This is a genomic window from Caenispirillum salinarum AK4 (assembly GCF_000315795.1).
Lineage (GTDB): Bacteria > Pseudomonadota > Alphaproteobacteria > Rhodospirillales > Rhodospirillaceae > Caenispirillum > Caenispirillum salinarum.
This window is the reverse complement of the sequence record NZ_ANHY01000001.1, coordinates 1-49,298: the sequence shown is the minus strand read 5'-3', so window position 1 is coordinate 49,298 and position 49,298 is coordinate 1. Positions and strand designations below refer to the sequence as shown.

The following is a 49,298-nucleotide window of genomic DNA, read 5'->3' as shown; positions in this document are numbered from 1 at the left end:
AGCGGCCCCCTGCGCTGCCGGCGCGGCCGCGCCGTGCTCGGCCGGAGCCGCACCGGTGGCCGCCCCGACGCCGGCCAAGGCCGCACCCCCGCCGCGGATCGCCGGGCAGGACGGCCCGCGGATCGCCGGGCAGCCGTCGTCCCAGGGGCCGCGCATCGCTGGCCAGCCATCGCAGGCGCCGCGCATCGCGGGGCAGCCAGCGGCCGAGGCGCCGAAGCCGCGCATCGCCGTCAAGCCGCAGCCGGCCGGCCAGGATGACTCCGATCCCGGACCGCGCATCGCCGGTCCGGCCGCGACCGACTGACCTTCCGGAGGAACCCATTGCGGCGCAGATCGGTTATGCTGTGCGGCCAGACTGCCGCCACCGCCACGATCCTGCGCCGGAAGGGAGTTCCATGACCGCCAGCCGCACCGTCATCCGCGCCCTGCTCTTCGTCACGGGCGCGGTGACCATTGCGCTTGAACTCATCGCCTCGCGCATCCTGACGCCTTACGTCGGCGGCAGCCTGTACGTGTGGACGGCCATCCTGTCGATCACGCTGCTGGCGCTGGCGGCGGGCTATCACCTGGGAGGACGGTGGTCGCGACTGGCTGCCCGCGACCGGCTGTTCGTGCGGTTCCCGGCTGGGACGGCGGTGATCCTGTGCCTGACGGCCTTCCTGTTTCCCATATTCCTGCCGAGCATCGCCTATCGGGACGCCCTGACGGGCGCGTTCATCGGCGCGACGCTGCTGCTGGCCCCGACGCTGGTGCTTCTGAGCGCCATGGGACCGCTCGCCGTGGCCCTGACGGCGTCTGAGCACGGCGACCGGGGTGCGGGCGCGGTGTTCGCCATCAGCACGGTCGGCTCGGTCGCCGGGGCCCTGGCCGGCGCCTTCCTGCTGCTGCCCTTCATGGCGCCGGCGGCGACGCTGGTGGTGCTGGCCGCCGTGCTGGCGAGCGCGTCGGTGGTGGCGCTTGCGGCGGTGGTGCGCGACCGGATGACGGTGCTGGCCCTGCTGCCGGCCTCGGTCGCCGCCGTGGCGCTGGTGGGGGTGACGCTGTTCAACCCGCCGGACAGCCGGCCCCTCGGCGGCACCATGACCATGCACCACGTCGACACCATCCGCTCCGCCCACTCCACCGTCGTGGTGGTGGACGTGGCGCACGAAACCACCCCCGGCACCATCCGCCTGTACCTGGAGGAAAACCAGATGCAAAGCGCCGCCGCCCGCGACGGCGCCCCCGGCGGGCCGCTGTTCTACCAGGCGGTCGCCGAAGAGGTGTTGATGGAGATGGTACCCGTGAACGGCCGCATCCTGGTGCTCGGCCTGGCCGGTGGAACCCTTGCGACCACGCTTGCCGACAGCGGCCGTCAGGTGGAGGCCGTCGACATCAACCCGCACGCGCCGGAGATCGCGGCGCGCTGGTTCGGCTTCGACCGCGACCGCATTCCCGTCACCATCGGCGACGCCCGCCGCATCCTGCGCCAGTGCCGGAACGGCGGGCGCGGCGGCTATGACGCCATCCTGTTCGACGTCTTCAGCGGCCTGTCGGTGCCCGACCACCTGATCACGCGGGAAACCTTCGCCCTGGCGGCCGCCTGCCTGGCGCCCGACGGCGTGGTCGTCGCCAACACCATCGTCCCGCCCCGCGATACCCATCCGACCCGCCGCCTCATGGCGGCCATGGCCGAGGGCGTGGGCGCCGACGTCGCCGTTTACGAGGCCGACGCCGACCGCCATAACCGCATCATGGTCGCGGCGCTCGACGGCCGGAAGGTGCCAGCCATTGCGCTGGACGAGTATCCGGTGTCGCTGTTCGGCCGGCGCACCCGCGCCATCGTTCCCGCGCTGGAAACCCGGCAGGAGCTTTCGGACGTGGCGCCGCTGACCGACTGGAGCAACGATTTCGCGCTGGGCATCGCGCGCATGTCCCGCGACCTGGCCTTCTTCCCGATCCCCGAGTCCTGGCACTGAACGTCATCCCGACGGCGTAGCCGGCGCGCTTGCGTGGCAGAAAGGCCGTTGTCACGCCTAAGACCCCAAATTGTGTGCGTTCATGGGCCGTTGGCTTCTCGTGTTCGTTCGGGAGGCGCGCCATGACCCGCCATGTCTTCATCATTGGGCTCGACGACCTGCACCTGGCCGAGGCCCGCTCCATCCGGGGCGCGGAGGACATCGTCTTTCACGGCCTGATTCCATACCACGACATCGTCCACCCGCCCGCCTACGCCATCGAGGCGCTGCTCGCCACTGCGCGGGCGGAGATGGCCGAGGCGCCCTCTGTGGACGCCATCATCGGGCACTGGGACTTCCCGACGACGTCGCTCCTGCCAATCCTGCGGCGCCAGCGCGGCCTGCCCGGCCCGACGCTGGAAAGCGTGCTGCTCTGCGAGAACAAGTACTGGAGCCGCCTCGCCCATGCCGCCTCCGTGCCCGAGTGCACGCCGCCCTTCGCCCTGGTCGATCCCGCCGCGCCCGACGCTGCCGAACGGCTGCCCCTGGCGCCGCCGTTCTGGCTGAAGCCGACGGTGGCGTTTTCCTCGTACCTGGGCTTTCGCATCGAGACGGCGGAACAGTACCGTGACGCCATCGCCCAGATCCGCGACAACATCGGTCTGTTCGCCGAACCCTTCGCACAGGTCGCCGCTCATGCACAACACCCCGACGCGCTTCCCCGCGAAGGCAGCGGCGACGCCTGCATCGCCGAGGGCATCATCGGCGGCGAGCTGTGCACGCTGGAGGGGTACGTGCTGGACGGCGACGTTCAGGTCTACGGCGTGCTCGACAGCCTGCGGGGCTCCAACAACGTCAGCTTCTTGAGCTACCAGCTGCCCTCGCACCTGCCGGGAGAGGTGCAGGCCCGCATGGCCGATGCCGCCGCGCGCGTGCTGCGTCATATCGGGCTCGACGACACCCCCTTCAACATCGAGTTCTTCTGGGACCGCGAGAGCGACCGCGTGTGGCTGTTGGAGATCAACCCGCGCATCAGCAAGAGCCACTGCACCCTGTTCCGGCTGGTCATGGGCGCCTCGCACCACGAGGTGGCGGTGGATGTGGCCTTCAAGCGCCGGCCGGACTTTCCACGCCGCGATGGCCCGTTTCCCATGGCGGGCAAGTTCATGCCTCGCACCTACGGCGATGCCGTCGTCCTGCGCGTGCCGGGCCCGGACGACATCGCCGCCGTCACGGGCGACTTTCCCGAAATGGTCTTGCACATGCACATCTCCGAAGGCATGCGGCTGTCGGACCTGCCGGCGCAGGACAGCTACAGCTTCGAGATAGCCGACCTGTTCATCGGCGCCGCGGACGAGGCCTCCCTGCACGGCAAGTTCCACACCATCATGGACCGTCTGGACTTCCGCTTCTCGGAGGTGGTGCCGACCAATTACGGTCGCGCCCGGGCTGATACAGGTTAAGGAGCCGCCCGCGCCCATGGCCGACCATGAATGCGGGGACGGATGGTGAAGGGGCACGCAACGAAGGGAGGAACGCCATGCGCACCCTTTCACCACGCTCCGCCCCGGCGCTGGCGGTCGCCGCTACGGCGCTTGCGGTTCTGGCCGCCGCTCCGCCCGCTGCGGCGGAGGAGGACATCATCGGCGCCGAGGAATACCGCCTCTCCTGCGCCCCCTGCCACGGCGCCGGCGGCCGCGGCGACGGCCCCGTCGCGCAATACCTCAACACGGAACCCGGCGACCTGACCGGGCTGGCCGAGGCCAACGGCGGCCAATTTCCCATCTACGACGTCATCCGCATGATAGACGGCCGCATGATGATGGAGGCGCACGGCGACCGCGCCATGCCCATCTGGGGCGACCGCTACGACGCCGAAATCCCTGCGGGCGCGCATCCGCAAGAAGCGGTCTTCCGCGACCAGCTCGTGCATGGGCGCATCCTGCAACTGGTCAACTACCTCCAGGCGATCCAGCAGCCGGAAGGCAGCATGGAACGCCTGCTGGGCCCGGCGGAGGAGTAACGGCCATGATCACGCATATCCTCAAGTCAGCCCTGCCCGCCGCCATTCTGGGCGCGATGCTCGCCCTTCCCGCCGGCGCCTCCGAGCATGGGGGCGAGGGAGACGGCATGAAGGCGGCCGGCACCGACATCATCGGCGCCTACACCTACCGCCAGCACTGCGCGTCGTGCCACGGCATGAAGGGCGCGGGCGACGGGCCGGTGGCGAAGTTCCTGAACGTCGACGTGCCCGACCTGACAACCCTGGCCGAGCGCAACGACGGGCGCTTCCCGTTCCTGAAAGTCTTCCACATCATCGACGGACGCCAGACCCTGCGCGCGCACGGCAACGCCATGATGCCGGTCTGGGGCTCGGTCTTCCGCTACGAGGCCGGGGGCGACGAGCAGCCCATCAACCGCATGGCGACGGAAACCACCGTCCGCGGCCGCGTGCTGGAGCTTGTCAACTACATCGCAGCGATCCAGGACCCCGCCGGCGAAACCGGCGGGCCCATCCTGGAGGCCCCGGCCGACTGACAGAAACCACCCCATGCCCGTCGGCCGGGCGCACCGGACCGGGAGCACGCCCGACGGCGGCTCCCGGTCCTTCCATTGCGCTACACCCGCAGGACCTGGAAGGTCGCGAACCGATCCGTCGCGGGGCGGCGCGGAACGTGCGGCAGAATATCGAACAGCGGCCGGTCGCAGGGGCCGACGGCCACCGAGACCCCCGATGTCAGCAGCCGCCGCGCCGAGGCGGCATCGATCCAGCCGCACAGTAGCAGGCTCATGCGGTAGGTGATGAGCATGTCGCACAGTGCATGGCGGTCGCGCGCGTGGTTGCGCAGCCATATCCCGCGGGCGTGCGGGGTCGCGTCGAGAATGGCCACCCATGGCGCCATTTCGAAAAAGGGCGATAGAAACGCGGAGGGTCCTCGCCGATCGGTGAGCGCCGCCCGGCCGCGCATACCACTTCTCCCGAATTTCCGACGGCGCCCCGGAAAGCGCACACTGTCTGGACAAGAAAACCCTAATGAAAAACACAGGCGCGGCACTAACCTGCGTCAACGGAGGCGTCCAATGCCCTTCCCTCGCCGCTGCTACCCGCCCTGCCCGACGCCCGAGATGGCGGGCCTTACGGCGTGCGCGCTGGGAACCATCTGCGCCGACCGGATGAAGCCCGGCGGCGCGCCACGGCGGCCGAGCGTCCGGCGCCTGTCCACGGGTGCCGACCTTGCCGCGCAGGGCGATCCGCTGCGATCGTTGAGCATGGTCATCGACGGCTGGCTGGCGTTCTACGAGTTGCTGGAGGACGGCCGCCGCCAGGTGCTGCACATCGTGGTGCCCGGCGACGTGCTTGTGCCGCCCCACCCTGGCGAAGACATGCCCTACGGCATTCAGAGCGTCACGCCGTCCCTGGTCTGTCTCGCCCCGCCGCCGCCCGCGCACGGTGACACGCCGGCGACAGTGGCCATGATCATGGCCGTGACAAGCCGCAACGCCGCCCTCGCCTACGGCCACCTCACCGCGCTCGGCCGGCGGACGGCGCGCGAGCGGGTCGCCTATCTGCTGGTGGAACTCTATACCCGCTGCCGCGCCGTGATGCCGCCGGATCGCGCGGTGCGCATTCCGCTCACCCAGGCGGTGCTGGGCGACGCCCTGGGGCTGACGTCGGTGCACGTCAACCGCACGCTCAGGCGGCTGCGCGGCGACGGCCTGCTGACCTACGACGCCGGCTGCCTGCGCCTGCTGGACCCCGATCGGCTAGCTGCCGTCGCCTGCCTGGACACCGAGGCCCCGCGGCGCTGGCTGGTTCCGCCGGCGCACCCCCTGACCGATGCCGGCTCATCCGAACGAAGGGCCTGATCGTCCTCGTCTTTTCCGACAAGACCCCTCGGCAGACGCGCGCGGCCGTGGCAGGCTGGTGGTCACGAGTCGCCGCCGGCGGCACGGTGGACGCATGACCGGGAGGATGACGATCATGGACCTGAAGGTTCTCGCGCTGGTGCTGGCCGGCGGCAAGGGCACCCGCCTCGCCCCCCTGACGGCGGAACGCGCCAAGCCGGCCGTGCCCTTCGGCGGCAAGTACCGCATCATCGACTTCGTGCTGAGCAACCTGATCAACAGCGGCATCTATTCCATCTACGTGTTGATCCAGTTCCGCAGCCAGTCGCTGCTGCAGCACCTGCGCGATGGCTGGCAGTTCGGGGGAATGCTGCAGAACCAGTTCATCATCCCCGTGCCGGCGCAGATGCGGTCCGCCGGGGAAACCTGGTACAGCGGAACTGCCGATGCCGTGTACCAGAACTTCAACCTCATCGAGCAGTCGGCGCCCGACATCGTGGTGCTGTTCGGCGCCGACCACATCTACCGCATGGACGTCCGCCAGATGATCCGCTACCACCGCGACAAGGGTGCGGGCGTGACCATCTCCGCCCTGCCGGTGGAGAAGAAGTTCGCCAAGGACTTCGGCGTCATCGAGATCGACGAGGACGGCCGCATCCTCGCCTTCCACGAAAAGAAGCCCGACGCCCCGACCATGCCCGGTAATCCCGAAATGGTGCTGGCGTCCATGGGCAACTACATCTTCGAGCGCGAGCTGCTGCTCGACCTGGTGGGCAAGGACGCCGCCGACCCCCAAAGCTCTCATGATTTCGGCACCAACATCCTGCCGCGGCTGGTGGACAGCGTGCCCATGTACGCCTACGACTTCCAGACCAACCACATCGCCGGCGACCCGCCGGGCGGGACGCCGTACTGGCGCGACGTGGGCACGCTGGATGCCTATTACGAGTCCAACATGGACATGCGCGCCATCGATCCGCCGCTGAACCTCTACAACCGCAACTGGCCGCTGCGCACGGCAGGCTATTCCGATCCGCCCGCCAAGTTCGCCTTCGATGAAGAAAACCGCCGCGGCGAGGCGATCGACTCCATCCTCTCGGGCGGCTGCATCCTGTCGGGCGGCGTCGTCCGGCGGAGTGTCCTGGGCCGGCACGTCTTCGTCCACTCCTATGCCCAGGTGGAAGACTGCATTGTGTTCGACAACGTCGACATCGGCCGGCGCTGCAAGATCCGCCGGGCGATCATCGAGAAGAACGTGAGGATCCCGCCCGACACCGTCATCGGCTATGACGCCGAGGAAGATCGCAAGCGCTACCAGGTCACCGAAAGCGGCCTTGTGGTCATCAAGGGCGAACGCTCGCCGGTGCCGCTGTCGAGCCTGAGCATTTGAGAACGGCCGGCGACCGGCGGTCGGCGGGAGTGGTTGTCCCTTCCGAACCGCGGGGTGTAGAGTAGGGGCCTGTCGACAACGGTCTGCCGGAACACGCGCCATGACCCAGGACCCGCCCCTGCGCATCGGTGTCGTCGTGCACCAGCGCGGCGATGATGCCGAGGACGTGCTCGCCGCCTTCGTGGACGAGCTGCGCGGCCGGCCGGTGCGAGTCGGCGGGCTTTACCAGCAGACGGTGCGCACGGCCTCCGGCCCTAACGTCATGGACGTGGTGGACATCGAGACCGCGGCGCGCATCCGCATCTCGCAGCCGCTGGGTGAAGGGTCGTCGTCGTGCTGCCTGGACCCGGCGGGGCTTGCCGATGCCGCCGCCCACCTGCGCCGCGTGCGCGAGTCCGGCGTAAACCTGCTGGTGGTCAACAAGTTCGCCGGCGCCGAGGCCGAGGGCGAAGGACTGGCCGAGGAAATGTTCGCCGCGCTGTGCGACGGCGTTCCGGTGCTGGTCCTGGTGTCCGCCCGCTACCTGGATGCATGGGATGCCGCCACCGACGGTGCCGGAGAGCGCCTGCCGCCCACCCTGGCGGCCCTGCGCGCGTGGTACCAAAGACTGGACCTCGAACCCGCTGACGTGGAGTCCGGCGTTCCTGCAGGCGCCCCCGCCTCCTGACGGCCCCAGCGGCCGCCCCCCTTCATCCTGCACCGCAAGTCGCCACGCCGCCCCACCGGGTTGCGGCGGTTGGGGTCCTTCCGGGCTGAAACGCTCGGGAAACCGGGCCGCCGGGCCCCTACTCCCTTCGCCACGCATCATGCGACGCACCACTTCTGCGGCGGTCGCACCCGAGGTCGCGCGCCTTTCGCGATTGGTCGTTATGACTTTCGTAATGGACATCGGCTATACGCCATATGGTGCCATGAACGAATTTGGATAAAATTGTGCGCAATGGGGAATGGGATAACCGATTTGCGTAACACCACATCCATACGGCCGCGGCGCGTGGGTCTGAAGAACTTCGCTGGAACGGGACCGGCGGCCTTGCCGCTGGCCGTCGCCACGATCTTCATGAACCTGCTGGCGCTGGCCCTGCCGCTGGCCCTGCTGCAGGTCTATGACCGCATCATTCCCAACAGCTCCGTCGGCACGCTGACGGTGCTGGCGCTGGGCGTAGGCGCGGCCATGATTCTGGAGGTTTCGCTGCGACTTGCGCGCGGGGGGCTGACGTCGTGGCTTGCCGCCCGGTTCGAGCACCGCGCCGGCACCGCCGCCTTCGAGCACGTCCTGCGCGCGCCGACCCATGTGGTGGAGCGCCGCGGCGCCGGTGATCTGCTGGAGCGCATGTCGGCCATCTTCCAGCTCAAGGACCACTACGCCGACAGCGGCCTGACCCTGCTGCTGGACCTGCCGTTCGCCATGCTCTTCCTCGGCCTGATCTGGGCGCTGGGTGGCAACCTTGTGTGGGTCCCCGCCATCGGCCTCGCGCTGTTCGCCCTCGTCATGCTGTGGCACGGCCTGCGTCTGCGCGGCGCGGTAAAGGACTACAACACGGTGCGCGACCGCCGCCTGAGCTTCAACATCGAAGTCCTCAGCGGCATGCACGGCGTCAAGTCCCTGGCGATGGAAGGCCAGATGCTCCAGCGCTACAGCCGCCTTCAGGAATCGGTGGCGCGGGCCGACCATGCCGTGGTTCTGCGCAATGCGTCTGCCCTGACGCTGGCGACCCTGTTTTCGCAACTGATCATGGTGGGCACCGTGGCGCTGGGCAGCGTTTACGTCGTCAACAACATGCTGACCGTCGGCGCCCTGGCGGCCTGCACCCTGCTGGCCGGCCGCGCCGCGCAACCCGTCCAGCGGGCGGTCGGCATGTGGACGCGGCTGCAGAGCGTGTCGCTGAACAAGGCCCGCGCAGGAGACCTGTTCGCCCTGCCCCAGGCCGTGCGTCCGGCGCGCCCCCACGACCGTGCGATCGAGGGCCGCGTGACCCTGCGCAAGGTGACATTCTCCTATGACGCCGAGGCTGGCGCAGCGCCGCTGTTCAAGACCGTCGACCTGGACGTGGCGCCGGGCGAATGCATCGGCATCTCTGGCACCAACGGCAGCGGCAAGTCGACCCTGCTGCGCCTCATGCGCGGCGCGCTGACGCCGACCGAAGGCCAGGTCCTGCTGGACGGCGTGCCGGTGGAGAACTGGTCGCCGCGCGCCCTGGAGCACGGCGGCATTGGCTATCTGCCCAGCGAGGCGCAACTGTTCCGCGGCACGCTGCTGGACAACCTGACCATGTTCCGCCGCGACCTGCGGGAACCGGCCCTGGACGCCGCGCGCCAGCTCGGCCTGGACGACGTGGTGGCGGCCTTCCCCAACGGATACCTGACAACGGTCGCCGGCGGCGCCGCCGACGCCATGCCGCGCGGCATCCGCCAGCGCATCGCCATCGCCCGGGTGCTGGCGCTGGACCCGCGCGTGATCCTGTTTGACGAGGCGAACACCGCCATGGACGGCCCCGGCGACGAAGCCCTGCGGGCCCACATGGAGCGCCTCAAGGGCGACCGCACGCTGGTGCTGGTGTCCTTGCGCCCGTCGCTTCTGAAGCTGGCCGACCGTCGCTTCGAGATCGTCGGCAACGGCCTCAGGGAGCGGGTCGATCCCTCCTTTTCGGGACGGGCGGGCAGCGCCGCCGTGAAGCCGGTGGATGCCGAGGGCGCCACCACCTACGGCGCGGCGGAATGAGCGGAGGATCGCAATCATGACCACCCCCGCCGACGCCGCCGCCCTGGCCGCCCCCGATGATTTCGCCGACATCGCCTGGGACAAGCCTCTCGACCGCGCACGCCTGTCCACCGACCAGATCGCGTCCGGCGAACTGGGCGGGTTCCGCGCCGTCACCGATCTGGCCGGTTGCCTGCTGCCGCTGCTCGACGCCCTGCAATGGGACGGCGACGCCCGCCGCGTGTCCGAGGCCCTGCCCCACTTCGCCGACCAGCTTGACCTGACGGACTTCCTGAACGTCATGGCGAATCTGGGATGGTCGTCGCGGTCGCTGCGCCTGAGCCTGCGCCACCTCGACCCGCGCCTGGCACCCTGTCTCTTCCTGCCCGACCGGGGCATGGCGCAGGTGGTGACCGCCATCGACGCCGCAGGCGCGGTGACGCTCTATGACCCGACCACCGGCGAAAGCCGCACGCTGACCCGCCCTTCGGGCTCGGGCCGGATCTACGTGTTCACGCGCGAAACCCATGACGAGGCCGCGGCCGCGGCCGGAAACGTGGCCCAGAGCACCGGCGCCAATTTCGTCGGAGAAGTGGTCCGCCGCTTCCGCCCGCTGGTGGTCCGGGCCCTGGTGGTCAGCCTGGTGTGCAACGTGCTGGCGCTGTCGGTGCCGCTGTTCATCATGGCCACCTACGACAAGGTGGTCGCCACCGGCTCAATGGAACTGCTGACGGCCATGGTGATCGGCGTCGGGATCGCGCTTCTCGGCGACTACATGCTGCGCGGCCTGCGCGCCCACATGATCGCCTACATCGGCGCCCGCGTGGACCACATTCTCGGCAAGGCAGTCTTCCAGCGCCTGGTGGGCCTGCCGCCGCCGTACACCGAAATGGCGAACATCTCCTCGCAGGTCGCCCGCCTGAAGGACTTCGAGGTGGTGCGGGAGTTCTTCACGGGCCCGCTGGCGACCGTGATCTTCGAAATCCCCTTCGCCCTGGTGTTCCTGTTCGTGATGGCGCTGCTGGGCGGTCCGCTGGCCGTGGTGCCGGTGGCCGGGGTGGTGCTGTTCGTGGCGCTGGGCCTGCTGTTGCGTCCGCGCATGCGCCGCGCCGTCGCCGACGCCGGCAAGGCGGGCTCGCGCCGGCAGGAATTCCTGGTGGAGACGTTCTCGCGGCTGTCCGCCATCCGCGACACCGGGGCGACCGACATCTGGATCGACCGCTACCGCGAGATTTCCGCCGAGGCGGCGCTGAAGGGCAACCGCTCCAGCCGCCTGAACACCATCGCGGGCGGTCTGGCGCAGGCAATCATCGTCACCACCGGCCTGGTGGTCCTGTCGTGGGGCGTGACGCGCGTGCTGGACGGGTCCATGACCGTCGGCGGGCTGATCGCCTCGATGATGCTGGTGTGGTGGGTGCTGCGGCCGTTGCAGACCGGCTTCACCACCCTGACCCAGATCGAGCGCATGCGCGACTCCGTGCGCCAGATCAACCGCCTGATGCAGCTGGCGCCGGAAACCCGCTCCGACGCCGAGGCCTCTGCCGAGCGCCGCCACAAGGGCAAGGTGACCTTCTCCAACGTCTCCATGCGCTACGTTGCCGAGAGCGACCCGGCCCTGTTCGGCGTCAACCTGACGGCCGAGCCCGGCGAGATCATCGGCGTCATCGGCCCCAACGGCTCGGGCAAGTCGACGCTGCTGAAACTGATCCTCGGCATGTATCGGCCGCAGGCTGGCGGCGTGCGGCTGGACGACATCGACATCCGCCAGATCGACCCGGTCGACCTGCGCCGGGCGATCGCCTACGTGCCCCAGCAGTGCGAGCTGTTCTTCGGCACCATCGCCCAGAACCTGCGCCTGGCCGAGCCCACGGCGTCGGATCGGGAACTGCGTTGGGCCTCCGCCGAAGCCGGCTGCCTGGAGGACATCGACGCCCTGCCCCAGGGCTTCGACACCCGCATCGGCGACGGCAAGTCCACCCAGCTGCCGTCCAACCTGCGCCAGCGCCTGTCGCTGGCCCGTGCCTACCTCAAGCGCGCGCCCGTCATGCTGTTCGACGAGCCGGCCAACGGCCTGGATTTCGTCGGCGACCAGCAGTTCATGAAAGTGCTGGACCGCGTGCGCGGGCACGCCACCGTCTTCCTTGTCACGCACCGGCCCAGCCATCTGAAGCTGTGCGACAAGGTCGTTTTTATGACCCAGGGCCAGATCCGCGCGGTCGGCCCCGCCAAGCAGGTGCTCGACCGCCTGCCGCCCGGCATCTTCTGACGAGTTCGGACCCATGAGCGAGACCACGATGGGCGCCCCTGCCGGCCCCGCCTCCCCCTCCGGAACCAGCCGCAAGCTCAAGCGCGGGCGGCGGCAGATCCGCTACATGGCCCAGTTCGTCCTGCTGGAGGAAAAGGGCATGTCCTGGCTGGCGGCGGCCGCCGTGCTGATCGTCGCGGCCGTGGTCACCGCCTTCATCGTCTGGGCCCATTGGATCAAGATCGACGAGGTCGCCGTCGCCAACGGTGCCGTCGTGCCCAAGTCCAAGGTCCATGTGGTGCAGCACCTGGAAGGCGGCATCGTCCGCGACATGCTGGCCGAGGAACGCCAGATGGTGCAGGCCGGTCAGGTGCTCGCGCGCCTGGACCCCGTTCAGGCCACCGCCGAAAAGGACCAGATCCGCGCCCGCCAGGCGGCGTTGCAGGCGCGCGAGGAACGGCTGCGCGCCTTCCTGACCGGCCGCGAGCCCGACTTCTCGTTCATCACCGACCCGCGCTACGCCCACCTGATCCGCGACCAGCGCGACATCCATGCCGCCGCCGTGGCGCGGTGGGAAAGCCAGCGCAAGGTGATCGAGGGCGAAATCCTCCAGAAGGAAGCCGAGGCCGACGCCGCCAGCCGCCAGATCGAGGCCGTGACGCGCCAGATCGGGCTGATCGGCGAGGAAGTGCAGATGCTCAAGACCCTGTTCGAGCAGGGCCACGCCTCCAAGACCCGCTACTTCGCCGTTCGCCGTGAACAGGCCGCCGCCGAGAGCGAACTGTCGCGCCTGGAAGGCCAGCGCGACACCGCCCAGAAGGCGCTGGTGGAACTCCGTGAGCGTATCGCCGACCTGGACGCCCTGGAGCGCCAGGATGCCGTCGGCGAACTTGGCACCGTCACCGCCGAACTGGCGCAGGTCAATGAGGCCCTGGCCCGCGCCACAGACCAGGTGACGCGCCTGGAGGTCACGGCACCCGTGACCGGCTTCGTGCAGAACCTCCAGGTGCGCAACCCCGGCACGGTCATCCCGGCCGGCGGCGTGTTGATGGAGGTGGTGCCGGTGGACGACGAACTGATGGTCGAGGCCCGGATCTCCACGCGGGACGTCGGCCATGTGGCGCCGGGCCAGCCGGTGACCGTCAAGGTGTCCAGCTTCGACTTCGTGCGCTACGGCGCCGTCGACGGCCAGCTCCAGAGCATTTCCGCCACCACCTACATCGACGAGCAGTCGGGGCAGCCCTACTACAAGGGCATGGTTTCTCTTGACCGCCCCTACCTTGGCGAGAACCCGCAGGCGAACCGCATCCTGCCCGGCATGACGGTGCAGGCGGACGTGATCACGGGCGAAAAGACCCTGCTGGAATACATTCTCAAGCCGATCTACGTGTCTCTGGCGCACGCCTTCCGCGAGCGCTGACACCGCCGGGATCGCACTACCGAATAACGAGGGGAAAGAGGCGCGCCGCCACCACGGACTGGGGCGCCCGCGAAGGGGATCAGGACCATGGCCGACGAAACCATCAATCCGGGCAACCAGGACGCCGAGGGCACCCAGGGCCAGCAGGACGCCAGCGAGGGCCTACACATCCACGGCCGTGGTCACGAGGCGCTGGAGGACGGCGCCGAACAGCCGGCCAACGCGGGCGACGAGCAGGGCCGGGAGGATTTCTTCGGCAACGCCAACGTCCAGACCGGCCGCCGCTCCACCTTCGAGGGCACGCTCGACGGCCAGCCCGATCCCGGCGAGACCGTCGCCGACCAGTCCCCGGTGGTGGGCGGCGACTATACGCCGGAAGACCCGGACGGCAACGTGGCGGCCGACTTCGACGCCGTGCAGCCGGACAACGGGCGCGGCCCGGGCCCTGCCGCCGACGGCGAGGAGGAAGACGAAGACGACGCCGAGGACGAGGAGGGCCAGCGGGACCCGGGCCTCGAGCGTCCCGAGGACCGCGTCCCCGGCGACGGCGACGATACGGGCGGCGGCGACGAAGCGGCGCCCGGCGCCGATCCGGCCGCCCCCGCCTTCGCCGCCACGGAGCCCCCCGCCGGGGACGCGGACACACCGGCTGACGGCTCTGCGGGCGAGGATGAGGACGAGCCTGATCCGGTCGCCGAGACGCCGACCGTCACCGCCGCCGATGCGGATGGCGTCGAGGACCAGCCCATCCGCCTGGACCTGACGGCGGCGCTGACCGACATCGACGGGACAGAGACGCTGACCGTGACGCTGGCGGGTCTGCCGGATGGCTTCTCGCTGTCCGACGGCACCGGCGCGCCCGTCGGCACGAGCCTCGGCGGCGGCGCCTGGAGCGTGCCGCCCGGCCAGCTGGACGACCTGTTCCTGGTCCGGCCCGAGCACTTCTCGGGCGAAGTGCCGCTCAGCGTCACGGCCACGGCGACCGAGGTCAACGGTGAAACCAGCACCGTCACCACCGATTTCACGGTCACGGTGGAGGCCGTCGCCGACGCGCCCGTCCTTGACGCCGAAGACGTCGCCGGGACCGAGAACGAATGGCATGACCTGTCCATCTCGGCCGCGCTGGTGGATGCCGACGGCTCGGAAAGCCTGACGGTCTACGTCACCGACGTGCCGCCGGGCGCGACGCTCGACCAGGGCACGCGGCTGGATGCGCCGGTGACGCTGGCCAACGGTACGGTTCTGGCGGCAGGCACCTGGACCATGACGGCGGAGCAGGCGGAGTCCGTCCGCATCATGCCGCCGCAGGACGATTCCGCCGATTTCACCCTGCGCGTCTTCGCCGAAACGGAAGAGGACTCCAACGGCGACCGCGCCGTTTCCGGTCCGGCCGAGATCAACGTGGACGTCGGCGTGGTGGCGCCGTCGGTTTCGGGCACCGGGACGGGCGCCGAGGACACCTGGGTGCAGCTTGACCTGTCGGCCGGCGTCAACGCGGAACTGGGCGACGAGTCCCTGCAGGTGCTGCTCGAGAACCTGCCCGAGGGCGCCCTTCTGCGCGTCGGCGGGCAGCTTGTCACGGACACCGGCGGGCCGGTGGACATCTCGGGCAACCTGGATGCGGTGGAGGTCCGCTGGGATCCGGCGACCGATCTTCATTCCGACGCCGACATCACCTTCCAGCTGCGCGCCATCGTCCGCGACGCCGACGTCGGCACGGACACCGAAACGCCGCGCGACACCAACCAGACCGTCACCAATGTCACCGTGGACGTGACCGGCGTGGCCGATCCGCTGACACTGTCCGCCTCGGGCAGCGGCAACGAGGACAGCTTCGGCGGCGCGATCGCGGTGCCGGTGACGGTCGCACTGACCGATACCGACGGCTCGGAATCGCTGACGGGCAGCATCGACCTGATCTTCGATGGTGCCGAGCAGGGCGTCCTGACCGGGCCGAACGTCACGACCTCTACCGACGGCGACGGCAACACCGTCTACAGCATCGCCGTGGACGCCGCCAACGTAAGCTTCGACGCCGCCACCGCCACCTACAGCGTCGGCGGGCTGGTGTTCGAGCCTGAGACGGACTCCGACAACGACGTGACCTTCAGCGTGCGGGCCACCACGCTGGATTCCGACGGCAGCACCCGGACCGACACCCAGGCCGGCCAGACCATCACGATCGATGCGGTCGCCGACGCGCCCACCGTCGCCGCAAACCCCGAGATCGGCGGCTCCGAGAGCGCGGCGGACGACGCCTGGATCGACGTCGACATCACCGACCTTGGCCTCACCGACGACACCAACGAAAGCCTGACGCTCTACGTCGGAGGCGTGCCGGCGGGCGGCGCGCTCATGCTCAACGGCACGGTGCTGACCGCCGTGGACGCCGCCGGCATCGAGTTCACCGGCGTCGACACCGCCAATGCTCCCGCCCCGGGACTGAGCGGCGACGTCTATGCCCTGCCCGGCTTCGACCCGGCCACCGACCGGCTGCAGGTGCGCCCGCCGACCAACAGTTCCGCGGACTTCGACCTGCGGCTGGTCGCCATGTCGGACGAGGCCAACGGCACCGACCAGGGCAACGCCGTTGAGCGTAACTGGTCGGCCACCGACGTGCAGGTCGACGTGGCCGTCCTGGCGCCCGAGATCGGCGGCACCCTGAGCCATACCGGAGCCGAGGGTGCATGGACCGCCCTCGACGGCCTGCAGGTGGACCTGCCGGCGCAGTCGGCCGGGCTGGGTGAGGAGACGGTAACGATCACGCTCAGCGGCGACGCCCTGGCCGACGCCAACATCCGCGTGGTCGATGCCGACAGCGCCGTGGTCGCGTCCAAGACCGGCACCGAAACCTCCTTCACCATCCCGGCCGAGAACTGGGACCCGGCCACCGGCGCCCTGACCGGCGTCGAGGTGCAGTGGAAGGACGGCGACCGCACCGATCAACTGACCTTCGATCTGACCGCCCATGTGGTGGACATCGACCAATCGGGCGATTTCGATCCGGCCGGCTCCACCTATGCCGACGAGGCCTCCGCCACCCGGCAGGTGACGGTCGACATCACGGCCGTGGTGGACGCGGCCACTGTCAGCGCCGACGACGACGGAACCGAGGACGCCGGCACGCCGGGCGTGGCCGGTGACGGCATTGCGCTGGACCCGGTGGTGCAGCTTTCCGGCGACGCCAGCGAAAGCCTGACGGGCGAGGTCGTGCTCAGCTTCGACGCGGCCAACGCGGCGGCGGGCACCGTCGTTTGGGTGCCGGCGACCGGCGGCCCGGCGGATGTGCTGAACGCCAACGCCGACAACACGGAGTACCGTCTTGATGCATCGGTCTTCGTCAACGACGGCAGCGGCCGCCTGACCATCGACCCGGCCAAGGGCTCCCTGCAGTTCGTGCCGGTGGAGCACTTCGACAACAACGACGCCGACGTCACTTACGGCATGGAGATCACGGTCTCCGACGGGACGGAGACGGCCACCTTCACCGGCACCGGCCGCCTGACCATCGACGCCGAGGCCGACCCGGTGCAGATCACCGCCTCGGGCATCGGCAACGAGGACAGCTTCGACACCGTCAGCGGCACCTACACGGCACCCATCGACGTGCCCGTCAGCATCCAGTTGACCGACACCGACGGCTCCGAGGACCTGTCGGGAACCATCGACCTGGTTTTCGACGGCGCCGAACAGGGAGAGCTGGCCGGCCCCAACGTCAGCAGGTCGACCGATGGCGACGGCAACACGGTCTACAGCATCGCCGCTGACGCTGCGAACGTCACTTTTGACGCGGCGACCCAGACCTACAGCGTCTCCGGCCTGACCTTCGCGCCGGCCGAACATTCCGACGCCGACGTCAGCTTCACCGTGCGCGCCACCAGTGCCGACAACGCCGGATCGACCCTCACCACCACGGGCGCCGGCGCTATCGCGGTGCGACCCGTGGCCGACCGCCCCGACCTTGACGCCGACTCGGTTGGCGGAACCGAAAGCGCGGCGGACGATGCCTGGATCGGGCTCGACATTTCCGCCCTGAACCTGACCGACACCGACGGCTCCGAAAGCCTGACGCTCTACGTCAGCGGCGTGCCGGGCGGAGGCGCCCTGCGCCTTGATCCGGCGGCGAGCGGCGCGACCGTCAGCACTGTGGATGCGGCAGACGTGGCCTCCGTCGGCGTCGCCGGGGGCACGCCGGACCTGGGCCTGTCCGGCACGGTCTACAAGGTCACCTTCGACGCCGGCGTCGACCCGCAGGTGGTCGCCGATGCGCTGCAGGTGCGTCCGCCGGCCGACAGTTCGGCCGACTTCGACCTGCGCCTGGCCGCCATCGCCAGCGAGGCCAGCGGCACAGAGCACGGAAACCCCGTCGAGCAGAACTGGAACACCGCCGACGTGCATGTCGACGTGGGCGTGCTGACGCCCACGGTCACCGCCGACGCCCAGACCCCAGGCGCCGAGGGCACCGGCTGGACACCGCTGAGCGGTCTCAACGTCCAGGTCCCTGCCCTGACCGACGGATCGTCGGAAGAAACGGTCACCCTGACCGTCAGCGGCCCCGACCTGGCCGATGCCACCATTCGCGACGCCGACGGCAATCCGCTCCAGGCGGTGCCGGGCACGGCCAACGCCTTCGTCGTCCCGCTGGCCGCCTGGGACGCCGCCACCGGCGCCATCAGCGGGCTGGAGGTGCGGTGGAACGATCCCGACCGCGCCGGCACCATCACCTTCGACCTGAAGGCGCATGTGGTGGACGGCGACGCCGGGGAAACATGGTTCGACGCGCTGGGCACCGCGTTCGCCGACGAGGCGGAAGCCTCCACCTCCGTGAGCGTGGACATCCTGCCGGTCTCCGACGGCGCCACGCTGTCCGGCGGCGGCGTCGGCGTCGAGGACCAGTGGACGGCGCTGAACCTGTCGTGGAGCGTCAATGACGCCTCCGAGGAGGTGACGGGCGTCAGCCTGTCCGGCCTGCCGGAAAACACCATCATCCACTATCCCGACCCGGCCAACGCCGGCACCTACCTGTCGGCAACCGCGGGGGCCGACGGCACAGTCGCCCTGCCCAAGGACCTCACCGCCGCCCAGCAGGCCGACGTTTATGCGGAGTGGCCGCAGCACCTGAGCACGGCCCTGGAAACCGGCGGGACGGTAGAACTGACCCTGTCGGTGGACACGGCCGAACCCGGTGCCTCCAACAGTGCGGCTTCGACCACCACAGACCAGAGCTTCACCGTCCAGGTCTTCGGTGACGCCGACGCGGCCACCGGCGCTACCGACGCTACCGCGAAGACGGTGGCCGAGGATGTCTTCTACGAGGTCAAGTGGGGCGACGGCCTGGACGTCAACGCCGCCCTGGCCGACCCCAATGCCGAGACCCTGTCCTTCCTTATCAAGCCGGAGGACGGCGCGGCGCGCCTGAAGATCGACGGCGTCGACCAGGGCACCGCGCCCGCCGATGGCTGGAGCCTGACCTACGACCAACTCTCGACCGGCAAGATCGAGATCGCCGGCCCGTTGCACTGGGGCCGCAGCGACGATGATCCGACCCAGACCTTCAAGGTCTACGCCGTGACGACCGAAGCCGACGCCGCGGCAGACGACAGCGCGCTCGACGGTGTCAGTCATCCGGTGGCGGGCGGCCTGTCGCGCGAGGGCGTCGCCACCGTGCACATCGGTGACCTGAACCTAGCCGCCGCGGCCGTGGCCGATGCCGTCAGCTTCGCCGCCGCCTCCGTCGCCGACACGATGCTGGAGGACAACGGGACACCCGGCACCCCCGGCGACGGCGTGGCGATCGCGCCGGAAATCCAGCTCACTGACACCGACGGGTCGGAAAGCCTGGACGGCTACCTGATCTTCGAATCGTCCGACGCGGCCCTCCTGCGCGGCGCCCTGACCCTCAACGGCACCGACCTGACCGCCTACAAGGTTGTCACGTCGGGAACGGACTCCGCCAACCCGGTGCTGGACGAGTCCGCCACCGTGGCCGAGGGAGACACCTTCGCCTTCCGGGTGCCCGTCAGCGCCCTGACCGACGACGGCAACGGCGGGTACACGCTGTCGGGCCTGACCTTTGTGCCGGAGGAACACTCCGACGCGGACGTGACGTACACGCTTTATGCCACCACCAAGGAAGCCGACAACGGCGTCACCCAGGTGACCCGCACCGACGGCACCATCGACGTCACCGCGGTCGCCGATCCGGTCACGCTGACCACCGTCGACACCGGCGCCGAGGAGGCGGACGTTGCCGCCACCGGCATCCCGCTGTCGCTGACGACGGGCCTGGTGGACGCCGACGGCTCCGAGACGCTGACGGTGTTCCTGACCCTGCCCGCCAATGCCGACGCGGGCACGGTGCTGGAGCAGAACGGCACCGCGCTTTCGCCGGTGACCGACTTCACCGCCCACCCTGCCCTGCCCGACGGGCCCGACCTGTCGGGCACCGTGACCTACGCCTTCACCATCCAGGCCGGGGATGACCCGGCGGCGGTGCTGGGCAACCTGGTGCTGAAGCCGCCCGCCGGCGTGTCCGACGACCTGGTGCTGGACGTGCGCGCGGTGACGGTCGAGACGGACGTGAACGGCGTTCCCCGCATGGCGCAGACCAACGACACCCTGCGCATCGACATCGGCACCGACGACCCGACGCTGACGCTCACCGGCGACGGCGGGTTCACCCTGCTCGAAGGCACCAACTACGAGAAGAACCCGTGGCAGGCGGTCGACCTGACCGCGGACCTGTCGGCCAGCATCGACCCGGCGCTGGCCGATGGCAGCGAGACGCTGACGGTGCGCCTCTACGGCCTGCCTGATCATGTGGCTGTCCGCTATGCAGGCGCCGGCCCGAACGCGGTCCAGACCGGCTCCGACGCCGACGGTGACTATGTGGTCATCCCGGCCGACAAGTTGTCGACCGTTGAGTTCCGCATGACCAAGGACCATCGCGACCAGGACTTCACACTACAGGCCAAGGCGGTGGTGGAGGACGTGGACGTCGGCACCACGATGGAAACCGACCGTACCGCGCCCTGGGGCGACAGCGCCGAAAGCCCGCTGGTGACGCTGGACGTCAACGTGCTCGCCCGCGCCGACAACGCCACCATCAAGGTCGACGGCGACGGGCTGGAGGACAGCTGGCAGCAGCTCAAGCTGAACATTTCGGCCAAGGACGGCTCAGAGGATGTGACCTCGGTGGTGCTCAAGGGCATCCCATCGGACATGGAGCTGCGCTTCGACGACGGCACCACGGTGACCGACGTGACCGTCAACGCCGACGGAACGGCGGAGCTACTGCTGGCGGGGATCGACCTGGCGGACCTGAAACACCACCTGCAGTTCAGGGCCGGACTGGACGACAGCACCTATGACGGCGGCATCCCCATGCACGTCGAGGTGACCACCACCGAGAACGGCACCGAGGCCGGCGACGTCAATCCCGGAGACGAGACGCACGTCAGCGGCAAGGACTTCACGCTGGACGTCTGGGGCGTCGCCGACACGCCGGAGTTGACGCTCAACACGGGCGATGGCGGAACGCCGCCGACGGACGGATTGCCGTCCTTCAACAACGGCCACGCCATTTCCAATATCGTCCTCTATCTTGACGACGGCACCGGCACCATCACGAAGGTCAAGGTCGACAATTTCTCCGGCGGGGGCAGTGACTGGAACAATCAGCTTGACGTTCTGAACCTGCCGCTCGACGCCTTCATCGACCAGACGTACAACGGCTCGACACTCGCCGCGATCACCGTGAAGGCCGGCGGGAACGGGTTCAACAAGAACGATCCGGACTACATGGGGCCCGGCGAGGGTGACCTGATCATCGTCGATGGATCGCTGACGCGCTCTGATCTTCCGGTCGGCGATGCGGATACGGTGTTCGGCAATCCGCAGAGTGCCTTCGACCATCTCGCGCCCTACAGCGGCGGTTCCGGGTCGACGACGGCGAACACCCATACCGAGACCATCGCCGAGGACGGCCTGTTCACGCTGACGCTGAACGGCACCAACGGGCTTCTTCAGGCCGAAACGGGGGAACACGGCACCGGCGACGCGCCCACCAGCACCGACGGATCGGAGACGCTGGAGTTCCGCATCGAACCCGTGGACGGCGATCACTCCCGCCTGCTGGTGGACGGTGACGAACGGACCCTGGAAAACGGCGCCTGGTTCGTCACCTACGACGAACTGTCGGGCGGCCGCGTCCAGATCGGCGGCGTGGACAACTGGCACAGCGAAGCCGGCCTGTCCTTCAACGTGACCGTGGTCGCCGTCGAGGCCGATGCCGACGATCCGGACCACCCCGACGCGACGCTCGCGCGGGCGGACGGCCCGACCCGCCAGATCATCCTCAAGATCGAGGCCGATGCGGACATCGTGACGGTCGACTCGCTGGCCGCCGGCGCCGAGGACCAGGCGGTCGCCATGCCGCTGGACATCACGCTGGACGACGCCGACGGTTCGGAAGCGCTGGTCGACTACGTGTACCTGGTCACCAGCGACCCGGACATGCTGGCCGGCAGCCTGAACGGCACCTGGACCGGCGCCGCCGCCGACCTGACGTTCTTCGACGTGCAACTGGACGGCAGCGGCAAACCCGTTGTGGACGCCGACGGCGTGGTGCAGCAGGCCGCCGCCCCCACCGGCACCTACGCCGTGCGGGTGCCTGCCGGGGCCTTCACGCCCCCCGACACCGGCAACGGTGAAGATACCTACACCCTGCCCGGCCTGACCTTCACGCCCGAGGCCCATTCGGCAGACGAGGTGACCTACAAGGTCTACGCCACCACGCGGGATGCCGACGGGTCGCGGATGACCACCATCGGCGACGGCTCCATCACGCTGAAGGCCGAGGCCGACGCACCGGCGGTCACCGTGAACGGCGACGGCCCTGCCGACGCCGGCACCGTCGTCGCGGGTGACGAGGACAGCGACATCGCACTGCAGATCGCCGCCGCGCCGGTGGACCCGGACAGCGAGGACCTGACCCATGCCGAGCTGTCGGGCGTGCCCGACGGCTGGGTCGTTGGCGTGCGGGAAACGGACGGATCGTTCTCCGCCGCCACCGACAACGGCAACGGCGTCTGGGTGCTCGACCACGACCGCCTGGCCGACGTGGTGGTCCGCCCGCCCCTGCATCTAAACGTGCAGCCGGCCGACGCGCCCGAACTGACGCTCAAGGTCACCTCGCGCGAGGACGGCAGCGACGTCAGCGATGCCAGCGACACCGACGACGGGGTTGCCGTGCGCACCGCCGTCACCACCAAGTCCTTCAAGGTCGAGGTGGACGCCGTCGCCGATGCGCCGACGCTGACGGTCCAGCCCGAGGTGACGGCCGAGGAACAGGCCGTCAAGCTCGACATCCTGCCGGCGCTCCAGGACACCGACGGGTCGGAGACCCTGTCCCTGTTCATCACCGGAGACTTCGCAGGCGGCAGCCTGACCGGCGCGGGCGTGACGCAGCTTTCCGCCACCGAATGGCAGGTGGACGTCGACCACCTCGACGACCTCTACTACGTGCCGGCCGAGGACTACTCGGGCACGGTCAACCTTCAGGTCGTCGCCCGCGCCACCGAGAACGCCAGCACCGATCCCTCCGACGACGTGGCGGACACGGTGGTCGCGCTGCCCATCATCGTGCGCGGCGTCGCTGATTCGCTGGACGACACCACCGGCATCACGGTCACCGCGGCCGAGGATGAGGGCTGGTTCGACCCCGGCCTCGCGGCCAGCCTGACCACCAAGGACATGGTGGGTGCCGATGCGGTCGGCTCCGAGAGCATCGCCGTGGTGCTCAAGGGCCTGCCGGACGACGTCGAGATCGGCATGACCGCCGGCAACGAGGACGGCCTGCGCTGCATCGGCACCAGCGGCGGCCAGCCGGTCTGGGCGGTGGAGGCCGGCTACCTGGAGCATGTGCGCCTGCGCGTGCCCGACGACTGGGCGGGCCGGCTGGACGTGCCGATGGTGGTGACGGTCACCGAGGCCGACGGCCACAGCACCGAAACCGGCATGACGCTCGCGGTCGACGTGACACCCGAAGCCGACGCGCCGCGCGTGACCCTGAGCGGCAGCAATGTGGAGGACGCGCCGGCCGGTGCCTCCTTCACCATTGCCTCGGTGCTGCGGGACGTCGATGACCGGGCCGGCACCGACTCCGACGACTACGCCGAGAGCATCACCGGCATCACGCTGACGGTGGCCGACGCGGCCTTCCTCGCGGATACGCCGGACCTCAAGGTGGTCATCGACGGGGTCGAGCATGATCCCGCCGCACCCATCACGATCAGCGATGCCAACGCGACCGTCACCCTTACCGGTTTGCCGGACGGCTGGTCCAAGGACGTGCCCGTCCAGGTGACGGTGGAAACCGCCGAGGGCGGCACCACGGCCACGACCACCGAGGACTGGGCCGTGCCCATCGCGGCCGATGCCGACCCGGCGGAGACCTTCGACATCGCCGACGGCCCGCTGTCGTCGACCACCGGCGCGCCCATCGACCTGGACCTTGACGTCCTGTTGGGCGACACCGACGGATCAGAGGTTTCGCATGTGATCGTGACGGGCGTGACCGACGGCATGAAGCTGGTGGATGCAAGCGGCGCCACCATCGGCCACGACGCCGGCGGCGGCCGCTGGATCGTCCCCGCCACCGACGCCACGGGCGCCGTGCAGGACCTGCGCATCGACGGTGCGCCCGGCACTGCCGCGTCGCTGTCGGTGACGCTGATGGTTACGGACATCGATCCCGACGGGGGCCGCGACGTCTGGATGAGCCAAGCGGAGACGGTCGACGTGTCCTTCGACGCCGGCGGCACGGGCGGTGGGTCTTCCGCCGACGTGGGACCGGTGGCGGTCACCATGGAGGCCGTCAGCATCGACGAGGACGGGTCCTTCCTTGTGAACGCCACCGTCACGCCCAGCGGCGACGACGTGGCCGATACCGTCGTCATCCACGGCCTGTCCAACGCCGTGCGCGTGGTGTCGGAGAACGGCGCGTTCAACGTCTTCGCGCTGGACAACGGCGACGGCACCAGCGACTACGTGATCCCGGTCGACGCGCTGGGCAACGTGCGCGTCCATCCGCCGGCGGATTCGGCCGAGGATTTCGACCTCACCCTCACGGCCACGGCGCGTGACGGGTACTGGACGCGCGAATCGGACCCGGTCAGCGTGCCCGTGGAGATCGCTCCCGTCACCGAGACCGACGGCAGCATCGGCACCGGCGTCGCCGCAGGTGCGGACACCACCGAAGACACCGCCGGCATCGGTGTCGAACTGACGCTCCACCAAGCCGATGCCGACCGGTCCGAAGTGCTGGCCGGCGACACGCTGACGCTGGACACCAGCAGCGTGCCGGACGGCTCCGTGATCACGCTTGGCAGCCAGTCCTGGCAGACCGACGGCAGCCCCATCAGTGTCAGCCTTGCGGACTTCGGCACCGACATCACCGCCGCAAATGCCGCCTTCCAGGGTGCCGGCGGCCTGACGCTCACCGGCCTTGCCGTGACGCCGCCCGCCGACTGGCACGGCAAGATAACGCTGGGCGTCTCGGCGCAGGTGGTGGACACGGACGCCGCCGGCGACACGGACACCGGACCGATCGCGGGAGCGACGTGGGACGGCACCGTGCCCATCACGGTCACGCCCGAAACCGACGGCGCCTCCCCCGTCGCCGTCGACGTCACGCGGAACGAGGACGAAGCCATCCCGCTCGACATCAAGGTCGCCACCTCGGATCTCAAGGGCGTGGACACCCATGGCTCCGAGCTTCTGTCGGTGGTGATCGAGGGCGTGCCGGCCGGGATGACCATCCTCGGCGCCTCCAACAACGGGTCGGACGACGGCGGGGTGACCAACACCTGGACCGTCAAGAGCAGCGTCCTGGGCGCCATGGCGGCCGACGGCGCGCTGTCGGGCCTGCAACTGGTCGCGCCGCCGGACTGGTCCGACCCCGACGGACTGGAGCTGACGGTCCGTGCCTACCAGTTCGAGGCCGGCACCCGCGACGTTGTCGAGAGCGCCGACACGTTCACCGTGATCGTCAACCCGGTGGCCGACACGCCCTTCGTCAATCCCCAGGACGCCAGCGGCACCGAGTATCGGGAAGTGCCCCTGGACCTGGGTGCGCTGTCGGCCGACTTCGACGGCAGCGAGACGGTCACCGTCACCATTACGGGCGCCCCGGAAACGTCCACGTTCAAGGCGACCCTCGATGATGGGTCGACCCAGACGTGGACGGTCGGCGCCAGCGGCACCGTGGTGCTGCCGGTGACCGGCGTCGCGGCGCTGTCCTTCGTGGGGCCGGAGGACCTGTCGGGCGAGGTGACGATGACCGTCGCCCCCACCGCCACCGACGGCACCGACACCGCGACGGGCGCGGCGCAAAGCTTCACGGTCTCGCTGGCCGGTGATGCCGACGCGCCGCTGCTGACCACGCCGGCCATCGCCCCCTCGGGCGCCGAGGACACGGACGTGGCCCTGAACCTGAGCGCCAGCCTGCAGGACCTGGACGGCTCGGAGTCGCTGAACCTGATCATCGGCCCGGCCGCCGGGGCTGCCATTCCGGCGGACACGGTGCTGGTGACGGCCTCCGACCAGCTGATCAGCCTGGACCAGAACGGCACGTTCTCGGTGTCGCAGGCCGACATTCCGGGGCTGAAACTGCGGGCGCCCGCCGACTGGCACGGCACGCTCGACCTCACGGTCACGGCGACGGCCACCGAGCAGGACGGCGACGCTGCGGCGACGCAGGCTCTGCTGACGGTCACCGTCACGGCCGCGGGCGACGCGCCCACCGCCGATGTCTCTGCGGCCGCCGACTACGGTGTCAACGACGGCCACACGGGCGTCCTGAAGGTGCTGACCGGCAGCGCGGACCCGCTGATCTCGTTTGCCGACGTCGATGCGGCCCTGGACCCGGCAGCCGCCGTGCTGTCGGGGCTGAAGGTCTCGCTCGCCACCACCGACGGAACCGACGGCCTGGGCCTGAGCGGCCTGCCGATTTCGTTCACCAGTACCGGCGGTCTGGCGACCACTGTCAACGGAAAGACCTTCGGGCTGTCGTGGGACGGCGGCTCGCAGACCCTCAGCTTCTCGGGGGCCGGCGACTATGCCGATTACCAGACGCTGGCGGAATCGGTCATCCTGACCAATGACAACGGCACGCTGACGGCGGGGTCGCGCACGGTGACGTTCACCGCCATCGACGGCGACGGGCTGGAAAGCACCGGCGCCACCGACGGCGGGCTCGATCCCAACGTGGAGATCACCATCAACGGCGACAAGACCGTCAGCCGCACGGCCGATGACCTTCACTTCCACAGCGACGGCCGGGCAAGCATTGCCGGCAGCGACGGCGACGACAGCCTGACCATCAGCGCCGACAGCTTCAGCGGCGTCAGCGGTCTCGGCGGCTTCGACATCCTGACCGTCATGGCCAACAGCGAAACGGTGGGCGACTGGACGTTCGCCATCCAGGACGACGGCGCCTCGGTCACCGCCACAAGCGGGGACGAGACGCTGGACATCGTCTTTACCGACGGCAAGGCGATGGAGGTCGATACCGAGGGCGACCTCGTGCTGGAAGACGACAGCAGCGGGACGTTGACCTTCGAGGATGGCAGGACCGTCGACTTCGAGGACCTGGAGAAGATCAACGGCCAGTTCTGACGCGGCATCGCCGCCGGCGCGCAGCAGCGCACCGGCGGCGATCCATATTCGATAGAGCCCGACCCTCAGTCGATGCGTATCCAACTGCGGCCGTCGTCACGCATGGCGCCGGGGGTGTAGTGGTCCTCGAAGTGGGCAACGCGGGCCGTCTGTACGGGCGCGGTGCCCAAGGTCTCGCGCACGTAATGGCCGTCGCCGTCGTGCTGGAACCCCGGTGCCCAGGTCGTTTGATCCTCGCGCATGAGACGGGGCCGCATGTCCGTGTCACCGGCTGCGACGATGCGAAGGCGGACGTACTGTCCGCCATCGTTCACATAGCCCGGGCTCCACGAGGTGCGGACGTCGGTCACCATGCGCGGCGCCTGAGGCACCGCGACGTCGGAAGCACTGGCGGATGTGCCGAGGCCGGCCGCGAAGGCCAGACCTGAAAGGGCGAGAAGCGTTGAGCGCAGCAGTGTCATGGCGGTTACTCCCGTGAAAAGGAACCGCCGGCCGAGCGATGCCACCATGCCTCCTTGAGGGCGGACGTCAGGCGGTCGGCTTTATCATCCGAGTCCCCCACTCGGTTTTCCGAGTATGAACCTGACGTTGTCCGGCCATGCGCGGAGAGTTCTCATGCCAGACATTCGAAAAAAACGCCGCCCGTCGGGGCGGCGCCTTCGTGTCCGAACCGGCGTCCGCCTCCTAGACGGACTGGCCCGCCATCGAAACCACCTGCACCGCCTGCACGCGGTTGGAAACGCCCAACTTGCGGTAGGCGCTGGACAGGCGCTTCTTGACGGTGACTTCCTGCACGGACAGGCGCTGCGCGATTTCCTTGTTGGACAGCCCCTCCAGCAACAGGTTCAAAGCATCCTGTTCCAACGGGCTGAGCGAGCCGCCGACGCCCGACAGGCTGGGTCGGGTCGCATCTTCCTCGGCGCCCTCACCGAAGAGGAACGACGGGAAGTACCGTTCGCCCGACAACACCAGCCGCAAAGCGTTGACCATGGCATCGCCGTTGAGGCTCTTCGGCACGAAGCCCTCGACACCCGCCCGCATGGTGGACAGCGCCTCGTGACGGCTCGCGGTTCCCGAAAGCACCACCAGGGGAATGCCGGGGAACTGGCGCCGGGCGGCGCGCACGCCGGTGACGCCATTCATGCCGGGCATCCGAAAATCCAGAATAATCAGGGCCGGCGCCGGGTCTTGCGTCCCCAGGTCCAGGGCCTCCTGCAGCGTGTCGGCCTCGTCCACCTGGACGTCGTCACGCACGCGCTGAATGAAGGGCACCAGTGCCTCGCGAACCAGGCGATGGTCATCGGCCAGAACAATTCTCATACGTTTCCCTCCCGCACGGACCGCCACCCCACCTGCCGAGACAGTCTAGACGCAAGGCCGGCTGCGGTCTGATATGTATAGTATATCAATTGGTTCGCGTTTTTCATCCACAACTTGAGCGGTGCTGTATCACCATTTCGTGCCAGTTCAAGGCGTCATCAAGCCCTCAGGCCGGGTCTGAAGTATCAAACAAGGAAAAAGGCCCTCCGCCACCGGCCACCGGGAGGCGTGGCGGCTTCCGCGTCGCCAGGACCCCACCCGCGCGTCGAAGGGCGGGGGACGCGAAACGGCGGCGGAGGGCAAGCGCGCGAGCCGCCGGGATGACCGCGCGCTGTCTCTTGAAGGCGCTGCTCCGAACCTCGTGTGTCACCGGAGACCTGGATGCCGACGGCCATGGTGCCTACGGATGAGCAGCTTGCCCGCGGACAAGGGGCAGTCGGCGACAGCAGGTAACGGGGGAGTGTTTCTTCGTCGATGCGCAGGCGGTCGTTGCGGCGAGCCGGCACCATCAGAACGCGAACCCTGGTTCGCGCATCCGCGCCGCGACCGCGCCGTGCTGCGGCCTGGCTGTAGCGCTTAGGATTGGCGCGGGAGGATCGCCGGCCCCTCCCCCTCAGCCGGGCTTGGGCGATCCTCCTCGCGCGGCCGGCGGGCAGCGCCCTCTGTGCGCCCACCGGTTTCAGAAATCCGCCGTGCGGCCGGCAAGCCGCTGTGCCGCCCGGCCGCCGCAGCGTCGGACAACCGCCGCGTCAGTGACGGGATCCCGATGCGTGATCCCACGAGCGCAGATCGCACCCGATCAAGGCGCCGGCGACGCTGTTGAGCCGATCGGCCGAGCGCAGGGCGAGCCGTGACAGGGTCATCATGTCGTGGGCCGCGTCGAGCGCATCCTCGCCGCGCCGTCGGCCGGGCCGGTAGGGGCGGGCCTTGGCCATGGCCGCTTCCAGCGTCATCAACGTGGACCGCCGCGCCTGGCTGAGCAGGCGGTCGGCCGCCTCGCGGGTTTCCAGGTCTTCCATCGCCTCGGGTCTCGTTCCATCCTGCATTTTCATCGCGCCACCCTCTCGCTGACTAGCCGGGAGTGGTATCGGGGCCGGCGGGCCGCAGGGCCGGAACGTGGCTTCCAACTCATTCTTCACTATCCCTTGCAAGCCCTTGCCTCTCAACCGAACGCGCGGATAGCCGCCGGGGTCGCACGCATCCGGCTTACCTACCTGGGTATTACGCCCAATGCGCAGGGCCTCGGCCACCGGACCGTCCCGCCGTTTGAAAAAGCGCCGGCGCTCTCTATACTGGCCGAGGATTGCGCCCCAAGGGGCGTGGCCGACATCCCAGCGGCGGACTCATGGCGATCGACAACCGGCCAGACGCGACGGACACCAGAACAGCCCCGGCTGGCAAGGCCGCACACAAGCCGATGGCGAAAGCACGCCCGGACGTCGGTGCAGCCGATGCGGGTCCGCTGTTCGCGCCGCCCGAAACGGATGCCTTCGCCCTGCTGGACGGCCGTGGCCGCGTCATCAGCGCCAGCGAAGGGCTGTCCGCGGTCCTCAATTGCGACACACCGTCCGACCGGCTGACGGGCCGCGCCTTCGACGCCCTGTTGCAGATGGCCGTCGCACGCCCGGACGTCATCGAAGCCGACCTGTGGCTGACGGCAGTCCGCCAGAACGCCGGCTCCGGCCGGATGCACCAAAGCGGCGAGTTGCGCCTGCGCGGCCCCGGCGCCGAGGGCGACGTCCTCATCCTCAACGCACAGTGCGCCTCGGGCGTGCGCATGTTCGTCCGCATACGCCGCCGCGCCGCGCCGACGCACGCGGAAGCCGAGGCCGGAGCACCGCCCGCCCGCGCGGCACAGCCAGCCGCAGAGCCGTCCCCTGGATCCGCCGCCTCCACGCCCGCCGCCGACACCCCGGCGGGAGGCAGGTCTTCCCGTCCGGGTTTGGGGCCGGTTCTGGAAGGCCTGCCGGACGCGGTCTTCGTCACCGACATGTCGGGGCGGCTGATCCTCGGCAACGATCCCTGCCGCGACATCTTCAGCCGGCCGCTCGCTCCCCTCATCGGCCAGCCCGTCGCCGCGCTTCTGCCGCGGGACCTGTCTGCCGCCATGGCCGAGGCCGACGCCGCCGTTGCCGAAACCGGCCAGCCCCTGCGCTTCACCCGCGCGCGCAACGTGGCGCTGGGCCACTGGCGCGAGTACGAGATCGTCAAGGCGCCCCTGCGGTCGCCGGAAGGGCTGCAACTGGGAATCGTCACCACGTGCCGCGACGTCACCGTGCAGGACGCGCAGATCCGCCAGGGCATGGAACAGGCCCGCCTTCTGGATGCGCTGCTGACCCACATCCCCTACTTCGTCACCTGGAAGAACCGCGACCTGGTCTACCAGGGGTGCAGCCAGAACTTTGCCGACATCTTCGCGTCGGGCTCGCGCAACGGCGTAATCGGCGCCACCGACAACGACCTGCTGCCGCTGGCCGGCGAGGCGGAAACGTTCCGGCGCGGCGACACCGCCGTCATGACCACCGGCACGCCACTGCTGGACGTTCACCGCATCGTCCACCGACCCGACGGGCGGTCGATGCGGTGGATGATCTCCACCGTCTGCCTGCGCGACCGCAACGGCCAGATCACCGGCATCCTCTCGGTGGCGCGCGACGTCACCGCCGCCCGCCGCACGGAAGCGGAGCGCGACCGTCTGTCGCGGATCATGCAGTCGCTGCTGCAATTGCCCGTCACGGTGTTCCAGACCGACGACACCGGCACCATAACCGAAGCCTTCGGCGAAACGGTATTCGAGGGCAGCGACACCAAGGGGAAGGACGTCTTCCGCCTTCTGCCGGGGGCCGCGGGCGCCTTGCGCGACTCCCTCACGCGGCGCCGCACGGTGCGCTTCGAGGTCACCGACGACCGCCGCAACCGCGCGCTGGACGTGGTGTTCGGCCCCGACCGTCCCGGCGGGCGCGGATACCTGGGCGTCGGACTGGACGTCACCGAACGCCGTCGTGCCGAACGCGCCCTGCGGGAACGCGACCAGTTGCTGTCGTCCATCATCGGCACGATCCCGGTGATGATGTCGGCGGTGGAGCCCGACGGGCGCATCGTGTTCTCGGAAGGCCGCGCCCTCAGCCTGCTCGGCCACCAGTCCGGCGAGACCGTTGGCCGCACCGCGGCGCAGGTCTGGTCTGGCCAGCCGCGCGTTCTGGAAGCCCTGGACCGGGCCCACCGGGGCCAGGAAGTGGTGCTGGACCTGGAGGTCGGTGAATCCGCCCTGCAGATGCACATCATGCCCATGGGCGAGGACGAGGACGATCATGCCGCCAACGGCCGGCGCCGTGGCAGTGTCGGCCCCGCCCTGATCCTGGGCGTCGACATCACCGACCGCCGCCGCGCCGAGGCCCGCTTCCGCGCCATGTTCGAGAAGGCGACCGTGGGGCTGGCGCTGCTCAACGACTCCGGCGCCATCGTCACGGCCAACGGCGCGCTGTGCCGCATTCTGGGCGAAGAGGCCGACGCCCTGGCGGGCCGACGCGCCGGCGACCTGTTGCCGGTGCCCGAGCCCGGTACCTGGCGATCCTGGCGCGAGGTCGTGGGCGGCCGGGCCGTCGGCGCGCCCGCGCCGCCTTGGCTGCGCATCGGCCATCACGCCTTCAGCGACGGCCGGGGCGAGGAAGCCGCGTCCATCCTCATGGTCGAGGACAGTTCCGAGGTGCGCGAGCTGGAGGACCAGCTGGCCCACCTGTCGAAACTGACAGCCCTGGGCGAGATGGCCGCCAGCCTGGCGCACGAGATCAACCAGCCGCTGAACACCGCCCGGCTTGTCGCCGAGGCGGCGCTGGAGGACCTGGCGGGCAGCCGCGCCAAATCCGCCCGGCGCGGCGAGAAAGCCTTGTCGACCATCCACGCGCAGACCCAGCGCATCGCCGAGATCATCCGCCACGTCCGCCAGTTCGGCCGGCGCGACGACGACAAGCCCCGCCCCTTCGACCCGGTGGCCGTCACCCGCACGGTGGTCAAGTTCTTCCGCCACGAGGCCCGCAAGGCCAAGGTGGCGCTGAACGTCGATCTGCCCCGCACGGGCCCGCTGGTCCTGGGCCACACGGTGCGGTTCGAGCAGGTGCTCATCAACCTGTTGCGCAACGCCCTGGACGCGGTGGTGGAGGCGCACGGCGAGAGCGGAGAGGGCCGCATCGAACTGTCCATCCGCCTGGAGGACAAGACGGCGGTGGTCTGCGTGCGCGACAACGGGCCGGGCATTCCCGACGGCGTGCGCGACCGCATCTTCGAGCCCTTCTTCACCACCAAGTCGGCGGAACGCGGCTCGGGCCTGGGGCTTGCCATCTGCCTGACCATCGTCGCCGAGATGAACGGCCGCCTGGACGTACTGCGGCCGGACACGGGCGCGGCCATCGCCATCCGCCTTCCCGTCCCCGAGCCCCCCGCCCTCGCCGCCGGCCCGGCCATTCCCGCCGCCGCGCTTCGGCAGGACGATTCGGCGGCGCCCGTCTCGCTGGCCGCGGCACCGAAGGCCCCGCCCATGGCGCGTGGTCCGGGCGGCCGGCGCTCGACCAAGGCGCTGGCGGGCTTCACCGTGGTGGTGGCCGACGACGAGGAGGAGGCGCTGCAGACCGTCGCCCGCTCGCTGCGCGGCCACGGCATGAGCGTGATCACGGCCGGCACCGGCGAAGAGGCTTTCGACGCCGTGGTGGAGCACGACCCGGATGCCGTCATCACCGACCTGACCATGCCCGGCGCCGGCGGCGAGGCCTTCATCGAGCGCCTGGGCGCCGGCGAGCCGGGGCTGCCGGTGATCGTCATGACCGGCCGGCCCGTGCGCGACGAGCCGTGGCGGCGCCATGTGGCCGCGGTACTGGGCAAGCCGGTGGGCCTCAAGGAACTGCGCGAACTGCTGAAGGACCTGCTGCTCACGCGGCACTGAGGCTCGGCGCAGGGCGCTTTCACCCTGGAAACGGTGCGCTGCCGGGCCCACATGCGAGGCATGCCTGTCTCAGACCGCTACCGCCCCGACCCCCGTCATCCTGCGCTCGGCGACCGCTTCTACGATCCGGTGCCTGCCGCCCGCTTCCCGCGCCACACGCTGCGCTTTCGCAACGACCGTGCGGCCGCGCGCATCGGGCTCGACACCCTGACCGACGAGGAATGGGTGGCCCACTTCGGCCGGTTCGAGCCTCTGCCGGCCAACATTCCCGAGCCGCTGGCCCTGCGCTATCACGGCCACCAGTTCCAGGTCTACAATCCGGACCTGGGCGACGGCCGCGGCTTCCTGTTCGCGCAGGTACGGGAGAACGGCGCGCCGGACGGCCGGCTTCTCGACCTTGGCACCAAGGGCAGCGGCCAGACGCCGTGGTCGCGGTCGGGCGACGGGCGGCTGACACTGAAGGGCGGCGTGCGCGAGCTTCTGGCAACGGAAATGCTGGAGGCGCTGGGCGTGAACACCTCGCAGACCTTCAGCCTGATCGAGACGGGCGAGGAGTTGTGGCGCAACGACGAGCCCTCGCCCACCCGATCGTGCGTCATGGTGCGGCTGAACCACAGCCACATCCGCATCGGCAGCTTCCAGCGCCAGGCCTACCTGGGGGACACCGACGCCCTGGCCGCGTTGCTGGACCACGCCGCGGCCCTGCACATGCCCGAAGTGGCCGCCATCGACGACCGGCTGGAGCGGGCCGCGGCCTTCGTCGAGGCCGTCGGCCGCAACACCGCCCGCACCGGCGCGCAGTGGATGGCGGCGGGCTTCGTCCACGGGGTCCTGAACACCGACAACATCCTGGTGACGGGGCAGAGCTTCGACTACGGGCCCTGGCGCTTCATGCCTGTGCACGACCCTGGATTTACCGCCGCCTATTTCGACCAGACAGGGCTCTATGCCTACGGCCGGCAGCCCGACACGCTGATGTGGAATCTCACCCGCCTGGCCGAGAGCCTGCTCGGCCTGTCCAACAAGGACCGCCTGACCGAGGCGCTGCGCACCTTCCCCGACGCCTTCCAGACGGAGATGGCGGAGGCGGTTACCCGTCGCCTGGGCATCCTGCGCGGCCCGGCGGAGGAGGACGAGGCGCTGATTTCCGCCCTGTTCACCGCCATTGGGCAGGCGCAGATACCCTTCGAGCGGCCGTTCTTCGACTGGTACGGCGGTGCGCTCTCACAGGGGCGCGCGCAGGCCAGCCCGCACGCCAAGGTCTATGACGGCGACGCCTTCGCCCCGGCACGGGAGAGTCTGATCGCGCGCCCGCCGCGGCCGGAGGTTGACCTCTCCCACCCCTACTTCACCGGGCGGGAGCCGCAGACCATGCTGATCGACGAGGTGGAGGCCCTTTGGGCGCCCATCGACGTGGCCGACGACTGGGCGCCGCTTCTCGCCAAGGTGGAAAAGGTGCGCGAGATGGGGGCGGCGCTGGGCAACGGCTGAGGGAACCAAGCGTTCCCAAGGCCGAAAGGGATCTTCCCGTCCATGCGGCGGAAGACGCCCACGCCGGGACCGGACCGTTCATTTCTCAAAGGATCGACTCCATGCGCATTACCCAGAAAGTGAAGAAGATTCTCGCCAATTACGAGAGCGACAATCCGGGCACCAAGGCGAACCTGGCCCGCATCCTGATGGAAGGAAAGCTGGGCGGCACCGGCAAGATGGTCATCCTGCCCGTCGACCAGGGTTTCGAGCACGGCCCCGCCCGCAGCTTCGCCGCCAATCCGCCGGCCTATGATCCGCATTACCTGTTCCAGTTGGGCCTGGACGCCGGCTGCAACGCCTATGCCGCGCCGCTGGGCGCGCTGGAGGCGGGCGCCGACACCTATGCCGGGGCGCTGCCGCTGATCCTGAAAATGAACAGCGCCAACAGCCTGCATCCCAAGGACGAGGAGCCGACCCAGGCCATCACCGCCAGCGTCGACGACGCCCTCCGCATCGGCGCCAACGCCATCGGCTACACGCTGTATCCGGGCAGCGCCTATTTCTATGACATGCTGGAGGAACTGCGCGAACTGATCCGCGAGGCCAAGAGCGTCGGCCTGCCTGCCGTGGTGTGGTCCTATCCGCGCGGCGGCGACATCTCCAAGGATGGTGAAACCGCCATGGATGTGGACGCCTACGCCGCCCACATGGCCTGCCTGGCCGGCGCCCACATCGTGAAGGTCAAGCTGCCCACCGACCACCTGGAGCAGGATGCGGCCAAGAAGGTTTACGAGGGCGAGAACGTGCCCATCGGCACCATGTCGGAGCGCGTCGCGCACATCGTCCAGGCCTGCTTCAAGGGACGCCGGCTGGTCGTGTTCTCCGGCGGCGGCAAGAAAGGCGACGAGGGCATCTTCGATGACGCCCGCGCCATCCGCGACGGCGGCGGCAACGGCTCCATCATCGGCCGCAACAGCTTCCAGCGCGACAAGGACGATGCCGTGAAGCTGCTGGGCACCATCATGGACATCTACAAGGACAAGAGCTGACGAAACCGTTCCAGCTGTGCCGGGACGCGCCCGCCTCTGATTTGGGGCGGGCGCTTTTCTTTGGCTCGTCCAACCAGCGCCGTTGCCGCACCGCCGCACATCTGGCCCGCCGCCCGAAAACCTTCATCCGAACTCCATATCACCCCCGAGGCGCGGAAACCGGTAACATTTCGCATATTCCATGAAAAAACGCGGCCGCCCCACCCGAATGTGTTGTTGCACTGCAACACGAGAGGTCCAAAATAGAACGGCAGTGCAAAATACGGGCTTCCCCGGGGAACGGCTGTGCCACGATGGCGGTTGTTTCGGGGATGCTCCGCCCGCGGCGGCTTCAGGACATCGCGCTCCGGCTTTTTCGTGCCGGCCGGGTCCAGCGCCTGATGATCGAGCCGTCCGGTCCGTTCCGGGCCCTGCCGAGGGGTCCGTCCGCCTTCCATCACCGGCGCGCCGAGGATCGATCCGATGAACTCCGATGATGCCGTTCTCGCCCTGTCCGCGCTCGCCTATGGCGCCAGGATGGACATTTTCCGGCTGCTGATCCGCGCCGGAACGGACGGGCTGCCGGCCGGCCGGATTGCCGAGGGATGCGGCCTGTCCGCCTCGACCCTGTCGTTCCACCTCAACCAGCTCAAGGCGGCCGGGCTGGTCACCAACCGCCGGGCGGGCCGGTCGCTCATCTACAGCGCCAATTCCGAATTGGTGGATGCGCTGATCGCCTACCTGGGCGACACGCTGCGGCCGGCGGCGTCCGCGTCCGAAGACACCGCCACCCCGGACGAAGACGTGATCAACGTGCTGTTCGTCGGCGCCGGGAACAGCGGCCGCAGCATCATGGCCGAGTCGGTGCTCAACCACTTGGGGCGGGGTCGCTTCCGGGCGTTCAGTGCCGGCGTGCGCCACACGGGCAAGGTCAGCGGCATGGCGCTGGATATTCTGCGCCGCGCCGGCTTTCCCGCCGATGCCGCCCGCTCCAAACCGCTTGAGATGTTCACCGCGCCCGATGCCGCCGCCGTCCTGAACATCGTCATCACCGTCAGCGAGGACGCCGGCGGCCTGAACACCGGCGCCCTGCCCGGCCAGCCCGTCCACGGCCATTGGCCGACGGCCGATCCGCTGGGCGTGGTGGGCACGGAGGTGGAGATCGCCGCCGTTTACGACTCGGTCCTTGCGTCGCTGGTGGACCGGATCAGCACGCTGACCGCCCTGCCCCTGCGCTCGCTGGACCCCGTCACGCTGCAGCGCCGTCTTGCCGCCATCGGCCGTCACGCCGGCGACGACGTCTCGTCACCGGCCCGCGGCGTGGCCTGACGCCGGGCGGCGCGCAACGGCCCTTGCCGGCACCGCCGATCGGCGGCAACGTCCTTTCCTTCCGCGCATCCGTGAAGGGAGCCCGCCGCCGTGCAACACGCATCCGAGCCGTTTTCAATCCGGGCAGCCGGTGCCGATGATCTGCCGCGCCTGCGCGCGCTGCTTTCGGCCGCCGCGCTGCCCGTCGACGATCTGGAGCGGGCCGATGTGCGCCTGTGGCTGATGGAGGACGCCGACGGGGCGACCGTCGGCTGTGCCGGTCTGGAGGGAACCGGCCCGGACGTTCTTCTGCGGTCGCTGGTGGTCGCGCCGGCCCGGCGCGGCCGGGGCTGCGCGGCGCTGCTGGTCGACCACGCCGGTGCGGCCGCCGCCGAGTCCGGTGCGGCGAGGCTCTGGGCCCTGACGCAGACGGCCGAGCGGTGGTTCCTGGCGCAGGGCTGGCAGCGCACGGCGCGCCCCGATGCGCCGGCCGCCATTCGTGCGACGGCGCAGTTTTCCGGGATCTGCCCGGCCTCGGCGGTCCTGCTGACGCGATCCGTGCCGGTCCGCCATGCTCCGGAAAGGCCTTCCATGCACCAAGGGATATAACCCCTATTCCTTATAACCCTTTTAAATTCGCGGTTGCGCCTTAAGGTGTCGTAAGGGAAAGCCAAAAAAATGGGAAAGGGGCCACCGATAAAATGACGACGGACAACAAGACAGTTCTGGTCGTTGAAGACAACGCCCTGAACATGAAGCTGTTCGAGCAAATCCTGCTGCAGGGCGGCTACCAGCCGGTATGCAGCCTGGACGGGCTGAACCTGGTGGACCTGATCGCGGTGAAGAAGCCGTCGTGCATCCTCATGGACATTCAGCTACCGCAAGTCTCGGGCTTCGACCTGATCCGCGAGATCCGGGCGCATGAGGCGGTGCGCAACACCCCGGTCGTGGCGGTGACGGCCTTCGCCGGCGCCAGCGAGCGAGAGCGCTTCCTGGGCGCGGGGTTCAACGCTTTCCTGCCCAAACCCATTTCCGTGCGCATCCTTTTGTCGACCGTCAACCAGTTGGCGATCTGACCCGCGCCTCTTCCTGCCCTTGGCGAGACGTCGAGCCGCGCCCGTCCCGGCGGCGTTGCCCTTTGCACCGCAACTGCTGTCGAAGGGCCACGCTCCATGGCGCCGATCATTCTCGTCTCGCTCGTTGTGCTCGTGGGCGTATTTTTCGCCGTCCTGTTCACCCTGGCCGCCCGTCGTAGCGGCCTGCCGCCGGACGGACGGTGGGAGCCGGCGCGGCCCGGCCGCATCTGGCAGTGGTTCGCGGCCATCGTGCTGATCGGCGGCATCCTGGCGCTGACCGCGCTGTTCATCTTCGACGTGGTGAAGATCCTGTAGCGCTCCGCCCATGAAAAACGGCCGGCCCCGCAAGAGGCCGACCGCTCCGCCGTACTGAGCCGGGACGGCTCAGCAGAATTCTTCCACCCAGGCGATGCGCAGGATGTTGGTGGTGCCCGGCGTGCCGAAGGGAACGCCAGCGGTGATGACCAGCCGCTCGCCCACCTTGGCGATTTCCTCGTCCAGCGAAATGCGGCAGGCCTTTTCCACCATCTCTCCGAAGCTGGTCAGTTCGCTCGTGACCGTACAGTGGGTGCCCCAGGCGAGCATGAGCCGCCGAGCGACCCGCGTGTCGGCGGTCAGGCAGACCACAGGAACCATGGGCCGCTCCCGCGCCGCGCGCAGGGTGGTGGAGCCCGAGGAGGTGAAGGTCACCACGGCGGCGGCCTTGAGTGTCTGCGCCACCTGCCGGGCAGCGGCCGAGATGGCGTCGGCGGCCGTGTTCTCCGGTGCCTCGCGCCCCGCCTGCATGATCATGCGATAGGTGTCGTCGCTTTCCACCCGCTGGATGATCTTGTCCATGATGGACACCGCTTCCACCGGATAGGCACCCGCCGCCGTCTCGGCCGACAGCATGACGGCGTCGGTGCCGTCGTAGACCGCCGTCGCCACGTCCGAGGCTTCCGCGCGGGTCGGCGCGGGATGCTGGATCATGCTTTCCAGCATCTGGGTCGCGACCACCACCGGCTTGCCCACATGACGGCAGGCACCGATGATGCGCTTCTGCAGGATGGGCACCGTTTCCGGCGGGGCCTCCACGCCCAGGTCGCCGCGGGCGACCATGACGGCGTCGGACAGCTCGATGATCTCGTTCAGCTTGTCGATGGCCGCCGGCTTCTCCAGCTTGGAGATGATCGCTGCCTTGCCCTGCACCAGCTTGCGGGCCTCGGCCACGTCCTCGGGCCGCTGCACGAAGGACAGCGCCACCCAGTCCACCCCGAGTTCCAGGCCGAATTCCAGGTCCTTGCGATCCTTTTCCGTCAGGGCGGAGATGGGCAGGACCACCTCGGGCACGTTCAGGCCCTTGCGGTCCGACAACACCCCGCCCGTCACCACCACCGTCTCGGCGTAGTCCGGGCCGTGGCTTTCCACGCGCAGGCGGATCTTGCCGTCGTCCAGCAGAAGCTCGGTCCCGGTGCGCAGCGCCGAATAGACCTCGGGGTGCAGCAGCGGCGCCCGTTCCTCGGTGCCGGGCGTCTGGTCCATGTCCAGGCGGAACTGCTGGCCGGCCTTGAGCAGCGCCTTGCCGCCCTCGAACCGGTCGACGCGCAGCTTGGGCCCCTGAAGGTCCATCAGCACGGCGATGGGCCGGCCGAGCTTTTCCTCCACCTGGCGCACCATCTGGTAGCGCTCGCGATGGTCCTCGTGGCTGCCGTGGCTGAAGTTGAACCGGAACACGTCCGCCCCGGCGCGGCACAGCGCCTCGATCGTGGCGGGCGTGGAGCTGGCGGGGCCGAGGGTGGCGAGGATCTTGGCGTTGCGATAGCGTCTCATGCGTTCAACCATAGACCTAAGCCCGGCATCCACGGAAGAGGGATCGCGGGGCTGGTGCTTGAAGATTTCGTGATCGGGGCCTCAGTCGCCGGATTCGACGAATACGGCGCGGAAATCATTGACGTTCGTGAGCGTCGGTCCGCTCATCACCAGTCCGTCCACGGCCTTGAAGAAGCCGTAGGAGTCATGCTCGTCCAGCGCCTTGCCCAGGCCGGCGCCGGACCTCTGCGCCCGCGCGGCGGTGTCGGGGCCGCACCAGGCGCCGGCGTTGTCCTCGCTGCCGTCGATGCCGTCGGTATCGCAGGCGAGCGCCCACAGCCCCGCCTGCCCCGCCAGTTCACGCGCCATGCCCAGCACGAATTCGGCGTTGGGACCGCCGCGGCCGCCGCCGTCGTGGGTCACCGTCAACTCGCCGCCCGACAGCAGCACGCAGGGCGCCCCGGCCGGCAGCCCGTGGTCGCGGCAGGAGACCGCCATGGCGGCCATGACCTTGGCGACGTCCTGGGCCTCGCCCTCGATGATGTCGCCCAGGATGAGCGGCGCCACACCTTCGCGCTCCGCCACCTCCGCGGCGGCTTTCAGCGAGGCGAGCGGCCGGCCGATGACGCGCGTCTCAACGTTAGCGAAGCTGTCGTCGCCGGGCTTGGGCGTCTCCGACTCGTCGCTGTCCAGCCATGTCGCGATGCTCTCCGGCGGCTTGATGCCGTAGCGTTCCAGCACCGCCTTCGCCTCTTCGCGGGTCGAGGGGTCGGGCACCGTCGGCCCCGAGGCGATGACCGAGGGGTCGTCGCCCGCCACGTCGGAAATCGCCAGCGCCAGCATCCGCGCGCTCCCCGCCGCCTGCGCCAGCCGGCCGCCCTTCACCGCCGAAATGTGCTTGCGGACGCAGTTGATCTCGTCGATGGCGGCGCCCGACTTGAGCAGGGCCTTGGTCAATTCCTGCTTGTCCTCGCGGGGAATATCGCCGGCCGGCAGCGACAGCAGCGCCGAGCCGCCGCCGGAAATCAGGCAGAGGATCAAGTCGTCCGGCCCGGCCTCGCGCACGAGATCAAGAATTTGTTGCGCCGCCTGCCACCCGGCCTCGTCGGGGACGGGATGCGCGGCCTCCACGATCTCGATGCGCCCGGCGTCGCAGCCGTGGCCGTAGCGGGTGACGACGCAGCCCGACAGCTCCGCGTCCCGCGGCCACGCCCGATCCACCGCGCGCGCCATGGCGGCCGATGCCTTGCCGGCGCCGACCACGATCGTGCGGCCCGTCGGCGGCTCCGGCAACGCCGGCGGTACGATCTTCGCCGGATCGGCGGCGGCCACGGCGGCGTCGAACAGGCGGCGGAGGAAGGCGGGAACGTCGTCCATGCGGCGGAAACCTCCTTTGCGCGCACGCCCCGTCAGGCGTGGCGGGGCGTGCAGTATGTTTCGCGGATCAGCAGCGCGGCCAGAAGGGCCGTCGCCTGGCAGAGCGGCAGGACGATCATGGCGTCCACGTATCCGGCCGGGTCGTAGATGCGAACGCCGTTCGCCGTCTGCCCGCTCCACGACAGGTCGAGCAGCCAGCCGATCAAGGGCTGGAAGACGGCCGCCGACCCCATGACGGCCGTGTTCACCAGCCCGATCACCGCCCCGCCCGAGGCCGACGGCGCATTCTCCCGCGCCGTGGCGAAGGCGACGACGATACCGCCCGAGAACGTGCCGGTCAGGATCATCAGCGGATACATCAGCCATACCGGCGGTTCGGCATAGAGCCAGCCGAGCGTGCACGCCAGCGCCCCGCCGGCGGCGATGAGCGCCGGCAGCTTGCGGCGGCCGATGGCGTCGGTCATCCAGCCCAGCAGCGGCGAGCCCACGCCCCAGCCGACAAGCATGAGCGAGGTCACCACCGCGGCCTCCGGCTTGGTCATGCCGTGCACGCCGACCATGAACGGCACGCCCCACAGCCCCGCGAACGACAGCATGGGGGAGACGATGGCACCCGCGAACAGGGCGATGAGCCAAACCTGCGGCTCGCGCATGGTCATCTTCAGGCGGTCGATCAGTCCATAGCCGGCGCCGGCATGGCCGCCGGTGTGAGGGCGGCCGTCGGCACGCGGCGGGCGGTCGCGCACCACGCTCCAGGCGAAAACGGCGAACGCGAGCGCGAGGCCGGCCGCAATGACCAGGGCGCCGCGCCAGCCGACGCCGTCCACCAGCAGCGACAGCGGCGCCTGTCCGCCGACGCCGCCCGCCACGCCGATCGCCATGGTCAGGCCCGTCAGCAGGGCGAAGCGGTTGGGCGGGAACCACGCTGACGCCAGCGCCAGCACCGCCACCCACGACACCGCCGCACCGGCGCCCACCAGTCCCCGGCCCACATAGGCCAGCCCGATCACGTCGGCCATGGCGAAGGCCGCGCTCCCCACCGCCGCCACCAGAGCGGCCAGCGTCAGCACGCGCCTCGGCCCGAAGCGGTCCACCAGAAGCCCGGCGGGAATCTGCAAGGCGGCGTAGGGGTAGAAGTACAGCGACGACAGCGTGCCGGCGATGGCGGCGCCGACGGCGAAGTCGCGCATCAGTTCCTCGACCATCACCGACGGCGCGACGCGCTGGAAGAAGGCGTAGCAGAAGAACAGCGCGCCGGCGCCCCACATCAGCCAGGGGCGGAGCGGCGTGCCGGCCGCCCCGGCGGCGGCATGGGTGGGGGTCTGGGCGTCCTGGCTCACGATTTCTCTTTCGCTTGCGTGGCGACCACGGGGTCTCCCGCCGCCTCGACCGCCGGCGCGGGCGCGCGGCTGCCGCGCCGGGCAAGGACGATGCCGGCCAGGATGATGACACCGCCGACACCCTGCCAGGGGCTTAGCGGCTCGGCCAGGATCAGCCAAGCCAGCACCGCCGCCACCGCCGGCTGAAGCAGCAGCGACACCGAGCCGAAGTTGGCCGGAAGGTGGGCCAGCGCATAGGCGATCAGGCTCTGCCCGCCGAAGTGCGACACCGCCGCCAGCGCCACCAGGATGCCGAGCGCATAGAGGCTCTCGATCACCATGCTCTCGCCGGCCGCCAGCGTGCAGACCAGCAGCCCGGCGCAGGTGTAGACGGTGCTCCAGGTCATCAGGACCGATGTGGAGAACCGCGCCCGCAACCGCCCGATGGACAGGATGTAGGCGGCGTAGAAGACCGCCGTCACCACACCCAGCGCATCGCCCATGATCTGCTCGGCCGATATGGTCAGGCTCTCGCCCATCAGCACGATCGCGCCCGTCATGGCGATGGCCATGCCCGCCAGGAAGGTGCGCGTCGGCGTCACCCGCCACAGCATCCAGCCGCCCAGCGTGACGAACACGGGGGCAAAGTTGGCCAGGAGCGTCGCGTTGGCCACCGTCGTCATGGTGATGGAGATGTGCCAGAACGCCAGATCCCCCATGAACGACAGGCCCGGAATCGCCAGCAGCATGTGATCGCGGAGGGTGCGCGGGCGGTCCTGCACCGGCGCCTCGCCGTCGCGCCCGGCCCGGCGGCCTTCCAGGCTCATCCAGGCGAACAGCAGGGGCAGCGCGAACAGGGTGCGGTAGAAGGCCGTTGCAATGGGGCCGATCTCCGACAGCCGCACGAAGATGGGCGCGAACGCGATGCCGACCGCGCCGGCCAGCAGGGCCGGCAGGGCAAGGCGGACGATGGGCGAGGCGGCGGACAGGCTGGTGCTCATGGGCAGGCACGGTAAGCCGTTCCGTTCAACCGCGCAAAGGGCCATTCTCCCACCCTCGCCCGCCGGCCGCAGCTTGCGAATGGCTCGCATGCACCCCCTGTTCAGCGGCACGCGACACTGTATGATGCAGGGACCATGACCGATCCGCAGATCCACCGACTCAACCGCGAACTGCCGCCGCTGCTGGGGCCGAACGACCCGCCGGCGGCGCACCTTGTCAACGGCGAGGGAACGACACCGCTGCTGCTGGTCTGCGACCACGCCAGCAACACCATTCCCGAAAGCCTGGGGACCATGGGCCTGCCCGGCGAGGCCCTGGCGGAGCACATCGCCTGGGACATCGGGGCGGCCGCCGTCACCCGGCACCTGGCGGAGATGCTGAACGCGCCGGCCATCCTGTGCGGCTATTCCCGGTTGGTGATCGACTGCAATCGCCAGCCGGGCGACCCGACCAGCGTGCCGGCCGTGTCCGACACCTGGGAAGTCACGGCCAACCAGAACATGGACCAGGCCCACTTCGACCGCCGGCTGGACGAGGTCTTCCACCCATACCACCGCGCCATCACCAACACCCTGGCGCACATGTGGCAGCGCAATCCCGAGCACGCGCCGGTCGTCTTCGCCGTGCACAGCTTCACGCCCTGCATGAAGAGTGGCGAGCCAAGACCTTGGGAATGCGGCATTCTCTGGGACCGCGATCCGCGTCTTCCCGACGCCCTGCTCAATCATCTGCGCAAGGCGCACCCGGAACTGACGGTGGGCGACAACGAGCCCTACGACGGCCGCGAGATCGCCTATACCACCGACACCCACGCGGCGGCGGCGGGCCTGGCCCATGCGGCGGTGGAGGTCCGCCAGGACCTGATCGGCGACGACGCCGGGGCCGTGCAGTGGGCCGGCATCCTGGCCGACGCCCTGCGCCACGCCCTGGCGCAGGAGGACATCCACAAGGTGGTGCTGTACTGACATGAGCACGCCCATACCCGCCAAGGAACCCGCCTTCTCCATCGGCATCGAGGAGGAATACCTGCTGGTCTCGCGCGAGACCCGCGACCTGGTGGTCGATCCGCCGGCGGACCTGCTGGATGATTGCGCGGGCAGCCCGGCGGGCTCGGTCAGCCCGGAGTTCCTGCGCAGCCAGATCGAGGTCGGCACCCGCGTCTGCAAGACCGTCCGCGACGCCCGCGACAGCCTGGCGGAAATGCGCGGCGTTGTTGCCCGCGCCGCCGGCCGCTACGGCCTGGCACCCATCGCCGCCTCCACCCATCCCTTCGCCCAATGGAGCGAGCAGCGCCATACGGAGAAAGAGCGCTACACCGTCCTCGCCCGTGACCTTCAGGGCGTCGCCCGCCGCCTGCTCATCTGCGGCACCCATGTCCATGTGGGGATCGAGGACCCCGACCTGCGCATCGACCTGATGGCGCAGGCGGCCTACTTCCTGCCGCACCTGCTGGCGCTGTCCACCAGCTCGCCGTTCTGGCGCGGGGTGGACACGGGGTTGAAGTCCTACCGCATCTCCGTCTTCAACGAGTTGCCGCGCACCGGCCTGCCGGAACATTTCCAGAGCTGGGGCGAGTACCAGCGCCACGTCAACGTGCTGGTCGCCGCCGGGCTGATCGAGGACGGCAGCAAGCTGTGGTGGGACGTGCGCCCCTCGGCCCGCTTCGACACGCTGGAAATGCGCATCACCGACGTCTGCACGAATGTCGACGATGCCGCCGCCATCGCCGCGCTCTACGCCTGCGTGCTGCGGATGCTGTGGCGGCTGCGGCGGACCAACCAGCGCTGGCGGCTGTACGCGCACATGCTGGTGATGGAAAACCGCTGGCGCGCCCAGCGCTACGGCTTCGACGAGGGGCTGGTGGATTTCGGCAAGGGCTGCATCGTCCCCTACGCCGACCTGCTGGACGAGCTTCTGGACCTGACGGCCGAGGATGCCGTCGCGCTGGATTGCGAGAAGGAGGTCGCGCACTGCCGCCATATCCTGACGCGCGGCACCAGCGCCCACCGGCAGCTGGCGGCCTTCCGCGCCGCCACCTCGGCCGGGGCCAGCCAGCAAGAGGCGTTGCGGCAGGTGGTCGACTTCCTGATCGGTGAGACGGTGGCCGGCATCCAGGTGCCGGGCTGACCGCCACCCGAGTCGCCGGGGCGCGTGCGGCCGGGCATCCACCCGTCCCGCGCGAACCCGCCGACGGCGCCCGTCCCCGCCGCCGCGCTTGATGGGCGGCCCGGCCTCGGCTATCTTCCCCCGCCTGTCACGGCGGCGCCCATCCGGGGCCGCCCTATCCCCTAGCGATCACGAGGACCGTCCGCCATGGCCGACGAAAGCGCCGCCCAGGCCAGCAACGACGTTGGCGGCATCGCCGCCGACCAGCTCCGCTCCTTCATCGAGCGCATCGAGCGCCTGGAGGAGGAAAAGGCCAACATCGCGTCCGACATCAAGGACGTCTACGCCGAGGCCAAATCCGCCGGTTTCGACACCAAGATCATGCGCCAGCTGATCCGCATCCGGAAAATGGAGCCGCACGAGCGCGCCGAGCAGGAGGAACTGCTCGACCTCTACCTCAGCGCCGTCGGATACTGACCGGCGCCTCCAGCATTCTTGCGCCCCAGGGCGCAGAACATACTCGGCAGGGCCTTCGTTCGGCGAAGGCCCTAAGCCTTTTGTTGCATAGCAGCATTATCATGCATATTCTTTCAGCAATCGCGCGCACCCCGCGGATTGTGATGAGGTTTTGTGCATGACCATATCGGCTGCTCCGGCTGCCTCCGGCGCCCAGGCCCTGCCCGCCCGCCTCAACCGGGCCCTGATGGACCGCCTGCCCGACGGGGTGGCGGTCCTGGCGCACGGCCGTATCATCTTTGCTAATACCGCGTTTTCCGACCTGACCGACCGTCCGGCGACGCGGCTTCTGGGCGGCGGACTGGCGGAACTGTTCAGCGACGCGCTCGACGGCGACGCGGCGGCCCTGCTGGATGCCGGGATCGATACGGGCATGACGCTGTGCCTCAACCGGCGCACCCTGACCCTGACGGTGAAGGCGCTTGAGGCGGGGCACACGCTTGCGCTTCTGACCGACATCACCGCCCAGGCCGACACCGACCGCGCCCTGCGGGAGGCCGAGAGGCGCTATCGCGGCATCTTCGAGAACGCGGTCGAGGGCATCTACCAGTCCACGGCGCGCGGCGACTACGTGGACGTCAATCCGGCGCTCGCGCGCATCTACGGGTATGGCGACGCCGAGACGCTGAAACGGGAACTGACCGACATCGCCGGCCAGCTCTATGTCGATCCGGCCGCCCGCCAGCGGTTCAAGGACCTGATGGAGCGCCACGGCGTCGTCACCGAGTTCGAGGCGCTGATCCGCCGCAAGGACGGCCGCGTCATCTGGATCACCGAGAACGCCCGCTGCGTGCGCGACGAGGCCGGACGGCTGCTCTACTACGAAGGCACGGTTGAGGACATCACCGCCCGCAAGCACGCGGAGGCGGAAATCCGCATGCTCGCCAAGGTGTTCGAGAGCGTGGCCGAGGGCATCCTGCTGGTCGACGCCGACCTGATGGTGCGCGAGGTCAACCCGGCCTACGCCCGCATCACCGGCACCGCGGCCGAGGACCTGATCGGGCGGCCCGCCCATCTGCTGGCGCCCGGCTTCCACGAGAAGGCCACCGAGCACGACATCTGGACCACCGCCCGCGACACCGGCCACTGGCGCGGCGAGGTCTGGTCGGAGCGGGCCGGTGACCGCCCCTTCCTCAGCGACCTGTCGGTCACCACGGTCCGCGACGAAACCGGCGCGGTGCTGCGCTTCGTGGCCGCCGTCACCGACATCACCCGGCGCAAGGAGGACGAGGAGCGCATCCGCTTCCAGGCCAACTACGACACACTGACCCGCCTGCCCAACCGCCACCTCATCACCGACCGGCTGGAACAGGCCATCCTGCGGGCGGAGCGGTGCGGCGGGCGCGTCGGCGTGCTGTTCCTGGACCTGGACCGCTTCAAGTACATCAACGACAGCTACGGCCATGCCGCCGGCGACGAGCTTCTGAAACTGGCCGCCCGCCGCCTGCGCCACTGCGTGCGCATGTCCGATGGCGTGGGACGCCTGGGCGGCGACGAGTTCATGATCGTCCTGCCCGAGTGCGGCCCCGGCAACACCGGCGCCTACATCGCCGAGAAAGTGCTCTACAGCCTGTCCGAGCCCTTCGCCATTGCCGGCACCGAGTTGTTCTCGGTGCCCTCCATCGGCATTTCCTACTGGCCCGACCACGGCGAGACGGCGCACGACCTGATCCGCCGCGCCGACTTGGCCATGTACCACGCCAAGCGCGGCGACGAGCGGCGCTATGCCACCTACCTCCCCAGCATGGAGGAACAGTCGCTGGCGGTTCTCAACATGGAGAACGACCTGCGCCTGGCCCTGGCCGCCGGCGCCTTCGAACTGCACTTCCAGCCCAAGGTCAGCGCCGAGACGGGCGACGTGATGGGCGCCGAGGCGCTGATCCGCTGGCCCCACCCCGAGCGGGGCATGATCAGCCCCATGGACTTCATCCCGCTGGCAGAGGAAAGCGGCCTCATCATGCCGCTGGGCCGCTGGATCCTGCGCGACGCGTGCCGGCGCATGGTGGCGTGGCGGGCGCAGGGCATCGCGCCGCCCAGCCTGTCGGTCAACGTCAGCCCCCGCCAGTTCGCCGACCCCTCCTTGACCGAAACCATCGAGCGCACGCTGGAGGAAACCGGCCTGCCGCCCGAGTGCCTGGACATTGAAATCACCGAAAGCGTCACGTCGGGCGACGTGGAACGGGTGATTTCCACCATGGCGGCGCTCAAGGCCATGGGCATCACATTGTCGGTGGACGATTTCGGCACCGGCTATTCATCGCTGAACTACCTGAAGCGCTTTCCCATCGACACCCTGAAGATCGACCAGTCCTTCGTCCGCGACCTGATGGACACGAAGGGCAAGGACGCCGCCATCTGCGCCACCGTCGTCGCGCTGGGCAACAACCTGGGCTTCACCGTCGTGGCCGAGGGCGTGGAGACCGCCGACCAGGCGCGGTTCCTGTATGAAAAGGGCTGCCACATGCTGCAGGGCTACTGGATTTCCCGCCCGCTTCCGGCCGCCGCCTTCACCGCCTGGCTCGCCGAAATGTCCGAGCCGGAACAGCCCGCTGCGCTCACCGCCGGTTGAGCGGACCGCCGCGCCAATGGCCCGCTGCGGGCAAAATCGCGGCGGACCAACGGTTTGGGGATCGGCCGGGACGCCCGCCCCGTTTCTTCGCCAACCACAACGGACGAGGAGACGCCCCCATGATGAAGCTGTTCCGCAACATCGCCCTTCTCAAGATGGTTCGCCGCGCCATGCGCCGCGGCCGCTGACCAGCGGCTAGTCGGGGGGGGGGGCCGAAGCAGCCCCCCCCCCCCCCCCCTTTCCCGGAACCTTCTTTTACCCCAG

General features: G+C 69.4%; 31 protein-coding genes. 23 read left to right on the top strand and 8 right to left on the bottom strand.

Annotated features, from left to right (window positions below; translation table 11 throughout):
• From C882_RS00155 to C882_RS00135, 5 genes are all read left to right on the top strand, one after another.
• Positions 1-304: hypothetical protein (locus C882_RS00155; protein ID WP_456059063.1), on the top strand; the 304-nt coding region annotated here is incomplete at its 5' end.
• A gap of 91 nt (positions 305-395) precedes the next feature.
• A complete protein-coding gene (locus tag C882_RS00150) occupies positions 396-1,958 on the top strand; it encodes a fused MFS/spermidine synthase (RefSeq protein WP_009538484.1) in 1,563 nt (520 codons plus the stop codon).
• A 122-nt stretch (positions 1,959-2,080) separates the two neighbouring features.
• A complete protein-coding gene (locus C882_RS00145; RefSeq protein ID WP_009538483.1) occupies positions 2,081-3,400 on the top strand; it encodes an ATP-grasp domain-containing protein in 1,320 nt (439 codons plus the stop codon).
• Positions 3,401-3,477: 77 nt separating this feature from the next.
• Positions 3,478-3,960: a c-type cytochrome gene (locus tag C882_RS00140; RefSeq protein ID WP_009538482.1), complete on the top strand. Its 483-nt coding sequence runs from the start codon at positions 3,478-3,480 to the stop codon at positions 3,958-3,960.
• Positions 3,961-3,965: 5 nt separating this feature from the next.
• Positions 3,966-4,475: a c-type cytochrome gene (locus tag C882_RS00135; RefSeq protein ID WP_009538481.1), complete on the top strand. Its 510-nt coding sequence runs from the start codon at positions 3,966-3,968 to the stop codon at positions 4,473-4,475.
• Between the two features lie 80 nt (positions 4,476-4,555).
• Here the strand turns inward: C882_RS00135 and C882_RS24485 are convergent, their stop codons facing one another.
• Complete coding sequence (locus C882_RS24485) at positions 4,556-4,828, bottom strand: hypothetical protein (RefSeq protein ID WP_009538480.1); 273 nt, start codon at positions 4,826-4,828, stop codon at positions 4,556-4,558.
• 190 nt (positions 4,829-5,018) lie between these two features.
• On the opposite strand from C882_RS24485, the gene C882_RS22695 reads away from it, so the two are divergent.
• The 7 genes from C882_RS22695 (at position 5,019) to C882_RS00095 (ending at position 27,216) form a co-directional block, all read left to right on the top strand.
• Complete coding sequence (locus C882_RS22695) at positions 5,019-5,804, top strand: Crp/Fnr family transcriptional regulator (RefSeq protein ID WP_009538479.1); 786 nt, start codon at positions 5,019-5,021, stop codon at positions 5,802-5,804.
• A 115-nt stretch (positions 5,805-5,919) separates the two neighbouring features.
• Positions 5,920-7,173: a glucose-1-phosphate adenylyltransferase gene (gene glgC, locus C882_RS00120; RefSeq protein ID WP_009538478.1), complete on the top strand. Its 1,254-nt coding sequence runs from the start codon at positions 5,920-5,922 to the stop codon at positions 7,171-7,173.
• A 100-nt stretch (positions 7,174-7,273) separates the two neighbouring features.
• On the top strand, positions 7,274-7,840 hold the full coding sequence (locus C882_RS00115) for a DUF2478 domain-containing protein (RefSeq protein ID WP_009538477.1): 567 nt from the start codon (positions 7,274-7,276) through the stop codon (positions 7,838-7,840).
• A gap of 327 nt (positions 7,841-8,167) precedes the next feature.
• Positions 8,168-9,895, top strand: coding sequence for a peptidase domain-containing ABC transporter (locus C882_RS00110; RefSeq protein ID WP_009538476.1), 1,728 nt, complete (start codon positions 8,168-8,170; stop codon positions 9,893-9,895).
• A 16-nt stretch (positions 9,896-9,911) separates the two neighbouring features.
• The gene (locus C882_RS00105; RefSeq protein ID WP_009538475.1) at positions 9,912-12,140 is read left to right on the top strand and encodes a peptidase domain-containing ABC transporter; all 2,229 of its coding nucleotides are present in this window, start codon (positions 9,912-9,914) and stop codon (positions 12,138-12,140) included.
• A gap of 13 nt (positions 12,141-12,153) precedes the next feature.
• On the top strand, positions 12,154-13,539 hold the full coding sequence (locus C882_RS00100) for an HlyD family type I secretion periplasmic adaptor subunit (protein WP_051999892.1): 1,386 nt from the start codon (positions 12,154-12,156) through the stop codon (positions 13,537-13,539).
• An 87-nt stretch (positions 13,540-13,626) separates the two neighbouring features.
• Entirely contained in the window at positions 13,627-27,216 is a 13,590-nt protein-coding gene (locus tag C882_RS00095) for a hypothetical protein (protein ID WP_009538473.1), read from the top strand.
• Between the two features lie 65 nt (positions 27,217-27,281).
• On the opposite strand, the gene C882_RS00090 is transcribed toward C882_RS00095, so the two are convergent.
• From C882_RS00090 to C882_RS00080, 3 genes are all read right to left on the bottom strand, one after another.
• Positions 27,282-27,677 carry a hypothetical protein gene (locus C882_RS00090; protein WP_152415144.1) on the bottom strand — a complete coding sequence of 132 codons (396 nt, stop codon included), beginning with the start codon at positions 27,675-27,677 and terminating at the stop codon, positions 27,282-27,284.
• 223 nt (positions 27,678-27,900) lie between these two features.
• Entirely contained in the window at positions 27,901-28,536 is a 636-nt protein-coding gene (locus tag C882_RS00085; RefSeq protein WP_009538471.1) for a response regulator transcription factor, read from the bottom strand.
• Positions 28,537-29,285: 749 nt separating this feature from the next.
• On the bottom strand, positions 29,286-29,555 hold the full coding sequence (locus tag C882_RS00080) for a hypothetical protein (protein WP_009538470.1): 270 nt from the start codon (positions 29,553-29,555) through the stop codon (positions 29,286-29,288).
• A gap of 398 nt (positions 29,556-29,953) precedes the next feature.
• Here C882_RS00080 and C882_RS22690 point away from each other — a divergent pair, with 398 nt between their 5' ends.
• The 7 genes from C882_RS22690 (at position 29,954) to C882_RS00045 (ending at position 38,672) form a co-directional block, all read left to right on the top strand.
• Positions 29,954-33,472: a hybrid sensor histidine kinase/response regulator gene (locus C882_RS22690; protein ID WP_009538468.1), complete on the top strand. Its 3,519-nt coding sequence runs from the start codon at positions 29,954-29,956 to the stop codon at positions 33,470-33,472.
• Between the two features lie 60 nt (positions 33,473-33,532).
• Positions 33,533-34,963: a protein adenylyltransferase SelO family protein gene (locus C882_RS00070; RefSeq protein WP_009538467.1), complete on the top strand. Its 1,431-nt coding sequence runs from the start codon at positions 33,533-33,535 to the stop codon at positions 34,961-34,963.
• 101 nt (positions 34,964-35,064) lie between these two features.
• Positions 35,065-35,994, top strand: coding sequence for a class I fructose-bisphosphate aldolase (locus C882_RS00065; protein ID WP_009538466.1), 930 nt, complete (start codon positions 35,065-35,067; stop codon positions 35,992-35,994).
• Positions 35,995-36,456: 462 nt separating this feature from the next.
• Entirely contained in the window at positions 36,457-37,302 is an 846-nt protein-coding gene (locus tag C882_RS00060; RefSeq protein WP_009538465.1) for a metalloregulator ArsR/SmtB family transcription factor, read from the top strand.
• A 90-nt stretch (positions 37,303-37,392) separates the two neighbouring features.
• A complete protein-coding gene (gene arsN2, locus C882_RS00055; protein ID WP_009538464.1) occupies positions 37,393-37,890 on the top strand; it encodes an arsenic resistance N-acetyltransferase ArsN2 in 498 nt (165 codons plus the stop codon).
• 92 nt (positions 37,891-37,982) lie between these two features.
• Entirely contained in the window at positions 37,983-38,357 is a 375-nt protein-coding gene (locus tag C882_RS00050) for a response regulator (RefSeq protein ID WP_009538463.1), read from the top strand.
• A gap of 96 nt (positions 38,358-38,453) precedes the next feature.
• Positions 38,454-38,672, top strand: coding sequence for a hypothetical protein (locus C882_RS00045; RefSeq protein ID WP_009538462.1), 219 nt, complete (start codon positions 38,454-38,456; stop codon positions 38,670-38,672).
• 69 nt (positions 38,673-38,741) lie between these two features.
• On the opposite strand, the gene pyk is transcribed toward C882_RS00045, so the two are convergent.
• From pyk to C882_RS00025, 4 genes are all read right to left on the bottom strand, one after another.
• Positions 38,742-40,166, bottom strand: a complete 1,425-nt coding sequence (pyk, locus tag C882_RS00040; RefSeq protein WP_043642655.1) for a pyruvate kinase — start codon at positions 40,164-40,166, stop codon at positions 38,742-38,744.
• A gap of 81 nt (positions 40,167-40,247) precedes the next feature.
• Entirely contained in the window at positions 40,248-41,522 is a 1,275-nt protein-coding gene (locus C882_RS00035) for a glycerate kinase type-2 family protein (protein ID WP_009538460.1), read from the bottom strand.
• A 32-nt stretch (positions 41,523-41,554) separates the two neighbouring features.
• Positions 41,555-42,862: an MFS transporter gene (locus C882_RS00030; protein ID WP_009538459.1), complete on the bottom strand. Its 1,308-nt coding sequence runs from the start codon at positions 42,860-42,862 to the stop codon at positions 41,555-41,557.
• Positions 42,859-43,842 carry a DMT family transporter gene (locus C882_RS00025; RefSeq protein WP_009538458.1) on the bottom strand — a complete coding sequence of 328 codons (984 nt, stop codon included), beginning with the start codon at positions 43,840-43,842 and terminating at the stop codon, positions 42,859-42,861. Before C882_RS00025 ends, C882_RS00030 begins: the two co-directional genes overlap by 4 nt.
• Positions 43,843-43,977: 135 nt before the next feature.
• Here C882_RS00025 and C882_RS00020 point away from each other — a divergent pair, with 135 nt between their 5' ends.
• The 4 genes from C882_RS00020 (at position 43,978) to C882_RS00005 (ending at position 49,034) form a co-directional block, all read left to right on the top strand.
• On the top strand, positions 43,978-44,808 hold the full coding sequence (locus tag C882_RS00020) for an N-formylglutamate amidohydrolase (protein ID WP_009538457.1): 831 nt from the start codon (positions 43,978-43,980) through the stop codon (positions 44,806-44,808).
• 1 nt (position 44,809) lies between these two features.
• Positions 44,810-45,970 (top strand): carboxylate-amine ligase, encoded by a 1,161-nt coding sequence (locus tag C882_RS00015; protein ID WP_009538456.1) that lies wholly within the window; start codon positions 44,810-44,812, stop codon positions 45,968-45,970.
• A gap of 186 nt (positions 45,971-46,156) precedes the next feature.
• The gene (locus C882_RS00010) at positions 46,157-46,426 is read left to right on the top strand and encodes a DUF2312 domain-containing protein (RefSeq protein WP_009538455.1); all 270 of its coding nucleotides are present in this window, start codon (positions 46,157-46,159) and stop codon (positions 46,424-46,426) included.
• A 157-nt stretch (positions 46,427-46,583) separates the two neighbouring features.
• On the top strand, positions 46,584-49,034 hold the full coding sequence (locus tag C882_RS00005; protein ID WP_009538453.1) for a sensor domain-containing protein: 2,451 nt from the start codon (positions 46,584-46,586) through the stop codon (positions 49,032-49,034).
• Positions 49,035-49,298 lie beyond the last annotated feature (264 nt).

Excerpts from the sequence above, each read along its gene's own strand:
- C882_RS00150 (WP_009538484.1), top strand. The coding sequence starts at position 396 with ATGACCGCCAGCCGCACCGTCATCCGCGCCCTGCTCTTCGTCACGGGC.
- C882_RS00145 (WP_009538483.1), top strand. The coding sequence starts at position 2,081 with ATGACCCGCCATGTCTTCATCATTGGGCTCGACGACCTGCACCTGGCC.
- C882_RS00140 (WP_009538482.1), top strand. The coding sequence starts at position 3,478 with ATGCGCACCCTTTCACCACGCTCCGCCCCGGCGCTGGCGGTCGCCGCT.
- C882_RS00135 (WP_009538481.1), top strand. The coding sequence starts at position 3,966 with ATGATCACGCATATCCTCAAGTCAGCCCTGCCCGCCGCCATTCTGGGC.
- C882_RS22695 (WP_009538479.1), top strand. The coding sequence starts at position 5,019 with ATGCCCTTCCCTCGCCGCTGCTACCCGCCCTGCCCGACGCCCGAGATG.
- glgC (WP_009538478.1), top strand. The coding sequence starts at position 5,920 with ATGGACCTGAAGGTTCTCGCGCTGGTGCTGGCCGGCGGCAAGGGCACC.
- C882_RS00115 (WP_009538477.1), top strand. The coding sequence starts at position 7,274 with ATGACCCAGGACCCGCCCCTGCGCATCGGTGTCGTCGTGCACCAGCGC.
- C882_RS00105 (WP_009538475.1), top strand. The coding sequence starts at position 9,912 with ATGACCACCCCCGCCGACGCCGCCGCCCTGGCCGCCCCCGATGATTTC.
- C882_RS00100 (WP_051999892.1), top strand. The coding sequence starts at position 12,154 with ATGAGCGAGACCACGATGGGCGCCCCTGCCGGCCCCGCCTCCCCCTCC.
- C882_RS00095 (WP_009538473.1), top strand. The coding sequence starts at position 13,627 with ATGGCCGACGAAACCATCAATCCGGGCAACCAGGACGCCGAGGGCACC.
- C882_RS00090 (WP_152415144.1), bottom strand. The coding sequence starts at position 27,677 with ATGACACTGCTGCGCTCAACGCTTCTCGCCCTTTCAGGTCTGGCCTTC.
- C882_RS00085 (WP_009538471.1), bottom strand. The coding sequence starts at position 28,536 with ATGAGAATTGTTCTGGCCGATGACCATCGCCTGGTTCGCGAGGCACTG.
- C882_RS00080 (WP_009538470.1), bottom strand. The coding sequence starts at position 29,555 with ATGGAAGACCTGGAAACCCGCGAGGCGGCCGACCGCCTGCTCAGCCAG.
- C882_RS22690 (WP_009538468.1), top strand. The coding sequence starts at position 29,954 with ATGGCGAAAGCACGCCCGGACGTCGGTGCAGCCGATGCGGGTCCGCTG.
- C882_RS00070 (WP_009538467.1), top strand. The coding sequence starts at position 33,533 with ATGCCTGTCTCAGACCGCTACCGCCCCGACCCCCGTCATCCTGCGCTC.
- C882_RS00065 (WP_009538466.1), top strand. The coding sequence starts at position 35,065 with ATGCGCATTACCCAGAAAGTGAAGAAGATTCTCGCCAATTACGAGAGC.
- C882_RS00060 (WP_009538465.1), top strand. The coding sequence starts at position 36,457 with ATGAACTCCGATGATGCCGTTCTCGCCCTGTCCGCGCTCGCCTATGGC.
- C882_RS00050 (WP_009538463.1), top strand. The coding sequence starts at position 37,983 with ATGACGACGGACAACAAGACAGTTCTGGTCGTTGAAGACAACGCCCTG.
- C882_RS00045 (WP_009538462.1), top strand. The coding sequence starts at position 38,454 with ATGGCGCCGATCATTCTCGTCTCGCTCGTTGTGCTCGTGGGCGTATTT.
- pyk (WP_043642655.1), bottom strand. The coding sequence starts at position 40,166 with ATGAGACGCTATCGCAACGCCAAGATCCTCGCCACCCTCGGCCCCGCC.
- C882_RS00035 (WP_009538460.1), bottom strand. The coding sequence starts at position 41,522 with ATGGACGACGTTCCCGCCTTCCTCCGCCGCCTGTTCGACGCCGCCGTG.
- C882_RS00025 (WP_009538458.1), bottom strand. The coding sequence starts at position 43,842 with ATGAGCACCAGCCTGTCCGCCGCCTCGCCCATCGTCCGCCTTGCCCTG.
- C882_RS00020 (WP_009538457.1), top strand. The coding sequence starts at position 43,978 with ATGACCGATCCGCAGATCCACCGACTCAACCGCGAACTGCCGCCGCTG.
- C882_RS00015 (WP_009538456.1), top strand. The coding sequence starts at position 44,810 with ATGAGCACGCCCATACCCGCCAAGGAACCCGCCTTCTCCATCGGCATC.
- C882_RS00010 (WP_009538455.1), top strand. The coding sequence starts at position 46,157 with ATGGCCGACGAAAGCGCCGCCCAGGCCAGCAACGACGTTGGCGGCATC.
- C882_RS00005 (WP_009538453.1), top strand. The coding sequence starts at position 46,584 with ATGACCATATCGGCTGCTCCGGCTGCCTCCGGCGCCCAGGCCCTGCCC.